The sequence below is a fragment of the Pseudorhodoplanes sinuspersici genome (assembly GCF_002119765.1).
Classification (GTDB): Bacteria; Pseudomonadota; Alphaproteobacteria; order Rhizobiales; family Xanthobacteraceae; genus Pseudorhodoplanes; species Pseudorhodoplanes sinuspersici.
In genome coordinates, this window is the sequence record NZ_CP021112.1 from 552,501 (window position 1) to 607,656 (window position 55,156).

Below are 55,156 nucleotides of genomic sequence, written 5' to 3' on the forward strand. Positions count from 1 at the left end.
GGAAGCGCGCGAAGAGGAAGAAGACGACGGCACCGGCGTCCGCCTCTATCAGAGCATTTACGAGACCGCATTGCGCAACCAGGTCCCGCGCGCGGTCATCGACGAAATGATCCGCGTCTATTCCTATGACGTGGACTTCCAGCGCCGGGTGCAGCCGGGCGATTCGTTCGATGTGTTCTATGCCGGTGAAGATGAAACGCCTGGCGGTGAAACCCGCAACGACGTCTTGTATGCGGCGTTGACCATCGCCGGCGAGCAGAAGAGATTCTATCGCTTCCAGTCGCCTGACGACAATGTCGTCGATTACTATGACGAGACCGGCAAGAGCGCCAAGAAATTCCTGGTGCGTAAGCCGCTTGCTACCGACGCGATCATGCGATCAAGCTTCGGAGTCCGCCGCCACCCGATCCTCGGTTACGCCAAGATGCACACCGGTGTGGACTGGTCTGCGCCGAACGGCACGCCAATTTTCGCCGCCGGCAACGGCGTTATCGAGAAGGTCGGCTGGGAAGGCGGCTACGGCAAGTATGTGCGCATGAAGCACAATAACGGCTACGAAACAGCTTATGGCCATATGACCGCCTATGCCCGTGGCATCGAGCCTGGCGTGAAGGTCCGGCAGGGCCAGGTGATCGGCTTCGTTGGATCGACCGGTCTTTCGACCGGCGCGCATCTGCATTTCGAAATCCTGGTCAACGGCCGCTTCGTCGACCCCATGCGTATCCGCTTGCCGCGCGGCCGCGTACTGCAGAACCAGCTTCTGGCCGCGTTCGAGACCGAACGTGACCGCCTCGACAGCATGATGGCCAGAGCCAATTCCCGCGTGGCTCAGAGCGCGGCAGCGACGCGGTAGCGACGCGGTTCGGGGGACGCTTGCAAAGCAAGCAAACTCGGTATCAAGACACACCACTTGTGAAAATGGATTCCGGATCGCGCCAATCCAAGTCGACCGCAGCCGACTTGGATCATGATCCATTCCGATCTCGATTAAACCCGCGATCGCGCGTGCGCGTCCGGAATGACGCTGGTTTAAGCCGCTTCCTTCACAGCCTGGCCATTGAAGGTCAGCCCGCTCTTGCCGGCCGAGACCTTCACCTGATCGCCATCCTTGACCTTGCCGGACAGGATCAGTTCGGCCAGTGGATCTTGCAATGACTTCTGGATCACGCGTTTCAATGGGCGTGCACCATAGGCCGGATCGTAGCCCTTGTCCGCCAGCCACTCGCGGGCTGCCGGTTCGAGCGTGATCGTGATCTTGCGTTCGTCCAGAAGCTTGAGCAGGCGCTGCAACTGGATATCGACGATGCGGCTCATGTCTTCGCGGCGCAGCCGGTGGAACAGCAGGATCTCGTCGACACGATTGAGGAATTCCGGCCGGAACGCCGACCGCACCACCGCCATCACCTGATCGCGCACAGCATCCGAATCCTCGCCCTCCTTCTGGTTGACCAGGAATTCGGCGCCGAGATTCGACGTCATGACGATCAAGGTGTTGCGGAAATCCACCGTACGGCCTTGTCCGTCGGTGAGCCGTCCGTCATCGAGCACTTGCAACAGGACGTTGAACACATCCGGATGCGCCTTCTCGATCTCGTCGAACAAGATCACCTGATAAGGCCGGCGCCGCACCGCTTCCGTCAGCGCACCGCCCTCCTCGTAACCGACATAGCCGGGAGGCGCACCGATCAGACGGGCGACCGAATGCTTCTCCATGTATTCCGACATGTCGATGCGCACGAGTGCATGCTCGTCATCGAACAGGAATTCAGCGAGGGCTTTCGTCAGCTCGGTCTTGCCGACGCCGGTTGGGCCTAAGAACATGAACGAGCCGATCGGCCGGTTCGGATCCTGCAGGCCGGCACGGGCACGGCGCACCGCGGTTGAAACCGCCGTCACGGCTTCCTTCTGACCGATGACACGCTTGGTGATCTGCTCTTCCATCTTGAGCAGCTTCTCACGCTCGCCTTCCATCATCCGATCGACCGGAATGCCGGTCCAGCGCGACACGACCTGCGCGATATGGCTTGCCGTCACAGCCTCCTCGGCCAATACAGCACCGGCCGCACTCTGCGCCTCGACATCCGCCAGCGCCTTTTCCACCTTCGGGATGCGGTCGTATTGCAATTCGCCCGCACGCTGATAGTCGCCGCGGCGCGTTGCATCCGCGAGGTCATTCTTCAGCTTGTCGAGTTCCTTCTGCAGGTCGGCGGTCTGGCTCAGCTTGTCCTTTTCGGACTTCCACTTCGCCGTCAGCGCGTCGGCCTTCTCTTCCAGATCGGCCAGTTCTTTCTCGAGCCGCTTCAGCCGCTCCTTCGAGCCGGCGTCGGTCTCCTTGCGCAGCGCTTCCTGCTCGATCTTCAGCCGCACGATTTCGCGGTCGAGATTGTCGAGCTCTTCCGGCTTGGAATCGATCTGCATGCGCAGACGCGCGGCTGCTTCATCGACCAGATCGATCGCCTTGTCAGGCAGGAAGCGGTCGGTGATGTAGCGGTTCGACAAGGTCGCAGCCGCAACCAGAGCCGCGTCGGCCACCCTCACCTTGTGATGCGCCTCGTATTTGTCCTTCAGTCCGCGCAGGATCGAGATCGTGTCCGGCACGGTCGGTTCTTCGACGAAAACCGGCTGGAAACGCCGTGCCAGCGCCGCATCCTTCTCGACATGCTTGCGATACTCGTCGAGCGTGGTGGCGCCGACGCAATGCAGTTCGCCGCGGGCAAGTGCCGGCTTCAGCAGATTCGAGGCATCCATCGCCCCATCGGCTTTACCGGCACCGACCAGCGTGTGCATCTCGTCGATAAACAGGATGATCTGGCCGTCCGAGGCGGTGACCTCGGTCAGCACGGCTTTCAGCCGCTCCTCGAACTCGCCGCGATATTTCGCACCGGCGATCAAGGCGCCCATGTCGAGCGCAAGCAGCTTCTTGTCGTCAAGTGAATCGGGCACGTCGCCGTTGACGATGCGCAGCGCCAATCCTTCAACAATCGCGGTCTTGCCGACGCCGGGCTCACCGATCAGCACCGGATTGTTCTTGGTCCGCCGCGACAGCACCTGGATGGTGCGGCGGATTTCTTCGTCGCGGCCAATGACCGGATCGAGCTTGCCGTCACGTGCCGCCTGGGTCAGATCGCGGGCGTATTTCTTTAATGCGTCATAGGCGTTCTCGGCAGTCGGCGTGTCGGCCGTGCGGCCTTTCCGGATCGCCTCGATCGCAGCATTCAGGTTCTGGGCGGTGACGCCTGCCTTCTGCAGGATCTTCCCGCCCTCGCTTTCGCGATCCATGGCGAAGGCCAACAGCAGGCGCTCGACGGTGACATAGGAATCGCCCGCCTTCTGCGCGATCTTTTCCGCCTGGTCGAATATGCGCGCCAGAGCCGGCGCCATCTGCGGCTGGCTGGCGCCGCCGCCGGATACTTTCGGCAACTTGTTCAACGCAGCTTCGACCGCGGTCAGCGCCTGCTTGGCGTTGCCGCCCGACCGGTCGATCAGACCGGCGCACAGCCCTTCCGGGTCATCCAGCAGAACTTTTAAGAGATGTTCGGGGGTGAATTGAGGGTGGCCCTCCCGAAGGGCCAAAGAATGCGCAGACTGAATGAAGCCGCGCACACGCTCGGTGTATTTTTCAAAATCCATAGTCGCTCCCTTTCGGCCTGATCCGCGGCCCTCTAGGAGGCACCTGCGGAGCATCGGGGTGTTGTCCTGGCGCAAAAGTCTTCGAAATTTTTCAAGACCGCGACGCCAGAACGCTACCGGCGGACCCCGGCCGGGCATCCGCAAGTTCCGATGTAAGAAACCACCCTTCAGCCGGAAAGAGGGGCAGGATAAATTTCCCTTCCATCCGTGGGCTGTTTCCATTGGCATCTCAACCGATGGCCCGTTAACAAGTCGAGGCCATGACCGCTCGAATTTCAGCAATCTATCGTTATCCGGTGAAGGGCCTGTCGCCCGAGCCCATGCCGGCCGTCACCCTGATGCCCGGCCTGACGCTGCCGGCCGACCGGATGTATGCGATTGAAAATGGTCCTTCCGGGTTCGATCCGGCAGCGCCCCAGTATTTTCCGAAACAGCGCTTTCTGATGTTGATGCGGAACGAGCGTCTCGCCGCCCTCGACACCCGTTTCGATCATGCAACGCATGTGCTGACCGTCCGCCTCAACGGCAGCGAGGTTGCAACCGGCGACCTGCGGACACCGGAAGGACGTGCCGCGATCGAGAATTTCTTTGCCCGCTACAGCGCCGACGAATTGCGAGGACCGCCAAAGGTTCTGCAGAGCGACGGCCACAGCTTCTCGGATGTCGCCGCCAAGGTCGTGTCGATCATCAACACAGCGTCGGTCGCAGCGGTTGAAAATACGGTCGGCGCACCGGTCGATCCGCTGCGCTTCCGCGGCAACCTCCTGGTCGAGGGCTGGCCAGCCTGGCACGAATTCGATCTGCTCGACCGGACGCTCGCCATTGGCGACGCACGCCTGAAGGTGGTCAAGCGTATCGTCCGTTGCGCGGCGACCAATGTCGAACCGTGCACCGGCATTCGCGATATGGAAATCCCGAAGACGCTGATGCAGGCCTTCGGGCATATGGATTGCGGGATCTACGCGCAGGTGATCGACGGCGGCACGATCGCGCCTGGCGACACCGTCACTCAGGTGTAGCGCACCGTCAGGCGGCTGGCCTCAGTTACAGAAGCTGTTGGTACAGGAACCGGGATTTGGATTGGGATTGTGCGGCGGGATGTAAGCGCGGCCATTGATCGCGTTGATCTGGTCGATCGCCTGCATCTTGTCGAATGGCACGCGATTGTCCTGCGGATCGCCAGAGAATGACCAGCCGTAGAGCGGGAAAGTCAGGCCGGCCGCGACGTTGATGATGGTGCCGTCATAAGGCACGGGCCCTTTCACCTGGCCATTGGCGCTGATGACGAACGCCGTGCCAGGCTTGGTGAGCTGATAAGTCCGCCCGCTGGTCGTGCGGATGCTCACCGCGCCCTCGACCAGCAGAACGACGGACTGTCCATTCTGCACAAGCAGGTCGATGACGGTGCCGCGGATGCCGAGTGTCGCAACCGGCGTTTTGATCGAATAATTGTTCGGGTTCTGAGCACCGGTGACAAAGCGGAACGAGCCTTGCACCGCATTCACCGCCACCCGCCCAGCGCCCTTATTCGGATCGTAGACAAACTTGTCGAGCATCAACTCGGCTTTCGGCCCGAGGCTGAGAACCGTCTTGTCGAGAAACAGAAGCTGCGCCGTCGAGGCATCGCCGGTCTTGATGCGCTCATTGGCATAGACCTCGCTGCCCACCGCCAGCGCGCGCGCGCCGCGTCCCTGAACCTGGTTTTTGACCGCCGATGCCACTCCGATCTTGGAATCGACGCTGAATGCAGGCGCGGCCCCAAGCCACAGGCAGGACAGGGCAACAATGGCGGAGATCGGCGAAAAAAGGGATTTGCGCATAAATATTCGCTACTGTTTTACCGGAGAGATCCTCCAGAGTGTGGTCGAAGAACCACGGCCAGGGGTTCACTTTCCACTCACTTTTTTCTGCATAGCCGACCTGCGTGGATTGCGCTAGACGAAGGCCGCAATTGGCGACCCGGAATTGCGTGGCAGTTGGGGCGGAATGACGTGAGCGTGAAGCGGGGTTTGGCGTGGCTTCTGGCCACGTTTTTTATTGTCTCAAGCGGGTCTGGACTTCGCGCTGACGAACTGGACGCGCTGTATGCGCGCATTCTGCGCGAGCCGGCCAATACCGAGCTGAATCTTCGTTTCGCGAGGCTTGCCGAAGACAGCGGCAAAATGCGCTGGGCGCTGGCCGCTTATGAACGCATTCTCGTCAACGACCCGGATAATTTCGAAGGCAAGGTCGGCCTGATGCGCGTGCGCCGCGCGATGCAGCCGTCGTTTACGCTGGTCACCGCCGAGCTCGGGACCGGCTATGAATCCAACCCGATGTATTATCTGCCGGGCGGCAAAGGCGACTGGTTCACGCAAGGCTCGCTTGCCTTGCGCGACGAACGCAACGTCAATGGCCAGCGCTGGCGCACCAATGGCATCGTCGCCGGCCAGATCAACGGCCGTTACGGCGATCTGAATTACGGTTATGCCGGCGGCGAAAGCGGACCGATCTTCGATCTGTTGCCCGGCCTCAGCGTCAATCCGCAGCTTGGCGCTGCGGCCTCCTATTTCAACGATCGTTTTTATTACGGCGAAGGATCGGGCGCCCTCACCTTCGAAGGCACGAACGACGGCTTGTATTCGGCCTTGCGTCTTCGCGCCGCCTATCGGTCCTACGACGATTATTTCCCCTCGCAACACGGCTGGTACTACGAAGCACGCCTGCGCTTGGCTAAACCGGACGTGCTGGGCGACGGCAGTGTCGCGATCCTGTCGCCTTACGTGTTGTGGAGCAATATTTCCGGCGCCGTTGTGAATGCGCTTGTCACGGAAATCCAGCCGGGCGCTTACACCGAATGGGGCGGCCGCCTCGAAGTCTACAAGACGGCAACGCAATGGCTGACGCTCGGGGCAAGCCTGACGGTGAGCCGCCGCGACTATCGGCACGACGTTGTGGTCGCGACCGGCGCCGACCGCAAGGACACATTGATCATCCCGGGAGCGACGGCGCTTCTTCCTGGTTTCTTCTGGAAAGAAGCCGATCTGCGGCTCGACTACCGCTTCCTGCGCAACAACTCGAACGACGCGACCAAGGAATTCGACGATCATATCGTCAGCGCGACGATGGTGAAGCGGTTCGATCCAACCCTGCCGAATTGGGGCTTGCAGTAACTCCGCGGGAACTCAAGCCCACAGACGCGACTGGAATTAAACCGGCGGCTCCGTTACAGAAGCCGCAATGACCACCAATCAAGACAACGCAAATTCGGGTCGTCCGAAGACCGGCGGCGGGGTGAAAACCTTCTCCCATGTCGATACCTGGATCTTCGACCTCGACAACACGCTCTACCCGCACCACCTGAATCTCTGGCATCAGGTCGACATGCGGATCCGCGACTACATCGCCAATTATCTCAACATCGCGCACGATGAAGCCTTCAAACTGCAGAAGGACTATTACCGCCGTTACGGCACCTCGATGCGCGGACTAATGACCGAACACGGGATGCAGCCGGACGACTTTCTCGAAGTCGTGCACGAGATCGACCATTCGCCGCTCGAACCAAACCCGGCGCTCGGCGATGCGATCGAGAAGCTGCCCGGCCGAAAACTCATCCTCACCAACGGCACGCGCAAGCATGCCGACGCGGTGATGCGCCGGCTCCAGATCCATTCGCATTTCGAGGATGTGTTCGACATCGTCGCCGCCGAGCTCGAACCCAAGCCGTCAGCAAAGACCTATGATCGTTTTCTCGATCGCCACGGCGTTGATCCGACAAAATCGGCGATGTTCGAGGATCTGTCGCGCAATCTGGCGGTGCCGCACGCGCTCGGCATCACCACCGTTCTGGTTGTGCCGGAGGGAACGCGCGAAGTGTTGCGCGAGGATTGGGAAATGGAAGGGCGGGACGATCCGCATGTCGATCATGTGACCGACGATCTCGTCGCGTTTCTGAAACGATGCCTGCGCTAACATTAGATGTCGCGCAGGCACCCGTGCTCATGCATCAATCGAGGCTGACACCGCTCGCCTTGATGGTCGCGCCCCATTTGTCGATTTCGCTATCGAGAAATTTCTTGAGATAGGCCGGGTTCGCCTGGGCGACAGGAACGAAGGCCGAGCCGACCTTCTTGAGGCGATCGGGCAGGACCGGCGTCTCGATCATCGTCACCGTGGCCTTTTGCAGTTTGTCGATCACCGCTTGCGGTGTCCCCTTCGGCACGAAGAAGCCGCTCCAGAACGGCGCTTCGAAATTGCTGATCCCCTCCTCGATTGCCGTCGGCACATCTGGCGCCAGCGGCGAGCGGACCTTGGTCAGCGATGCGAGGGGATTGAGCGACTTGTTGTCCATCTGCGGAATGGCCGCGGCGCCGAGCGCACAGATGTAATCAATGCGGCCCGCGATGGCATCCTGCATCGCCGGCGCCGAACCGCGATAGGGCACATGCACGGCGTCGATTCCCGCCGCCGCATTCAGCTGCGCGCAGCCCAGATGCGACGCCGAGCCGACACCGGCCGAGCCGTATTGCAACTTGCCGGGGTTGGCTTTGGCATAGGCCAGGAAGTCCTTGAAGGTCTTCGCCGGCAGATCCTTGCGAACCATGAGAATGATCGGCTGCTCGGCCACGAGCGCCACCGGCATGAAATCGGCCACCGGGTCGTATGGCAGCTTCTTGTACAGCGCCTTGCTCATCGCAAAGGTGTCGATGCCACCCATGACGAACTGATAGCCGTCCGGATCGGCCTTGGAGACGCGGGCAACGCCGATCGTCCCGCCGGCACCGCCGACATTCTCGATCACCACCTGCTGGCCGAGTACTTCCGAGAGCCGCGCCGCGAAGATGCGCCCGACAACGTCGGAGGCACTGCCCGCCGCGAACGGAATGACCAGCGTGACGGCCCTGTTCGGCCAATCCTGGGCCGGCGCCTGTGTCGCCAGCGGAACAGACAAGGTCATCGCCACGGCAGCAGCACGTAACAAACGTGAGCAAACTTTCATCAGTCCTTACCTCTGTTTATCGCCGCGCCACCCGGCAACCCTGCACCGACGCGGCGGCGCGCAGTGTCCAGCAATTTGCGTGCCGTCCCAAATCGAAATCGCGGCATTGACAGGGGCCAATTGGTCGCGCCACACCTGCCGCGCTCATTTTCCGGGGGATTGCATGCCGCACGATCAACTCGCCAAGACTATCGACGAGGCTTTCGACAAGCGCGACACCGTTACCGCCGCCACGACCGGCCTGGTACGCGAGGCCGTCGAGCAGGCGCTGGGCCTCCTTGATTCGGGTGCGGCCCGCGTCGCCGAACGCCAAGCGGACGGACAGTGGCAAGTCAACCAGTGGCTGAAGAAAGCCGTGCTGCTATCGTTCCGGCTCAACGACATGAGCGTCATCCAGGGCGGCCCCGGCGAGTCCGTGTGGTGGGACAAAGTCCCCTCCAAATTCGAGGGCTGGACCGCCGACAAATTCAAGAGCGCCGGTTTCCGCGCCGTGCCCAATTGCGTCGTCCGCAGATCCGCATTCATTGCTCCCGGCGTCGTGCTGATGCCGTCATTCGTCAATCTCGGCGCCTATGTCGATTCCGGCACCATGGTGGATACATGGGCAACGGTCGGATCCTGCGCGCAGATTGGCAAGAACTGCCACATCTCCGGCGGCGCCGGCATCGGCGGCGTGCTGGAGCCGCTGCAGGCGGGTCCGGTGATCATCGAGGACAATTGCTTCATCGGTGCGCGCGCTGAAGTTGCCGAAGGCGTCGTGGTGCGCGAAGGCTCGGTGCTGTCGATGGGTGTCTATCTCGGTGCCTCAACCACCATCATCGATCGCTCGACCGGCGAGATGTTCCGCGGCGAAGTGCCGCCCTACTCTGTCGTGGTGTCGGGCACGATGCCCGGCAAGCCACTGCCGAACGGCCAGCCCGGCCCGAACCTTTATTGCGCGGTGATCGTGAAGCGCGTCGATGAAAAGACCCGCTCCAAGACTTCGATCAACGAGCTGCTGCGAGACTGAAAATGTCCGCCGATCCCGTCGCCATCGCCCGCGATCTTCTGCGCTGCCCATCGGTCACACCGGCCGAGGGCGGCGCGCTGGTCTTCCTTGAGAAGACACTGAAGGCCGCAGGCTTTACGACGCATCGCATGACCTTCTCCGAACCCGGCACGCCGGATGTGGAGAATTTCTATGCGCGGATTGGCACCGGCTCGCCGCATTTGATGTTCGCCGGGCACACCGATGTCGTTCCGCCCGGCAATGAAGCGGCCTGGACGCATCCGCCTTTCGCTGGCGAAATTGACGACGGCGTTCTTTACGGGCGTGGCGCGGTCGACATGAAGGGCGGCATCGCTGCCGCTGTTGCGGCCGCACTCGATTATCTCGCAGCAAAAGGCGGCAAGCCAAAGGGCTCGATCTCGTTCCTGATCACCGGCGATGAGGAGAGTGTCGCGATCAATGGCACGCCGAAGCTGCTCGACTGGGCGCACAAGCATGGCGAGACATTCGATCACTGCATTCTCGGTGAGCCGAGCAATCGCGATGCGCTCGGCGACACCATCAAGATCGGCCGGCGCGGCTCGCTGAACGGCACGCTGATCGTTCACGGCAAACAAGGGCACGTCGCCTATCCCGAACGCGCCGACAACCCGGTCACCGGCCTCGTTGCACTGATCGCCGCGTTGAAGGCCGAGCCGCTCGACCACGGCAGCAAGCTGTTCGATGCCTCGAACCTCGAATTCACCTCGATCGATGTCGGCAACAAGACCGTCAATCTCATTCCCGGCGAAGCCCGCGCCCGCTTCAACATCCGCTTCAACGATCTGCACAATCAGGAATCGCTGAAGACGCTGCTGGAGAAACGCGCGCTTGCGGCCGGCGGCGGCAAGATCCGGTTTTCTTTCGAATGGGAGCCCTCGAACGCCGACGTGTTCGTGGTCGAGCCCGGTCCCTTCACTGATGTCGTTGCCAATGCTGTGACCGAGATCACCGGCCGCCAGCCGATCCTCTCGACCACCGGCGGCACGTCCGACGCCCGTTTCATCAAGAATTACTGCTCGGTCGTCGAATTCGGCCTTGTCGGCCAGACGATGCACGCGATCGATGAGCGCGTGCCGGTCAACGAACTCGTCGCGCTGACGGCGATCTACCGGAAGATTCTGGATCGCTATTTCGGCTGAGCCGCTGTTAGCGGCTTGCGAACGCTGTACACGCCGAAGCAAGGATCACGCGGAAAGTGTGCTGCTTAATTGAAGCGCACGATCAATTGATAGGCCATACGGAGCAACGTCGATGGCCGAGACAAACAGCATCGATCGTACTCGATATGTTAGAGCACGATGTCGTCCGAAAACCGCTTCGCACTTTTCGGCATCGTGCTCTAGTCTCGACCGGTATTGATCCCGAGCCGCACCACGTCCAACAGGCGATGGCGCCCAATGATCGGAACCGGCAATGACAGGCACGCTCAAGACCTCGGCCCCGAAGGGCGATTCTTCGGCTGATGCGCCTCTGATCGAGGACATTCGGCTGCTCGGACAGCTCCTCGGCGCAACCATTCGCGAGCAGGAGGGCGAAAGGGTTTTCGAGCGGATCGAGAATATCCGCCGTCTCAGTGTTGCGTATGAGCGCAACGCCGATGTTGAGGCCGGCCGCAAGCTGGACGCCGTCCTACGCGCCCTGACCACCGAGGAAGCCATTCTGGTGGCGCGCGCCTTCAGCTATTTCTCGCATCTCGCCAATATCGCCGAGGATCGTCACCAGATTCGCCGGCGGGATACGGACGACCAGCCCGGCGACCTCGCATTCACCTGCGGGCTGCTGAAGTCGGCCGGTGTCTCGTCCGCCGCAGTCGCGCAGGCCCTGCAGCGCGGCATGGTTTCGCCGGTGCTCACCGCTCACCCGACCGAGGCCCGGCGCAAGACGTTGCTGGATGCAGAGAGTTCAGTCGCAAAGCTGTTGGCTGTGCGGGATCACCTGCGTGGACGCGAGCGAGACGACAATGAGGCGCAGTTGAAGGCCCGCGTGGTGCAGATGTGGCAAACGCGGCTGCTGCGCTTTTCCAGCCTGACCGTCCGCGACGAAATCAAGAATGTGCTGAGCTATTACCACACCACGTTTCTTCGCGAGATTCCCCGCCTCTATGCCGAGCTTGAAGAGCGCTTCGCAGGAACGCGCATTGCGCCATTCTTCCGCATGGGGTCCTGGATCGGTGGCGATCGCGACGGCAACCCCAATGTGGATGCTGAAACACTGAAGGAGGCGTTCCGCCAGCAATGCGAGACGGTGCTGCGGCACTATCTGAATGAAGTGCACGAACTGGGAGCGGACCTGTCCATGTCCCGCCTCCTTGTCGGCTGCACAGACGAACTGACAGCCCTGGCCGACCGCTCCGGCGATACCAATCCCCATCGCGATGATCTGCCGTATCGCCGCGCTTTGATTGGCGTCTATGCGCGCCTTGCTGCAACACTTGAGAAGCTGACCGGCACGGCTGCGTTACGGCATGCCGTCACGCGTGCCATGCCCTACGAAAGCGCGGTCGAGATGCAGGCTGATCTCGCCGTGGTCGAGGCGTCTCTCCGATCCCATCACGGCGAGGCGCTGGTGCCGTTGCGGCTTGCGCCGTTGCGGCGCGCGGTGGAAGTCTTCGGCTTCCATCTCGCGACCGTCGACCTTCGGCAGAATTCGGACCGGCACGAGGAAACGTTGGCCGAGATGCTCCGCACCGCGCGTGTCGTGCCCGATTATGCCAGCCTCAACGAAGCAGAGAAGCAAACGCTGCTGCTTCAGCTTTTGCGTGACCCGCGTCCGCTGCGCATCCCCGGCACGCCCTATTCGGATCGCACCGAAAGCGAACTCGCCGTGTTCCGCACGGCGCGTGAGTTGCGTGCGCTGCTCGGGCCCGACAGCGTCCGCCACTACATCATCAGCCACACCGAGGCGGTCAGCGATCTTCTCGAAGTGCTTCTGTTGCAGAAAGAATCTGCGCTGATGCGCGGTGTTCTTGGGGATGCCGACGCTTCCGTCTCGCTTCTTGTCGTTCCGCTGTTCGAGACAATCCCCGACCTGCACAAATCCGCGGCGATCATGCGGGACTTCTTCGCGCTGCCCGGCATCCACGACCTGATCCGCAACGCGGGCGGACAGCAGGAGATCATGCTCGGCTATTCGGACAGCAACAAGGATGGCGGCTTCTTCACCAGCAATTGGGAGCTTTATCGCGCCTCCACCGCGCTTGCTGCTTTCTTTTCCAAATGCGACGGGATTACGCTCAGGTTGTTTCACGGACGCGGTGGAACGGTGGGCCGCGGCGGCGGCCCGAGCTATCAGGCCATCCTTGCGCAGCCGCCGGGAACGGTGAATGGCCAGATCAGACTCACCGAGCAGGGCGAAGTCATCGCATCGAAATACGCCAATCCGGATATCGGCCGGCACAATCTCGAGGCGCTGGTGGCGGCGACGCTCGAAGCGACCTTGTTGGAGACCCGTCAGTCCGCGCCGGAGGATTTCACCACCGCCGCCGAACGGATTTCGGAAGCGAGCATGGCGGCCTATCGCGCGCTCGTTTACGAGACTCCGGGCTTCGTCGACTATTTCTTCAGCGTCACACCGATTGCCGAAATCGCCCAGCTCAATATCGGCTCGCGTCCCGCCTCACGCCGGGCGACCCGACGCGTCGAGGACCTCCGCGCAATACCGTGGAGTTTTTCGTGGGGCCAGGCGCGGGTCAATCTGCCGGGCTGGTTCGGCTTCGGCTCGGGCGTCGAAACCTTCCTTGCAGACGCGCCGCAACAGCGCATGGCGTTGCTGCAACGCATGTATCGCGACTGGCCATTCTTTCGCGCCCTGCTCTCCAATATGGACATGGTTCTGGCCAAGACCGACATGGCGCTGGCGAAACGTTATGCGGATCTGTCGAGCGACCACGCGCTCGCGCGGCGGATCTTCACAACGCTGGAGACAGAATGGACGCGGACCGTCACAGCCCTCAACAGTATCACCGGCGTGCAGGAGCGGCTTGCCGACAATCCGACGCTCGCGGGCTCGATCCGGCACCGGTTTCCCTACATCGCGCCATTGAACCACCTGCAGGTGGACCTCATCCGCCGCTGGCGGCAGGGCGCCCAGGACGAGCGAACCCGGCGGGGCATCCTCATTTCCATCAACGGCATCGCGGCCGGGCTGCGCAATACGGGCTGAGTACGCGTCACGTCGCCGCAATAGCGGCGCCGGGCTGTGTCTTCACATCACGCACAAGTGCAACCGCAAACAACCCGGCTGCGATAACACCGAGCAGACTCCGTACTGCATGCAGCCAGCCCCATTGCTCGACCAGCGCGCGGCTTGTCTCTACGCTCGCCGATGAAGCCATCGTCATCAATGCATGATTGATCGGATTGAGCATCAGCAAAGTGTACGGCCAGTTGGCCAGGATCAGAAGCGCGCCAATCAGCCACAGCGCGTTGCGCGACCGGAACCAGATCCAGATCGCTGATAATCCCGCCAGGATCGCAAGTCCGCCCTGGATCTTCATGGCCGGCGGGTAACTCGATGCCCATTGCAGCAATTGGGAGCGATCATCCATCAGCAATCGCGAAGGCTGCTCGACGATGCTGATGTAGATCGCGATCGCAGCAAATGCAGCCGCGCAGGTGAATGTGGCAAGGCGTTGCAGCATGACTACACTCCTGACTTGGTTCGTTGTCTGACCGGTTTCAGTGCGACTTCGACGGTTGCCCGCTCGCGGATCGTCCGCAACACGGTCAGTGCGGTCTCGACCTCATCGGCTTTCAGCGTAGCGCCGAGATTCTTTGCCCAGGGAAGCTGGCGCGCCATGGCCGCATCGAAAGCCTTTCGTCCGGCCGGCGTCAGCAGCACCAGTTGTGCGCGTTGATGCCGCGGATTCTCCTCGAAACGCAGCAAGCCTGCCGCCTCGAGATCGTTGGCAATGCGTTGCACGGCCTGCCGCGTCAGCCCCATATCGCGCGCGATCTGCGCCACCGGCAATCGCTCCGGCGCCAGCGCGATCGCACCAAGCACCTGCCAGCGCGCGCTGGTGAGGCCAAGATCGGCAACAAGGTCGTCGCCAGCCGCGAGCAAGCGCCCGTTAGTCCGGAAGATTTCCAGAATGAGGTCGGTCAGTTGCGCTGGGCTCGGCTTCATCACGACAACATATTGTCATTTTGACAACACGCTGTCAATAGTCCACTTTCACCAGATACAGGCCCTCTGCCGGAGCCACTTGTCCGCATTTCGTCCGATCGCGTGCCTGCAGAATGCGGGTGATGTCGTCCGCACTCCATTTGCCTTCGCCGACATGCACTAGCGATCCGACCATCGAGCGCACCTGATTGTGCAGGAACGACCGTGCGGAAACGAGCACGTTCACATTCCAGCCATCGGTTTCGATATCGAGTTGATCCAGCGTCTTCAGCGGCGACTTCGACTGACATTCGGTCGAGCGAAATGTCGTGAAATCATGCTTGCCAATGAGCCGCTTCGCCGCCTCGCGCATCGCCTCGATATCGAGCGGACGACCGACGCGCCATGAGCGGCCGGCATCGAGCGCCAGATCCGGCCGCCGGTTGACGATGCGATAGAGATAATGTCGCGCGTTGGCCGAGAACCGCGCATTGAAATCGTCGCCAACACGTTCAGCGGCAAGGATCGCGATCGGCTGCGGCCGCAGATAGAAATTCAGCGCATCGCGCACCGTCCCGCCATCATGTTCGCTGCGCAGGTCCGCATGCGCGACCTGACCCAGCGCATGCACACCGGCGTCGGTGCGTCCCGCGCCCTGGATCGTGACGCGCTGGCCGTCGAATTGTGCGATCGCGTCTTCGAGTGCGCCCTGAATGGTCGGCGCATCGGCCTGATATTGCCAGCCGCGATAGGGCCGGCCGTCATATTCGATGAGGAATTTGTAGCGTGGCATCCGTCACAAGCCCGCAAAGGCGGCAGCATACCGCACATCGCCGCCGGCCGGCGCGTCGTCCGACAGACGCAGCGCTTGCAGATACGGTCCGTCATAGGGTGTGCGAAAGGCTGAGGCCGCAGCAACATCGAATCCGAAGCGCGAATAATAAGCCGGCTCGCCAAGGACAATGATCAAAGTCTCGCCCATAGCTTTCAGTCGCGCGACCCCTTCGCGAACCATCTTTTGTCCGACACCGTGCTTCTGCTCCCGCGGCAGCACGGCCACAGGCCCGAGCGACACCCCATTTGCATGCTTGTCATTCGCGTCAATTATCAGCCGGGAAAATCCGCAATAACCGACAATCCCGTTCTCACCTTCCGCGACAAGCGAAAGAAGCAGATCCCCATCGGCGCGCAAACGATCAACGAGATCGGCCTCGACGGATACGCCGAAGGCGGCCTTGTTGACCGAACGAATGGCGTCGTGATCGTCCGGCGTTTCGGTTCTTACGAGAATCGTCATGGATCGACCTGGTATTGCCAGCCACGACAAGGACTATCCTTATATTCGATCAGCAAACGATGACGCGGCACGATTGATCTACCTCAAGGGCGAAAGACGCAGACAGACGAAGATGAAGCTATAGTCAAGGAGCGTTCCGATGAAAGCCGCATTCAAGCGCCAGATTATCGCGTTGCTGGATCAGCATCGTATCATGAGCGTGGCAACCAACCGGCCCGACGGATGGCCGCAGGCGACGATCGTCGGCTACGCGAATGACGGCCTGGTCATCTACTGTTTCATCGCCCGCGACAGCCAGAAATTCGCCAATCTCATGCGCGACCCGCGTGTGTCGATCGCGATCGCCAACGACGTCCGCCAGCCGTTGCAGATCAAGGGCCTGTCGATGGCCGCACGCGCCGAATGGGTCGAAGCGCGTGGTGAAATCGATCATGCCTATACCCTGCTGCTGCAGCGTTATCCCGAATACAAGATCATGCCGCAGCCCGACCCGGCGGCCGTTCCGTTGATGCGCTTCACACCGGAGATCGTGTCGATTCTGGATTATTCGAAAGGCTTTGGTCATTCCGATCTCGTCAGCGTGAACGCGAGCGATTTGGAAGATGTCGTCGAAGGCCGGCGGCATCATTGGGCCGGGCATCCCGCCGAGAGTTTCAACAAACGCATGGCCGAACGCAGCCATATGTGAACCGCGTTGTCTTCGCGGCGATAAAGAAAGCTATCGGAGCACGGCGCCGGGCGCGAGCTTGTTGCCGCGCAGGAATTCATCCGCCTTCATTGGCTGCTTGCCGGCGCGTTGCAATTCCAGAATGCGGATGGCGCCGTCGCCGCAGGCGATGGTGAGATTGTCATCGAGCAACGTGCCTGGCGCGCCACTGCCGGAGACGCGTGTCGAGCGCAACACCTTCACCCGCACCGGCGCCTTCTCGCCCGGCAACTCAAACCACGCGCCGGGAAAGGGTGACAGCCCGCGGATGTGGTTGTGCACCTCCTGCGCCGGTTTGCTCCAGTCGATCCGCGTTTCGCCCTTGTTCAGCTTTTCGGCGTAGGTCACGCCCGCGTCCGGTTGCGGCACGACTTGCAGCGTGCCGCGCTCCAGTGCGCCGAGCGCACGATGCATCAGATCGCTGCCGATACTGGCCAGACGATCGTGCAGAGCGCCGGCGGTCATGTCGGCATCGATCGGCATGCGCTCCATCATCGCCATGCCGCCGGTGTCGAGGCCCTCGTCCATCTTCATGACGGTGACGCCGCTCTCCGCATCGCCTGCCATCACCGCGCGGTTGATCGGCGCAGCACCACGCCAGCGCGGCAACAGAGACGCATGCAGATTGAAACAGCCGAGCGGCACCGCCTCGAGAATCGCCGCCGGCAGGATCAGCCCATAGGCGACGACCACCGCAGCATCGGCATCGAAGGCGCGGAACTGCGCCTGCGCCTCTTGCGTCCGCAATGTCTTCGGCGTCAGCACCGGCAGGCCGAAGCGCTTGGCCTCGCGCGCCACCGGCGTATCCTGCAGCTCCATGCCGCGGCCGGCCGGCTTTGGCTCGCGCGTATAGACGGCAACCACCTCATGCCCGGCGCCGACGATCTCCACCAGCGTCGGCACCGCAAAGTCCGGCGTGCCCATGAAGATCAGGCGGAGCGGCATTACTCCGCCGCCTGTTTCGCGATCTTGGTGTATTTCTTGATGACGCGGTCGCGCTTCAGCTTCGAGATATGGTCGATGAACAACACGCCGTTCAGATGGTCGATCTCATGCTGCAGGCAGGTCGCCAGCATGCCGTCGGCGTCGACTTCGTGCAGCTTCCCGTCGAGATCGAGATAGCGGACCTTGATCTTCGCCGGCCGCTCGACCTCCTCGTAATATTCCGGGATCGAGAGGCAGCCTTCCTCGTGCACGTTCATCTCCTCCGACGACCACAGGATCTCCGGATTGATGAAGACGGCCGGCCTCTTCTCTTCTTCCTTGCCGGCAAGGTCCATGGTGACGAGGCGCAGCGGCTCGGCGATCTGGATCGCGGCGAGGCCGATGCCGGGTGCCTCATACATGGTCTCGAACATGTCGTCGGCGAGTTTGCGGATAGCCGCATCCACCTTCTCGACCGGCTTGGAGACCAGACGCAGGCGCTTGTCAGGAATAACGATGATGTCGCGGAGTGCCATGCGCGCGATGTAAGGATTGCGCGGCGCGCGGTCAATTTGGTTTTGCGGCTCTTCCCTCTCTCCCAGAGGTTCCTTCCCGCTCCCCGTAGAGGGCGGGGAAAGGGAAGAAATCCCTGGACAAATGTTCTCTTTTTGTTCTATGGCGCTTCCGAATCGTGCTAAAAGGGCCGGATGGACACCTTCGCCCTGATCCGGGACCGCCTGACCGGCGTCGATCCCCTGCTGGTTGTCGCCATCGTCGCGGCGGCCTTCGCGCTCGTTCTGGCGGCCGTCATCGGCGTCGCGGTGGTGCTGATGGCGCGGCGGCGACGCCGCCTGTTGCAGGCCGCAGAAGCGGAGCGAATCGAAACCGAACAGAACGAAGCGCGGATGCAGAGCGAAGCCCGCATGGCCGAGCTTCGCCGCATGCAGGCGGAAACCTCGGGTCTCGTCCGGGCCATGGGCGACATGCTGGCCAACCGGCAGTCGCAATTCGAGAAATCTTTCTCCGAGCGGCTGGACGCCGTGACCCATCGTGTCGGCCAGTCGGTGCAGCACTCCACACAGCAGACCACCGACAATCTCGCGCGGCTGAACGAACGGCTCGCGGTGATCGATTCGGCGCAGCAAAATATCACGGCCCTCGCCTCGCAGGTCACCTCGCTGCAAAGCGTGCTGTCGAACAAGCAGCAGCGCGGCGCCTTCGGCCAGGGCCGCATGGAGATGATCATCGAGGATGGGCTGCCGAAGGGCACCTACGAATTCCAGTTCACGCTGTCGAACAGCACCCGCCCGGACTGCGTCATCCACTTTCCCGACCAGCGCCCGCTGATCATCGATGCCAAGTTTCCGCTTGAGGCGGTGACCGCGTTCCGTGACTCGAAGTCCGACGACGAACGCAACCTCGCCGGCAAGCTGCTGCGTCAGCATGTGTCGAAACACATTGCCGATATCGCCGGCAAATACCTGCTGCCCGGCGAAACGCAGGATCTGGCGCTGATGTTCGTGCCGTCGGAATCCGTCTATGCCGAGTTGCACGACCAGTTCGACGATTTGATCCAGCGGGCCTTCCGCTCCAAGGTGGTGATCGTGTCGCCCTCGCTGCTGATGCTGGCGATCCAGGTGATCCAGCAGATCCATCGCGACGCCAAGATGCGCGAAGCCGCCGACAAGATTCACGCCGAGGTCGGCAATCTGATGGACGACCTGCGCCGCCTGCGTGACCGCGTCAACAAGCTCGACAACCACTTCGGCCAGGCCAATGAGGATATCCGGCAGATCCTCATCTCCGCCGACAAGATGGAGAAGCGCGGCGCGCGCATCCGCGAAGTGGAATTCGATGGTGACGACGACGATGCCAGCGCCGTGGTGATCCCGGCGCCGATCGGCGCCCGCCGGATCGCGGGGGAATAGGTCGCCACAGAATTGCTGTCATGGCCGGGCTTAAGCCGTCGAGGACGGCGTCGTTGACGCCTATGCCCGCGCATCCACGTCTTTCTTCTCTTCAATATGAATCAAAAGACGTGGATCCAACATCCCTCGGCTTGGCCGAGGGGACGGCCGTAATAAGGCGCAAGTTGTTTAAATCCGGCTTGCGATGACAAGCGCGAGCATGACGGCTAGCATCCACTGTGGCGAATCTGAGTTCCGCATGACGACTCTTGAATCCTCCGCGAAAACCACCTGGTCCGACGCACTTGCGGTTTATCTGAAGCCGCGGGTGTTGATCGTCATCCTGCTCGGCTTTTCGTCGGGGCTTCCGCTCGCCTTGTCCGGCACCACGCTGGCGATCTGGATGACCGAGAGCGGGGTGAACCTGCGCACCATCGGTCTCTATGCGCTGGTCGGCCTGCCCTACACCATCAAGTTTCTCTGGGCGCCGCTGGTCGATGCGCTCGATGTGCCGATCCTGTCGAAGGCGCTCGGGCGGCGGCGCGGCTGGCTGGTCTTCTCGCAATTGCTGCTGGCCGCCGCGATCCTGTTCCTGGCCTTTCAGAATCCGAGTGCCGCGTTGTGGCCGGTCGCGCTGGGCGCGGTGCTGGTGGCCATTGCATCGGCGACGCAGGATATCGTCATCGATGCCTTCCGCGTCGAAAGCCTTGAGACCAGCGAGCAGGCGGCCGGCATGGCCGGCTATGTCGCCGCCTATCGCATCGGCATGCTGGCCTCCGGTGCCGGCGTGCTGGCGCTGGCGGCCTGGCTCGCACATATCGGCGTTACCGCCGATGCCGCGTGGCGGTGGGGCTATATCGCGGCGGCAGCGTTAATGGGTGTTGGCCTGTTCGCAACCCTGATGGCGACCGAACCGTCCGCGCCCATCGACGTTGTCGACAAGTCGCGCGATCCGATCAGCCGCGTGGCCCTGACCGCCTTCGGCGCCTTTCAGGAATTCCTGACGCGCGACATGGCCATCGTCGTGCTGCTGTTCGTCGTGCTGTACAAGTTTTGCGATGCCTTCGCCGGCGTGCTGACCGGGCCGTTCGTCATCGATATCGGTTTCGACAAGGCGACCTACGCGGCGATCGTCAAAGGCGTGGGGCTCGCCGCCGCCTTGGTCGGCGGTTTTGCCGGCGGTGCCGTTGCGCGCGCCTTGCCGCTCTCTACGAGCCTGTGGGTCGGCGGCATTTTGCAGCTTCTCTCCAATCTCACCTTTGCGGCACTGGCGCTGATCGGCCCGAATGTGCCGGCGCTCACCGTGACGATCATCATCGAGAATTTCTGCGGCGCCATCGGCACGGTGATCTTCGTGGCCTATCTCTCCGCTTTGTGCGGCGTGCGCCTGCACACCGCGACGCAGTTTGCGTTGCTGACAGCCCTCGCCGCCGTCGGCCGCACCACGCTGTCGTCCGGTGGCGGCTTCGTCGCCGAAGCGACCGGCTGGTTCATGTTCTTTGTGATTTCTTCTCTGGTTGCGATCCCGAGCCTGATCCTGCTGGCATGGCTGCAGGCCAGGGGGCATTTCAAGACACTGGAGAAGAAGAAGGACGCGTAACCGACCATTGGCACGACAAAGAGAACGGGGCTGTCTCAATGTTCACAGAATGGATTGAAAATGTCGGCGCCGCGCTCGATGGCGCTGGCGTCGCACTGATTACATTCGGTCTCCTGATTGCGACCAGCCGTTATTTCTCCGCGCTTTTTGGAAAAGCGGAGATCGATGCCTTCCGCCGCTTGCGGCAGGATATCGGCCGGGCCATCCTGCTCGGACTGGAAGTGCTGGTCGCCGCGGACATCATTCGCACCGTTGCGGTCACACCGACGCTCACCAGTATCGCCATCCTGGCGGGCATTGTCGCCATCCGAACGGTGCTCAGCCTGAGCCTTCAGGTCGAGGTCGAGGGACGCTTTCCCTGGCAGCCCGAACGCACCAATGACGAAAGCGCCAGCGCCTGAAACGATCGCATCGTCAACGCGTTGAAAAACAAGCGCCGGGTGTCAACCGGCCGCAACAGGGATGATGGACGTGGTGATTTTGCCGGTTTCTAGCCACGGCAGCAACGCATCGGTACGCGTGGCATCTGACCTGTTCCCGGCGCGGCTTGGTTTGCCGATTAGGCTTCAGCACCATTCGTGAAATGGATGGTGGAACCAAGCGTTCCGTTTTTGCTTTGACTTCATGTCCGGCTTCTACAGCCGGCGCTCCGCCCCGAGCTTATCAAAATACGGCTCAAAGCAAATCCGAAGTCTCGGGGCGGGGTCCAACGCTTGTTCGGGAAACCCATTTGGGTGATTTCGCAAAGCTTGTCGTCGGCTCATCGTCCACTAACCCGTAACCGGCCCGCACCAGCCCGGCAGGAAATTGGCGTCCGTGCTCTTCGCCAAAGCCAGTGCCTTCTCCGCCGCCGCTTCGAAATCCTTCTCGATCGCGCTGCGCTTGATGCGTGGCCGCAGAAAATCGGCCCAGAGAAACTCGCTGAACGGCGTCGTATCCTTCGCATAGCCGCCGGCGCGTCGCAATTCGCCGGCGAGACTGCGGTAGGGATCGTCCGCCAAGCTGGATATTCCGCCTGGTATGTCCGCATAGGGGCGGCGGCGTCCCTGCGCATCGTAGGGGTAAACCCAGCCGTGATGATCGAGGAAGGTCCAGAACGCATCGCCCTTGAGCATTCGTAAATCTTTAACGACCTCGACCAGGATGTCCTTGACGCCTTCGCGTTGCAGTGCACGTGCCAGGTGATGATGATCGATGACGTAATAGCGATCCTTGGGTCCGAAGATCACCGGAATCATGTGCTGGCCGAGAAACTTGGATTTCTTGCCGCCGCCCTGCGCACGCCAGTGCTGCTGTTTTTCTTCAACTTCGCGAAATCCAACCGTCATCTGCGTCGGCTTGAGGCTGGCGATGGGAACGGGATTGAGAAGAGGCTCGCGAACGACCGTCATGATCCGTTCCTTTCAAATCCGCTCAGATCGGCGTCCTCTGCCGGATCGCCGCCGACAACGTACCTTCATCCAGATAGTCGAGCTCGCCGCCAACCGGCACACCATGCGCCAGCCGCGTTACTGTTACGTTGGCATTATGCAGAAGATCGGTGATGTAATGCGCCGTGGTCTGGCCATCGACCGTCGCATTGAGCGCCAGGATCACTTCCTTCACCGCCGGCTCATGCGCGCGCGACACTAGCGCATCGATGCTCAGATCCTGCGGCCCGATGCCGTCGAGCGGCGACAGCGTCCCACCGAGCACGTGATAGCGCGCATTCACCGCATTGGCGCGTTCCAGCGCCCAGAGATCGGCGACATCGGCCACCACCACAATCACCGATGAGTCGCGCTTGGGATCGGTGCAGACCGTGCAGGGATTTTGTGAATCGATATTGCCGCAAATGCCGCAGACCGTGATGCGGTCGCGGGCGGTGCCCAGCGCCTCGGTCAGCGGCGTCATCAATTGCTCGCGCTTCTTGATCAGATGCAACGCCGCGCGCCGCGCCGAGCGTGGCCCAAGGCCCGGCAGCTTGGCCAGAAGCTGGATCAGGCGTTCGATTTCAGGTCCGGCAACGGCTTTCGGCATTGGGCTCAATCAAATGACTCAGGCGGGAGCCGCATATTGCGAGGCCCGAGCGCGAAATCAATGGGCCGCCGTTATCATTCCAGGTTTGCGGCTTCGTCGCGCCCCGGATTGACGAGACCTACACCTTCTCGATCGCGATCTGATAGCCGCGATGCAGCTCGCGATACTGGCCGGGAATCGCGGCCAGGAACATGTCGACACCGAGCTTGGGCCGCTCCTCCTCGGTGTCCATCAGCGGCCATTCGTAATCGTCGAATATCGCGATGCCGCCGCGATCCAAAAGCGACCAGGCCATCACCGCATCGCGATAGACATCCGCCGCGATATGGCTGCCGTCGATATAGGCGACATCGAAGCGCCGGCCGGCGGCGCCAAGGCGCGGCAGCACCTCCGCCGAACTGCCGACGATCTTCTCGATCCGCGCCTCGTAGCCGGCCAGATTGTGATCGAACTGCTGCTCGCTCTTGCGCGCGAGATCGGCGAAGTAAGGATTCTCGTGATGCTCGACATTGCCGGCAAACGGATCGATACACACGATGGTCGAATGCGGCAGCACGTTGAGGAAGCACAAAGCCGAACGGCCTTCCCACGAGCCCACTTCGACAATGCGGACCCTCCTGTCGCGCAGCGGATGCAGCAGTTCGGCCCAGTTGAAGAAGTGATGCGCCGCCCAGTCGGTGTGGAAGGTGCGTCCCTCCTCCCATTTCAGGATCTGCGCCTTGGTCAGATAAGCGTTTTCGGGCTTCTCGAGAAAGGCCAGGTCCTCATGGGGAATGGTGCTCACGGTTTCTCCTCCCAAACGTCAATCGCATCATGACAATTCCGGCGTCGTGCGGCCAGAGCATGGCGGCATGCGGTTCCCTTGCTATATTTCCAAGGAAGAGCATGACGGACAGGACTGTCGATGAGCCCGCTGACCCGCCTCGCCACCCGTGTCGCCTATGGCGCGATGCAATTGCCGCGCCTCGCCTGGTATGCCGGCCACGGCTATGCGCTGCAGCGGCTGGCGGCGGAGGTAAAGCGGCGCGAGAGCAACGAAGCGCCGCCGGAAAAAAGATGGGACGGCGACAATCGCGCGCCGGTGCTGAGTCAGAGCCGGCTCTATGGCGACATGGCCGATCTCATGGCGCGCGATCTGGCCAATGTCGAGGAAGGCCTCTATCCGCTGCCGGCCGACCATGACGGCTCGCTGCTGACGCGGATCTATCGCTCGCGCCTGTTCTTCGACGATCTGCCGGATGTGCATCGCCGCCGCAAGGAACGCCGTCACGATGAGGTGCTGGACGAGACCACGCGCGGCAAACGGCCGGATTATTACTTGCAGAATTTCCACTATCAGTCCGGCGGCTGGCTGACCGAGGACTCTGCGCAACGCTACGACACCCAGGTCGAGGTGCTGTTCAAGGGCACCGCCAATGCGATGCGCCGCATGGCGCTGCCGGAGCTGTACGAGATTTTCAAGGGCCGCGATCAGCGCAAGCTGACGCTCACCGATATCGGCTGCGGCACCGGCCGCTTTCTCGATTTCGTCAAGCAAGCCTGGCCGCGGCTGCCGGTGACCGGCATCGATCTGTCCGAGCCCTACATCAAACATGCGCGGAAGCATCTGCGGCGCTGGTCGCGCGTGCGCACGATCGTCGGCAATGCCGAAAGCCTGCCGCTGCCGGATGCCAGCCAGGATGCAGTGACGAATATCTTCACGATGCACGAATTGCCGCCGCAGGTCCGCCGCACGGTGATCGGCGAATGCGCGCGTGTGCTCAAACCCGGCGGGCGCCTTGTGATCGTCGATTCGCTGCAGCGGCGCGACGTGCCCGATTATGACGGCATCCTGGAACGCTTCCCGCAGAATTATCACGAGCCTTATTTCGAGAGCTATCTCGATGAGGATTTCGCGCATATCGCGAAGACACACGGCCTGACGCATGTGCGGGACGAGCCGGCCTTTGTCTCGAAAGTGATGGTGTTCGACAAGGTCTGAGCCACCTACTCCGCTCATGCCCGCGCGCGGGCTCGATATCACCCCGGCAGGAAAGCGACCCCGCCGCTTCGCTCGTCGCGCAACGTCTGTACATTGGCGCGATACAGGGCTTCCAGGTTCTCCACTGTCAGCACATCCGTCACCTTGCCTTCGGCGAGGCGGGTGCCGTCGCGCAGAAGATAGACGCGCGTCGCGGCCCGCATCGCGTGGTTCGGATCGTGCGTCGTGAACAACACGCCGAGCCCGGCCTCGGCAAGTCCGCGGATCTCGTTCATCACCTTGCCCTGATTGCCGAAATCAAGGCTGGCCGTCGGCTCGTCGAGAACGATGAAGCGCGGCTCCTGTGCCAGCGCGCGTGCGAGCAGCACTAATTGCCGTTCACCGCCGGAAATTTCCGTGTAGGCGCGCTGCGCCAGCGATGCGATGCCAAAGCGATCCAGCATCGCCATGCTGATCTCGCGGTCATCCGCACTTGGCGCGGCGAACAGAGAACCATGCGCCGTGCGCCCCATCAGCACAACGCTTTCGACCGTAAAGGCGAAGGTGCCGTGATGCACCTGCGGCACATAGCCGATCATCCGCGCGCGTTCCGCGATCGGCAGCTCGTGCAACGGCTTGTCCATGACGCGCACCTCACCGCGCCGTGGTACGAGCAGCCCCAGCAGCGTCTTGAGCAAGGTCGTCTTGCCGCCACCGTTCGGACCGAGCAGCGCCAGCACCTCGCCCTCCGCGAGGCGCACATTCAATCCGCTGCCGACCAGGCGGTCCGGATAACCGATGGAGAGATCGCGGCCTTCGATCGTCATGCCGGATCGCTCACGACCACGTCTTGCTCACACTGGCGAGAAGCCAGATGAAAAACGGCGTGCCGATCACCGCCGTCAGAATACCGAGCGGCACTTCCACCTGCGCCACGCTGCGCGCGATGGTGTCGATGAACAACAAGAATCCGCCGCCGAGAATCGCCGACACCGGCAGCAGCCGCGCGAAATCGGGCCCGACCAGAGAGCGCGCCAGATGCGGCACCACGAGGCCGACCCAGCCGATGATGCCCGCGGTCGCAACGCTCGCCGAGGTGACAAGCGTCGCCGCGGCAACGATGGCAACGCGCAACGCTCCGGTCGGCACGCCAAGTGCGCGCGCCTCCTCTTCCGGCAGCGACATCACATTCATGCGGTGCCGCAAGGCCAGCAGCACGACACTGCCGAGCAGCACCGGCCCGAACAGCGGAACGAGATCCGACACATTCGCCGCAGCCAGACTGCCGAGCAGCCAGAAGGTCATCGCCGGCAACTGGTTGTATGGATCGGCGAGATACTTCACGAGCCCGACGCCAGCGCCGAGCAGCGCTCCGATGACGACGCCGGCGAGCACCAGCACCAGCACCGGATCGCGTGTGCGGATCGCCGACCCGATCAGATACACCGCAGTCACGGCCACAAGACCGCCGATGAAAGCAAAGATCTGTATCGAGAGAACACCAAGCGAGAAATAGATGCCGAGTACCGCACCGAGCGCGGCACCGGACGAGGCGCCAAGGATATCGGGCGACACCAGCGGATTGCGAAACAGGCCCTGAAAGGCTGTGCCAGCCACCGCCAATGCCGCGCCGACCAGAAAAGCCGCGATCACACGCGGGCCGCGCACCTGCAGGATTACGGCTTCGGTCGCCGCAGGAACGTCCGCTGCGCCATCGGCGACCTTGCTCCACAGCACCGCGATGATATCGCCGATCGATACCGGAAAGCGGCCGATCAGGAATGCCGCGGCGAAGCCGGCAACGAGCACGGCAATCGCGATGAGTGTGCCGGGAAGTGCGGAGCGGGGCATCATCAACCTCGGTGTCCCGGGCGCGGTGCAACGCAAGAAGATGCGGTGCACCGCAGAACCGGGTCCCACTCATTATCAGAAGAAATGGGTCCCGGCTCGGCGATGCAACGCTGCGCATTGCACCGCGTCCGGGACACGAGACTCATCATCACCCCCGCCCTTCCAGCACGGCATCCATCTGCGCGTCGGTCGGCGTGACGTGGTAGAAGCGCGCATAGAAATCACGCGCGATCGCGCGGATGTCTTCGGGAAAACGCTCAGGATAGAGAATCTTCGCCAGCCACCACAGACCGATCAGACGGTTCACCGACGGCGGAAAGTCAATCCAGCCGAACGGCAACTTCGGTGCAAGATGCACGCGGCCTTCCTGCACGGCGGTGCCCCCTTTCCACGCCGGATCGCCTTTCACATTCGATGCAAAATCGCGATCGATGGTGATGATGACATCCGGATTCCACACCAAGACTTGCTCGATCGACACCGTGGCAAGGCCGCCTTTTCGTTCGCCGGCAACATTGCGCGCCAGCAATTCGATCGTTTCGACATTGATAGAACCGCCGAGCCCGGTTTCAAGTCCGCGCGGACCGCGTGCGAAATAGACCCGCGGCCGCTTGTCCGGCGCGACATTGGCAATGCGCTGCATAATGGTGTCGAGCGTGCGCGTCGTGTAACTGGCAAATTCCTTCCCTTGCATCTCGTGGCGCGTCAGTTCGCCGAGCTTGCGATAGGAGGCGGCAGTCGCTTCGAAGCGGCCATCCAGCAGTGCATAGGGAATACCGGTCTGTTCCTGCACGCGCTCGGCGAGCGTGACATAGGTCCGGCTGGTCGAACCGATATCGAGAATAAGATCGGGTTTCAGCGCCAGCAGCATTTCGAGATTGGCGGTGTTGCCCCGCCCGGTGATGCGGCCGATCTCGGGCCGCGAACCGATATCGGGCAACAGATATTCGCGTTCTTCCAGGCGATTGGCGCGGGGCCAGCCGATCAGCAAGTCCGGCGCCAGTGTATAGAGCATGATGGCGGCTGGCGGACCGGCCGGAAACACGCGCGTCACATTGGCCGGGATCGCCAGCACCCGCCCCGTCGCATCGGTAACGCTCTGCGCCTGCGCGACGCGCGGCAGCGTCGATAACAGACCAGCAAGGACTGAGCGGCGGGAGAGCATATCACCTTTTCTTCCCTCTCCCCTTCTTACGGGGAGAGGAAGACTAATCCATCCCGATCATCACGTCGCTGGCCTTGATCACAGCGTAGGCCTCCCGCCCAACCGTAAGGTCCATCTCGTCGACCGCTTCGTTGGTGATGGCCGCGGTGATGACCTGCCCGCCGCCGATATCGATCTTCACATGTGCGGTGGTTGTGCCCAGCCTGACGTCGACAATCCTGCCCTTGATCCGATTACGTGCGCTGAGTTTCATAAACGGCTTCCTTTGCTCTGGTCTTGATCCCGCTCGTCCCCGCGAAGGCGGGGACCCAGAGCCAAGAACTGGATTCCCGCGTTCGCGGGAATGAGCGGGGAAATTTATTTCACGCCGGCAAACCCGTGCTTCACCAGAATATCCTGCCCCTCTTGCGACAAGATGAATGCGGCAAACCGCTCCGCATCCGCCGAAACACCCTTCACCACCGTCAGTCCATAATCGGCGCCGACGGCAAGGCTGTCCGGCAGGGCCACGATCTGCTGGCCGGGATTTTCCCGCTGCGCCACCAGCGCATTGGTGCAATAAGTCAGGAAGATGTCGGCCTCTCCGGCCGCAACCAGCGCACCATAGACGCTGCGATCTTTCGGCGGCGCCGGCGAATTCGGTCCGCCGGTCAATTGCAGCGCCTTTTTCGACAGCACGTCATTCGCGCCCGCTTTCAAACCATCGGCCTTGCGAAAGACTTCAAAAGCATAGTCGCCCGACGGATCGGCTTTCGGCGTCGACGTCCCGAGCTTGATCGCAGGATCGAGCATGCGCTCCAGTAATGTCGCAGGCGTGACGGCAAGGCCGGGCTTCACCAGCGCGCAAAGACGATTGCGCGCGAACAATTGCACAGGTCCGGACTTGCCCGCTTTCGACAAGGACGTCGGATGCTCCATATTAGCCGACGCAAACACGTCCGCCTTCTCGCCTTTCGCAATCGCATCGCGCAAAAGACCTGACGGTCCATATTTCGGCTGCACCGTCACGCCCGACGATTTTTCAAACGCGGTCGAGACCTCGGTCAGCGCGCCGCGCAGACTGCCGGCGGCGTGCAGGAGAACAATATCGGCAGCGTGGGAGGTGGTGTTTGTTACCATAAGCGCTCCCAAGATCGCTGCCGCTTGCGCAGCTCTATGAACCGTCATCCTGAGGTGTCCGGCGAAGCCGGGCCTCGAAGGATGCACGGCCCAGATGGCCGCAATCCGGGCTGTCGCCCTTCGAGGCTCACGCGATTCTCGCGTGAGCACCTCAGGGTGACGGAGATGGCACAACCGGCTGTTTCCATCACACGCCCTGCGCGGTTGCGTTCGGGAAGAACAGCTGCTGGCCGTTGATCTTGTAATCGGCAATCGCCTTCTGCCCTTCCGGCGACACCAGCCAGTCGATGAAGGCTTGCCCTTCGGCTTTCTTCACATGCGAATGCTTTTGCGGATTGACGAGAATGACGCCGTATTGATTGAACAGCTTGTTGTCGCCTTGAACGGCGATATCGAGATCGCCTCTGTTCTTGAACGACAGCCAGGTCCCGCGATCGGTCAGCACATAGGCGTTCGACGCCGAGGCGGTGTTGAGCGCAGCGCCCATGCCCTGCCCGATCTCCTTGTACCAAGGGCCCTTATCGGCAGCGATATCGATGCCGGCCTGCTTCCAGAGATTGAGTTCGGCCGAATGCGTCCCGGACTTGTCGCCGCGCGAGATGAACGGCGCCTGCTTGCTCTTGATCGTCTTCAGCGCCGCGACGATGTCTTTAGATCCCTTGATGCCGGCCGGATCGCTCTTCGGCCCGACCAGGACGAAGTCGTTATACATCACCGGGTAGCGCTTCACGCCCGCGCCCTCGGATACGAATTTCTCTTCCTGTCCTCTGGCATGGACGAACACGACGTCGGCATCGCCACGGCGGCCGGTATCGAGCGCCTGACCGGTGCCTTGCGAGACCACCTTCACGTCGATGCCGGTCTTCTTCTTGAACAGCGGCAGGATATGATTGAACAAGCCGGAATCCGTGGTCGATGTCGTCGATGACACGACGATGGATTTGTCTTGGGATTTGTCCTGAGATTTGTCCTGCGCGAGTACGGGCGATGTAAGAGCGATCAGCGCAACGGCACCGAATGCAACAAGCTGACGACGATAAAGCATATCTTTCCTCCGGCTGTCGATCATTCAAACAAGCAACTCGCCGGCGACGAAACGACGTGCGGCGTCGGTCTTTGGCGAATTGAAAAAGGTCATCGTGTCGGCCGCCTCCACAATGCGCCCGCGATGCATCAGCACGATCTCGCCGGCGAGACGGCGCGCTTCGCCAAGGTTGTGTGTCGCCATCACGATCTTGATGCCGCGTGCGGCGATGTTTTGAATGATGTCTTCGGTGGCCTTGGTCGCGGCAGGATCGAGACTTGCCGTCGGCTCGTCGAGAAAAAGAATTTCCGGTTCTTTGGCCAGCGCACGCGCAATCGCAAGACGCTGCTGTTCGCCACCGGACATGCGCCGCGCCGGGCGCTCGCCAAGTCCGCTCAATCCGACCAGCGCCAGCAATTCATCCGCACGCTTGCTGCGCTCAGTGCGAGGGACACCCGCAGCGGCGAGTGCGTAGTGGAGATTGCCGATCGCGGATCGTCGCAGCATCACCGGCCGCTGGAACACGATGGCGCGGCGCAGCGGCGGCACATCGCTCCGTCCGCCGAAGGTGACGCGACCGGATGTCGGCCGGACGAGGCCCATCGCCACGCGCATCAGGCTGGTCTTGCCCGAACCATTGGGGCCGACCAGAACGGTCGGAGCACCGGCGGAGAAGGTCAGCGTGACGTGGTCGAGGATCGTCACCTCGCGCGCGAGCAACGAGACTTCTTCGAGCATGACAGGAAGATCGGAAAGCGGTGCGCGCATCGCCATCACCCGGCGTAGCGTTCGCCGGCCCGGCGCATCGCCCAGGCCAGAGCATTCACGATCATCACCAAAGTCAGCAGAATGACGCCAAGACCAATGGCGAGAGAAAGGTCGCCTTTCGACGTTTCGAGCGCGATTGCGGTCGTCATCACGCGGGTGAAGCCATCGATATTGCCGCCGACAATGATGACCGCGCCAACCTCCGCCGCGGCTCTTCCAAAGCCCGCCAGCAAAGCCGTCACCAGGCTATAGCGCCCGTCGCGGATCAGCGTCACAACCCGTTGCAGCGGCCCGACATTCATCGCGTCGAGTTCGTCGCGGTATTCGGCGTAGAGATCCTCGATGGTCTGCCGCGCCAGCGCGGCGATGATCGGTGCAACCAGAATGGTCTGCGCAATGATCATTGCCGTCGGCGTGAAGAGGAGGCCCAGCGAGCCGAACGCGCCGGAACGCGACAGAAGAAGATAGACAACGAGACCGACCACCACCGGGGGAAGGCCCATCAACGCATTCAGGACGATGATAACGGCATTGCGTCCAGGAAATTTCGTCAATGCGATCAAGGCCCCGAACGGTATCCCGATCACGGCAGCGCAGGCCACCGCCGACAGACTGACGATCAGCGACAGCCGAACGATCGCCAGCAGGGCCGGATCGGCCCGCAGGATCAAGTCCAAGGCTGAAGCATCGGTCGGCATGCAATTGCTGTTGCATTCACACGCATAAGGGTCAATTTTCGGAGCAAATTCATCTCAGCGCAGGCCTGTTCATGCCGGAATTACTCAATACCGACGAGGCCGCCACGTATCTGCGGTTGAGCGAGCGCAAGCTCTATGAGCTGGTGGCCAGTGGCGCGATCCCCTGCAGCAAGGTTACTGGCCGCTGGCTGTTTCCGAAGGCCGCGCTCGACCGCTGGGTTGCGTCCGGCCTGCCTTCCTCGTTGAAAACACTGGAGATCTCGTCGCCGCCCATCGTCGGCGGCAGCCACGACCCGCTGCTGGAATGGGCCTTGCGCGAGAGCGGTTGCGGCCTCGCCAGCCTGCCGGAAGGCTCGGAGGCCGGCCTCCGCCGCCTCGCCCGCCGCGAGGTCATCGCCGCGGCGATCCACCTGCACCCGTTAACGGGCGAACATGACCGCGCCAATATCGATGCCGTTACCGAGGCTCCGGGGCTGCATGATGCGGTGCTGATCGGATTCTCCTTGCGCGAACAGGGGCTTGTGGTCGCTCCTGGCAACCCGCTCGGCCTTCGTGACATCGCCCAATTGGCCCATTCCGGCCTGCGGGTCGCGCGGCGGCAGGACGGGGCCGGCGCGCAATTGCTGCTGCTGTCACTGCTGGCCAGCGTCGGCATCGACCCTGCCGCGCTGAATCTCACCCGGCCGGATTGCGTCACCGGCACCGACATCGCCGACAGGATCCGGCGCGGGCAGGCCGATTGCGGCATCGCCACGCGCTCGGTCGCGCAGGCTGCGGGAATGGAGTTCGTGCCCCTGATCTGGGAGCGCTTCGACCTTGTTCTGCGCCAGCGCGACTATTTTTTGCCCGGACCGTCGGCGTTGTTCGGCTTTGTCCGGTCGGACCGTTTCCGGCAGCGCGCGTCAGACCTTGGGGGTTATGATCTCTCCGTCTGTGGCGAGATCCGGCTGGTCAATTGAGCAATCCGGCCGGCACCGTTTAATCGTCTGTGCATCGCGACCGTTTCTCTTGATAAATCCGGCAGATGCGGTCAAAAGACCCGCGCCGGAGAGGTGGCCGAGTGGCTGAAGGCGCACGCTTGGAAAGCGTGTATACGGGAAACCGTATCGAGGGTTCGAATCCCTCTCTCTCCGCCAACTGCTCTGTGGCTAGCGTTCTCTCGCGCGATCTGATGTGGTGAAAATCGCCACGTCCTGCGGGACTTTTGCAGCGGACCTCTGCACTGCCGCGCCTTCCGTCAATGGAGTCGTCGTTCTCTGTGGGCTGTGTTTCTCTCGACCTGTGGACTAGATGAATTCGGTACGGATTTCGATGTCGTTGAACGGCCGAGGCTTTTTCGCTGAACGCAATCCGTACGATTGGCAAGGTGACTTGAGTGGCGAGTGCACGTCGTCGCCAAACCGATCTTTGATAGCTGGTACAATTTTCGTCGCCGCGCTACGAGCGCTCGCAGATCAGTTGCTCCGCGGACCTTAGGAACTGAATTGGGATAACGGTATACTTCACAATGGATCATCGAATCGCCCGCTCGACTGATAATCCCCGGCCGGCTGCTGGCTCTTTTGAGGCTCTACCGCGGCGCATTTTCATCGACTCCTGTACGGTCCAAACCCTGCAGAAATACGGCGAGTATATCTATGACGGTGGTTCGATCCGGCCCCATGATGCCATTCACCGGATCCCGGATGGCCTGGACAATGTCGAGGCACTGAGAGCGGTGTGCCAGGTTACGAGCCGTGCGATGTTTCAATGGATCGTCTCAGATGCGAGTCGACAGGAGGCGGCAGCGAAGGGTGATTTTGGTCACCTGCAATGGTTGTTCGAGATCGACGACTATTCGCGAAGCTTCTTGCACGAGACTGGCGCATCGCCGGAGAGCCGAGCGCTCGCGTCGAGGCTCGACGAGCCAAAGTTCGGCTATCTCGGGGCGGGCGACCGCATCCTGTTGCAGGATGCGGTCTTCCTGCAGTGTGACTCGTTTTTGACCATGGAACGCAAGCTTCCAAAGAACGCCGCTCATATCGAGCGTGAGCTCGGGATCCGCGTACTCACGCCGATCACCTATTGGGAGATGCTGCGGCCATGGGCGGCTCTCTGGTGGTGAGCGCGAGTCTGTCGGGAACCCGATGAAGATCTTCTGGGCTTGGCAGTCTGACACACCGGGTAAAACGGGCCGCTACTTCGTGCGCGAGGCACTGGTGGACGCCATCAAGGTCTTGAAGCAGCCGGAAGAGGTGGAAGAGCCGACCAAGGCCGAGAACCGCGAAAGCATGCATCTCGATCAGGATAGGCAAAACGTCACCGGCAGCCCGGCTCTCGCCGATACCATCAAACGCAAGATACGCGAATCCGCGGTGTTCATCGGCGACGTTGCGCCCGTGTCGAAGATTCCGAGGCGGAGAGGTATCAGGGATTCACGCGAAAAGAGAAACATGAACCCAAACGTGGCGATCGAGCTTGGGTACGCCCAGCATGCGCTAGGAGACGAGCGGGTGCTGATGGTCCTGAACGAGCACTACGGCGGCAGGGAATTTCTGCCATTCGATCTGCAGCACCATGCGGGGCCGATCATCTACAGCTTGAGGCCGGACGCAACAAAAGAAGAGATAGTTGCTGAGCACGCCAAATTGCGCGGCCAATTCGTGACCGCCCTACGCGGATTTCTCGGAGCCGCCCCCGCGGTCGTCACGCCACCCTTTCCCTCGGTTCCGCCCGCGACGACGCCAGCCGTGTGGTTTAAGCGCGGCGAGGTCGTGGCGAAGTTCGACGACGAGACCGAGTATGGATTTGCCGATGATAAGGGAATGTATCTAAAGCTCTCTCCGCGGACGGCGCTCGCCAAGCCGTTCACAACCGGCGAACTGTATGGATTGGCTCGGCAGTCACAGTTTGGGCTGCTGTATCGGCAGCAGGCTGGCCTGCCTCACCACAATGCTCGCGGCGCCGTCCTTCTGGAGCCGGTGAGCGGCTCTGGCGGCCGACTCCGCGCTGCCACGCAAGTGTTTCATAACGGCGAGATATGGAGCATCGGCCGCGACCTGCTAGTTGATAACGAGTACGGCAAACTGGTTCCGGTGAAGCTGTTGGAGACAGCGTTCCGCGAAGCGCTCACGCGGCACGTCGATTTCATGCAGACCAAGCTTGGTATTCCACCGCCCTATACGGTCGAGTTCGGCGCTGCTGGCATGCTCGGCTATTCGCTCGTCATTAATACGAACATCGATAATCCTTACGAACTCCGCGACGACACGTTCTCTGAGACGTTCGTCTTGGCGGAGGTATCCAGCCAGGCGATCGATGCCGCCCTGCTGAGAATTTATGAGGCCTTCTTTAGGCGGACGGGCTACCCGCGGCCTCCGAATCTATTCGGTTTTCCGCCACCCGCTGGTCGCTAGGCTTCCCGCCTCCCACCAGGCGAAAACATACGATTCAACAGCAATTTAGCCGCTCCTCCCGCAAACCCTCTGCCGGCTGGTAGCTTCCAATTGGCACCTGGTTGGCACCTGGATTTTGCCCCTGGAAGAGATTCCATTTGACTCTATACATCGCCCAAATTAAATGATTTTATATCGACTAAATTAGCGGATAAAACGTAGGCCACGGAGGCTCGTATGCTCGACAAAGCGGGAGCTGAAGGCAAAGAAAGCAAGGCCGCAAAGGCCACCAGCAAGCGCGAAAAATTTGTCCTGTTGGCCGAAAGCCGCACGAGAACGGCGATCAAGGCCATTCGAATTATCGCCAAATTGGGCAATCGGAACGCGTACGACTATACCGAGGCCGACGTAAAGAAGATCGCCGGTGCGCTGAGCCGGGAGATCGAGGCTCTTAGGGCCCGCATGCTCTCGACCGGGGGCAAAGACGTCGTGGATTTCAAACTTTAGAGTTCTCTAGGCGTGCCTAAGCACGGGAGGAGTGAATGACTGCGTCCACGTCAACCGACCTACTCGGTCGTTTGCTGACCGCTCGATCGACCGCCCAGATCGAGGCAATCCTGGCCACGCTGCCGATCGTCTCCCCTGATGACTACCAATGGGTCTCCGCCGACGACCGCTCGTCGTCTTGGCGGGACGGCAAGCTCCACTGGGTACCGGTGGGCCTTGATCGCGGGAATGGTGGGCGCATCAAGCTCGCCGGCGAGCCGATGAACCCGCTTGCGGAGCGCACGGTAAACGGGATGGAGGCGCTGATCGAGCTCGCCCGTCTCCGGGAACTCAAGAAGAACCCGGGGGCGGTGAGGCCGGCCAACCCGCGCGACGCGGTGCTGCGCTACTTTGGCTTCCCGAAGATCGACACCATCGAGCGCCTCGAAGACGAGGAGCGCAACGCACTCCGCGCCAAGATCGACGAGGTGCGGAAGAACCTGTCGGTCACGCTCGACCACGACAAGAAGTCGAAGCAGTTCTCCGTCACCATCCGCGACCATGGCATGGGGCAGGTCCCGCAGAAGATGCACCGAACTCTGCTGTCGCTTGGCGAAAGCGACAAGGCCGACAAGCCCTACCTCATCGGAGTGTTTGGGCAGGGCGGCTCGTCGGCATTCTCGGTCGCCGAATACTCGATCGTGGTGACGCGGCGCGCGCCCGACATCCTTAAGCCGGACGAGGACGATGGTGCCGGCTGGTCCATCGTCCGTGCGATCTACCCGAAGGGCCGGCGCGACCTCTACTGGGCGTACCTGGCCGCGACGGAGGAGGGGCAGGTGCCACGCGTATCGGCGGCGGAGGCCGACAAGGCCGGCTTCGAGCACGGCGCACAGTTCACGCACATCAAGTACGACTTCGGCACCGCCGACTCGGCAATCGCACGCCTGATGTATCCGGCACTGAACCACGTGCTATTCAACCCCGTGCTGCCCTACGACCTCTACGCCCTGAAGGATAAGCCCGAGCCCATGCTCGGCACCGCGCACCGCCTCGCGCGACGCGTCCGTCTCATCAGCCAATCGGCCGGCCGCAACGCCGCACTCGACAAGGCCTTCGCCTCGCAGGCGGTCGGTTAGGAGCGCACCATGGCCGAAGCAGCAGCAGTCCAGGTTTCCTCACTGTTCGACGATGTTCCCGTCGCCGACCTGGGGACTATCTCCATCCGGGTTTTCGTCCTTCCGCCCAAGCAGAAGAAGGGCAAGGAGGCGAAGGAGGTTGCGATCCCGCTCGACGCCGACGAGAGTGAAGCTTTCGCCTTCGAGGCGCAGGGCAGCACGCCCATGACGTCGTACCTCGAATCCAACAAGGGCAAGCGGTGCGTCGTCTTCCTGGTCAACGGCCAGCGCCAGGAAGCGCTCGACAATACGTTCATCGTGCAGGAGCTCGGCTTCAAGTATCTGCGTTCGCGCATGATGATCGCAGTTGACGTCGACGGTCTCGCGCCCGAGGCGATCGGCAAGATGATGCAGGGCTCCCGGCAGAACTTCTACAAGGGCCACATCTTCGAGGCGATCTCCAAGCGCATCATTGCCACGCTGAAGAACGATCCCGACCTGATTAGGCTCGAAGAGGAGGCCGAGGAAGCCGTCTCCGAGCTCTCCGCCGGCGACGAGAAGGTCAAGCAAACGCTCGACCAGCTCATCGACTCGCACCACGAACACGGCCATGACTTCGCTGAGGGCCAGGGCTCGGCCGGCGACTCGAAGGACAGCGATGAGCTCGGGTTCAAGACGGTGGTCAAGGACGGCGTCGTGACGCTGCTGCCGCCCGACACCGGCCAGGCCGCCGACTATCCGGTGCTGTCGTCCGGCTCCGCGAACGTGCGCCTGCGTCCCAACCAGGCGCGCGATATCTCCGTGAAGTCGATCCCGTCCGGCCATTGGCCCGCGGTGGCGCAGTTCAACGTCGAGAACGATCCAGGCGTGCTCGAACTCAATGTGAAACACCAGAAGCTCGATACGCACGGTAAGCTAACGCTGCTGTTCAATGAGCCAGAGGGCTTCGACACCGACCAATATCCGGTGCGCGCGAAGGTGAAAGTCGCCGTCCGCTTCAATGGTATCAAGGAGACGCGTCTCCTGGAGCTCAACGTCGTGGTGAAGCCGGACACTCCTCCGCCGGAGCCGAAGCTTCTCGACGAGCCGACGTACCTCAAGGTGTCGTCGCGCGAGCCGATCAAGATTCGCACCGACGGCGGCGACGTCCACGTCCGCCTGCGCTGGGACGGCAAGGACCGCCTGCTCAACGCGAACGTGCCGCAGTGGACGCTGTCGGCGAAAGTGACCAGCGACCCCCGTCCGCAGCCCGAGATGAACTTTTCGGAGCCGCTGGCCGGCCGCTTCAGCCTGCTGATCTCCCCGCGCGAGGATTGGACGCCCGGCGATAAGCTCAAGTTCGAGGTCACCGCGCACGGTCCGCGCGGCCGCGAGCTCTACGCGTTCTTTGAGGCCTTGGTTGTCGAACCTCCGCCTCCGCCCGAGCCGGATCCCCGCAAGCCGCAGCTCGTCGACGGAGAGTTCAAGACCGGTCAGATGCGGCGGCCGCCGTACCAGCTCAAAGTGATTAAGCGGGACGACTACGACCAGCCATGCTGGAACGCGGACGAGTGGACGGACGACGATCCGGGCGCATTCCTCGCGCCGACGGACCGCGCGCCTCTAACCCTCATCATCAACGAGGACATGGCAGCGCTCCGCGACTTTCGTCGTGCGCTGACGAAGCGCAATACCGAGCAGGACGTCGAGCGTAAGGTGAACAAATACACCTCGCATATCGCCTTCCACCTTTACCAGATGTACCAGGCTACACAGGGGCAGAAAGAGGAGGGGGTCGACGCCGCAGATGCAAGACGGCGGGAGGAAATCAGACGGGTCGCGATGACGATGATCAGGCTGATGGATGTGGCTGCGAAATGACAACTTGTGTGGGGCGACGTGAAGGCGCGCTGCCTGCCTTGCGGTGAATAAGCACCACCTCGTTTGAACCGGGCGTCTCGCCGCGCTGATCGGAGTACCAGCGCCGGCCGGGCACGCTCCGCCACAGCCGGCCGTCGCGTTCGTCCCGAAGTGCTGGCAAGAACAATTCCTGAAAGCCTGCCTTAGCCATCGTTTCGAGATAGCGCGGAAGTTGCCAACGTGGGTCGGAGAAGGCCACCATCTGCACAACAACAGTGTCGTCAGCGGCCAGCGCCGCAACCGACGACATTGTTGCTTTGATGTTTGAGAAGTAAGTCGCGAGTTCGGGGTACTTTCGGTCCCCCATCGTGTAGTAGCTACTGCCTGCACCGTCGAGCTTGCCAGCGATCATGAAGGGCAATGGCGCCTCCTTGCGGCCGTCGACCTGCCATCGATGGTAGAGGACATGCACGCCGGGATACGGTGGGCTGGTTAGTACCAATCGCGGCGCGCGCCATCCCCGCAAGCGCTCGTCATCTTGAAGGCCAGCAGCCGAACGATGGATAACTTGGACAATAGGACGCGGTGCCGGAACTGCTTTTCGTAGGGCATAGGCGCCCTCGACCATGCTTTCGACGGTCTCCTGAAGGAACTCGCGAAAATCGTCCAGCGATGGAAGCTTGGCGCGGCCGTCGAGCGCCCATTGAGCGGTTCGCAAAACAGCACATCGGCCGAACATTTCGAGACGGGGTGTGCCGAGCTTGATCGCGGAGCCTAGTCCTTGTTCGATCGCCTTCCGCAGGCGCCAGCGCGAGCGATCGTCGAGATGTTTGTAGTAGCCAAGCTCCGCATAGTCGTTGAAGTGAATCGAAGCCTTGCGGATGTGGATTGAGGACGGCAGTCGACTCGCCCAGTTCTGCAGCGTTTCAAGTTCGGCCTCTGAATAGACGGTCGTCTTTACCCTCGCAACGAATTCGGCCAGCGCGCTGATGTCGACCCCAATTGCGTGTCTTCCCGCTGCGAGAGCCTCGACGAGCGTGGTACCCCCACCGACATGGTGGTCGAGGACGAGATCGCCAGGTTTCGTGAACGCCTCGATCGCCGCACGGGCAAAGACCGGCGAGAATCGAGCCGGGTACTTATAGAAGCCGTGGGTGAGACCGCGCACGGGCTCGGCGTCACGGGCACCTTCGATCAAGGCGACCTCTGCCGCGGGGGAGATGTCCAGTAGCGGGCTGCCAGATGATTCACTCATGATTAACCATATGATCCAAAGCGTTAAATAACCTTTGATGGCCGGCGCGGTCGCTGACGAACCGCGCGGTTCTTGAGCAGGACGTTTGCCTGTGCCGCCCAATCTCCTGGCAATGGCTTCAGCAGCGAGTCGAGGTCGAGTTCGGCAGGTTGCCGTCCATCGAGAATCGATTCGGTAACGTCGGGAGCAAGTAACGTCAGGCGCAGGATGCGGCAGACGTAGGATTGATTGATTTTTTCTGCTGCAGCGAGTTCGGTAATCGTGGCGTATTCGCCGCTCTCCAGCAACCGCCGCCACCGGTGTGCGCGCGCCACGGCCTTTACCAGGGCGTTGTCGACGCGCGCGCGCGGTGGCGGCCACGCCCCGGCGCCGTCAGGGGCGATCATGAGCTTGCGGCCACCACGCTTCCGGATGCGCAGGGGTATGCAGACCGTAAGGGTATCGCCTCTATCATCGAGATCGCCACGCATCGTCATGCGGCCCTCCGAGCCTCAAGGGGATCAGGCCGCGCACGCAGTTCGTCGACCAATTTGGTTAGTCCAGCAGCGCGCAGTCGTACATCGAGCCGGTCGAGGTGAACGTCGACGCGCTCGACCAGGAGCTGGACGATGCGCATTTGCTCAGCCGGAAACAGCTCGTCCCACAGCGGATCGAGCCGTTCCAGCGCTTCGCGCACCTCAGCCTCGGAAACCTTCTCGGTCGATTGCCGTGCCGCCCGCCAGGTGCGCACGACCATCTCGGGCGCGCGCAGCAATCCGCGCAGCTGGTCAATGACGGCGTTTTCGATTTCGGCTGCCGGCACCCGGCGGACCGGACATGCGGTGGGGTTGCGTTTCAGCACATCGGTCGAAACATAGTAGCGGTACTGTTTTCCTTTGCGCCGCGTGTAGGCGGGTGACATGGCAACGCCTGTCGGTCCGAAAATCAGACCCTTCAGCAGGGCGGGCGTTTGCGCCCGGGTGTTCATCGCCCGCTTGCGCGGGCTCTCGCGCAGAATGCCGTGCACGCGATCCCAGATGGACTGATCGATGATCGCCTGATGTTCGCCCGGATACACTGTGCCCTTGTGGACGGCCTGGCCGAGATAAACTCGGTTGTTTAGAATCTTGTAGACGTAGCCCTTGTCGACGGGTTTGCCGCCCTTTGTGGTCATGCTCTCTGACCGGAGCGCCACGACCAGCTTGGTCATCGATCCGACACGCAGGAACCGCTGGAACAGCATGCGCACGGTGGCGGCCTCTGCTTCATTGACCACGAGCTTGCGGTCCTTCAGCTCGTAACCGAGCGGGATCCAGCCACCCATCCACATGCCCTTCTTGCGGGAGGCGGCAAACTTGTCGCGGATGCGCTCGCCTATGACCTCGCGCTCGAACTGCGCGAATGAAAGGAGGATGTTGAGCGTCAGTCGCCCCATCGATGTCGTTGTATTGAATGACTGCGTCACGCTCACGAAGGTGACGTTGTTGCGGTCGAAGACCTCGACAAGCTTGGCGAAGTCCATGAGCGAGCGCGACAGGCGATCGATCTTGTAGACAACCACCACGTCGGCGCGGCCGGCTTGGATATCAGCAAGCAAGCGCTGCAGCGCCGGTCGCTCCAGGGTGCCGCCTGAAAAACCGCCATCGTCGTAGCGGTCGGGGACCAGGAGCCAGCCTTCGGCTTTCTGGCTCGCCACGTAGGCCTCGCAGGCCTCGCGCTGGGCGTCGAGGCTATTGAACTCCATGTCGAGGCCTTCCTCGCTCGACTTGCGGGTGTAGACCGCGCAGCGGAGCTTGCGGACGATGGGTTTTTTCATCGCGCCGCTCGCTGATTTTTCAAGCCAAAGAAGATGAGCCCATTCCAGCGCGTGCCGGTAATCGCGCGGGCAATGGCTGAAAGCGACTTGTAGGGCCGGCCCTGGTACTCGTAGCCATCGTCCAGCACAGTCACGCAGTGCTCGACGCCCTGCCATTCGCGGATAAGTCGCGTGCCGGCGATTGGCCGGTCCTTCGCCGGCTGCCGGCGCCGCGCAGGATCTCCGCCATCGAGGTCCTCGGCAATGGCCTCGAGCCGCTCGATTGTCTCGGGCTTGAGCCCACCATAAGCGAGTTCTTGGATTCGGTAGGTGAGACGGTTTTCGAGGAAGCGCCGGTTGTATGGCGGCGGCTCCGTGCCGAAGAGCTCGCGCCACTGCTCCTTCAATTTCGGCGTCGGCGTCGTCTTCAGCGCTGCCAATTTGGCCAGCACGCCGTTGGTCATGATTGCGCCTCGCGTTCTCCGTGAGGCGCATGACCGCGTTGGCCGGGCGAGAAGTCGAGGCCAATTTCTCTGCGGTCGTCAGATAAATAACTGGACTTTCGCGCGCGCAGCCGGATGAGGCCGGCGGCCAGTATATCGGCGATCTCGTCGAGCCGTTCAGCGGCCGAGAGGCGGCATGGGTCGATGCCATTGAACATAGGGCGAGGAATTCCACTGATTGCTCCCTCTTTGTAGCGATGGCCACGGCAATTTTTCCCAGGAGGTCTCCGAAGTCACTTCAGAGCTCGCGGCAGAACCAGCGGATGCGCCCGACGATGTTGGCCTCATCGACCGTCACATCGTAGGTTGCGTAGCGGGCGTTATCCGACACGATGCGCAAGCGCAGCGGATCGGAGCGCGGGACAATCTCGACGCGCTTGGCGACCAGCCCCATGCCGTCGTTAAGCACGAAGATTCCCGGCGGCGAGGGGGTTTTCTTAGTGAGATCAACGAGCACGGTGTCGCGATCGAACAGTGTTGGCTCCATGCTGTCGCCCTCGACCCGCATAATGCGCAGGTCGTCGGGCTGAACTTTAAGCGTGTCGCGCACCCAGCGAGCGAGGAATTGCAGCGGCTCTCCTTCCTCGACCTCCTCAACGATGCGACCGCCGCCCATCGCGGGAGCAATCTTCACCGACCGGATTGCAACGTAAGCGGCATCGCCCTCGCGGCCGGGCTCCTCGCCATCAATGAAGCCGCGCCCACTGGTGAGCCAATCGACCCCAACCTTGAGGCGCTTGGCGACGCGTTCCAGCTTGTCCTTGCTTGGATGTTGCGAGCGACCGTAAAGCATGTCGTAAACAAAAGACCTGTTAACCTTCGCCTCGGCGGCGAGCCGGGTGAGCGGCAAATCCATTTGCCGGGCCCGGGCACGGATGCGCTCCGCAAGAGCCGTGGACATGGATCACCTCCTAACATCGTCCAACAAACGAGCTTGCACTGTTGGATGATTCGTGTATAGAACAAACAGAGAACAACAATCAAGTCCCCTGCGTCGCCGGATGGCCAGCGTGGGGGCGAAGGATGACGGGAGCGAGCGTATGTCGTTGCCGCAGAAAGAGTATTACGCGCTTACCGAGGTCGAGCAGCGGTGGGGGATGCGGCGGCTCGATACAGCCTATTTCGCCGAGAACGGGCGCATCGAGATATCAATCCGCACGCACGAGCTTGATGTGATTAGCGGCACGGCAACACATCCCAAGGCACCGTGGGGCCGATCCACAGAGCAAACCTGGCGCCACGATGGGCTTCTGCCGCTGCGCCCAGGCGATCTCTCGGCCGTTCTGCGCCGTGGCTACTATGTGGTCTCAGAATTCAAAGCGGAGCCTGGGCGCTTTCTTTCTATATGCTCGCCAAGCACGCCGATACGCGTTGAGCCAGTCGATCTCCTGGTCACGGACGCGGAGGTGATCCGCTTTGAACAAGAATTTGGCCCTTTCGATGCCAGCGCACGCCAGCCCAAGCGCGAGATGCAGCACACGGCTGATTTCTCGGAAGTGATCGTCGCTGGCCGCGCCTTCCGCTTCCGCGGTGTGCAAGCTGCGATCGTGCGGTTGCTGCACGAATCCGCCGGCGCGGGAAAGCCATGGGTCTCGGGCAAGCAGTTGCTGCGCGAGGCCGGCTCTCATTCGACTCGGCTGCTCGATGTGTTCAAACGACACCCCGACTGGCGCGATCTCGTCGAGTCTGATGGGTGCGGCGCTTACCGGCTCAAGCTTCCAGACGCATTGGAGCGTTCGCGTTTCTTTCGACGGGCCAATCGCGCGAGCGCGTGAGGCGACGGGGGGCATACGCCGGCCCGAACCAACGTCGTCCCACATTCGTCCCCCAACGCACCCCCTCGCGTCCCGCAACGGTCCCACAGACAGCCCACGGCGCGTTCCGGCAGCATGCCGCTCATGGAGATCCCGCCCATGAGCAATCGCACTAGCAATGAACGCGTCGAGGAGTTCGATCAATTCACGGACGGCTCGAATCCTTCGCTCGACCACCGGGCGCTGCGTACAATGATGGGCACTGCTGCCTATCATGCCCGCCGCGTCGCGCGCACAATGAGTCTTAATGATGCGGAGCGAGAAGACGTCGAGCAAGACATCCTGCTCGTGTTGCTGGAACGGCGGCGCTTCTTCGATCCGGCGCGAGGCGCATGGTCGTCCTTCGCGGATCGCGTGGCGCGCCAGGCGGCGCAAGGAGTGGCCGACGAGATTGGGGCCGAACGCCGCATCCGCGGTGGCTCGCTCGATCAGCCGGCCGGTAGCGGGAGAATCACCACGCTGGGCGAACTACTCGAAGCAGAGCAGTGGATCGGCCCCGATGTCGAGCGCGAGCTGCAGCTCCCACTCGTGCTTACTGATCTCATTGCCGCGCTGCCCCATGACCTCGCCCGGGTCGCGCGGCTATCGCTCCTCGAAGACGGCGATCTCGCAGCAGCCCAGCGTCGCTCGGGCCTCTCCACCAGCGAGTTTTACCGAAGGCTGCGCGAGGTCCGTTATCGACTGGTCTGCCTGGGTATCGTCCGACACCGGTTCGCCAACGAGGAATGAGAGGGCTTGGACCTCTTGGGAAAGACGAGGACGTCTTTCGCTACAGAGGGGACGAAAGCTCAGCGGAGCCCGGGTTTGAGGAGACGAAGTCCAACACTGCCAAACAGTCATGACGGCTGCGCGCCCGCGTCAGCCGAAGCGGAGAGGTCTGCCCATGCGTCACCGGCTGGTCCCACCCACGACACCGCTGTTGCCGATCGATCGGTTCGCGGTGCCATTCGACGAGAACACGTTCGTGGACTGGCTGATCGACGCCAATCCGGGCGACCGTGCCATCTACTACCGCGGGCATCTTGGCTTCGATCGAATGCCGAGCGCCAACGTGCTCGACCGGCCGACCCGAGCAAACCTTCATGCCGTCGCCACCCGTGTGATGGTCGCGGCTAGCCAAGGACTCGTCATCCCGGTGCAGAAGCGGCTTGGCGCCGAGGACTACCTCTATCTCGCGGTGAAAGCGCGGCCAGGCCGGTCAGCGCAGAGCCGGTCGGCGCCGCATCCACGGTGCATGCCGGACCCCTTCGCCGAATGTGCAGCGCATCCGATCCCCACCGCTTTGGCAGCCTGAAAGGAAACACCATGTCCGACATCGCTGTCATGGCCGAGCACGTCCGCGACCTCGATCCAGAATCGATCGCGTCGCTCACGGCACCCGAGCTCGCTTGCATCCTCGACGACCTCGCCGAACAGAAGGCAAGTCTCGCGCGGATCGAGGACAAGGTGCGCAGCGCGCTTGACCTCAAGTATGGCGCGCGCGCCCGGCAACGCCGAGCCGAGGAGGGGAAGGACACTGGCATCGTCCGCCTCGAGGACAACGGTTTCATCGTCATTGCCGACCTACCCAAGCGCGTCAAATGGGACCAGGAGAAGCTCAAGCACGCGGCCGAGATTATCCGTTCCGGCTGGGGCGATGATCCGTCCGATTACCTCAAAGTGAAGCTCGAGGTCTCGGAAGCAGCATTCGCCAATTGGCCGCGGCCGGTGCGCGAACTGTTCATTCCCGCGCGCACTGTAGAGACCGGCCGGCCCGTCTATCGGATTGAGACACCGAACGAAGTCGAGGCGGCCTAATGCACGCGCCATCGGCAGCACGAACAACGGCGGGGCGGTCCGTTTCGCGAGAACGGACAGGCAGTCCTTCGGCGCCCGGTCAACGCCCCGCCGTTTCCATCATCTCATCGAGGAGGCGTTGATGCCGGTCAGGATCGTAACCGCCGACGAGCGGTTGTCGGCAGCCAACAACAAGACTTCGCTCGCCATCTTCGGTCCGCCAGGCGCCGGGAAGACTTCGCTCCTCAAGACGCTGCCGGCCGATCGGACGGTCTGCCTCGACCTCGAGGCCGGCATGAAGTCCGTCCAGGACTGGCCGGGCGCAAGCATTCCGATCCGCAGCTTCGCCGATTTCCGTGACCTCGCGGTCCTGATCGGTGGCGCCGATCCAGCCGCCGATCCCAACGCCTGGTACAGCGCGCAGCATCTTCAGCATGCCCGCGGCGTCTATGCGGGCAGCGGCATCGAGGAATTCCTGGCCTCGAAGTCGATCGTCTTCGTCGACAGCATCACCGATCTCACGCGCCAGGTGATGACGTATGCGCGCCAGCAGCCGGAGGCGTTCTCGGAACGCACCGGCAAGCCGGACGTCCGCGGCGCTTATGGTCTGCTCGGCCGCGAGGTCATCCAGGCGCTCAAGCACCTGCAGCACGCACCCGGCAAGACCGTGATCTTCGTCGGCGTGCTGGAGAAGGTCACGGACGAGTTCAACGTCACGACCTGGCAGCCACAGATGGAAGGCTCCAAGGCCGGACGTGAGCTGCCCGGCATCGTCGACCAGGTGATGTCGCTGCATCTGTTCTCGCGCGACGCGGATGGCGACTACGTGCTCGACGAGAAGGCAAGCGAACGCCGCTTCGTCTGCCGCGCCGGCAATCCGTACGGCTTGCCCGCCAAGGACCGCAGCGGCCGTCTCGATATGACCGAGCCGCCGGACCTCGGCGCGCTGCTCGCCAAGATCAACACACCGCAGGCGCGCGCCGCCTGACCCGAAACTTGATCAAAGGAGACTGCGATGTACGACCTCAACGACGCCCAGCCACAGATGGCGCCCATGGGCGAACTGATCCCGGACGGCACGTTTGCCAAGGTGAAGATGACCATTCGTCCGGGCGGCGTGAATGGCTCGACGCCAATGGATGCCGGCCTGCTCAAGGCCTCGCAGTCGAGCGACGCCAGGATGCTCGACTGCGAATTCACGGTGGTGTCCGGCCCCTATGTCCGGCGCAAGTTCTGGCAGAACTTCACGGTCGCCGGCGGCAAGCTCGACGAGAAGGGGCAGTCGAAGGGCTGGAACATCTCGAAGAGCGCGTTCCGCGCCATGGTGGACAGCGCGCTCGGTCTCGATCCCAAGGACGAGAGTCCGGCCGCGAAGCAGAAACGGATGATCCAAGGGCTGAAGCAACTCGACGGTATCGTGTTCGCCGCCCGCATCATGATCGAGCCGGCCTCGAACCCTCAATACAAGGATCAGAACAAGCTCGCGAACGTGGTGCTGCCCGGCGAGCCGCAATATGCGGCAGTGATGCGCGGCGAGAACGTGCAGCCGGACCCGGTCAACGCCAAGCCGCGCAAATCCGCAGAGCCCGCGACACAGGCGCCTGCCTGGGGCAGCTCGGCAACTCCTTCGCCGGCCCCAGCCGGCGTGCCGTGGGCCAACCAGGGCGAAACCAAGCCGCCTCAGGGAGCAGTTCCTGCGCCTGGTCCGGCCTGGCTCAACGGCTGAGGCAACCGACGCGCCATGACCGATGACGAGTGGCAGGCGCACGTCACGCGCGAGGCGGCGAAAGCAATCGGCGAATGGCTCGTAGGAAGAGGAGGCCTCAACCAGCCAATCCGCTGTTTGACCATGCGCGATCTCGAGGCGATGGCGCAGAACGCGATCAGCGCATTCATCGTGAAGACGTCGCAGCGGATCAGGGGGCATCCCGACGAACCCGAGTCGCAGAGGCTCTCGATACACTTGGGCTGAGGCCCTGCGCCATCTGCAGCCGGGCAGCTCGCGGCTTCTATTACACCCACCAGCTCCGCGCCGATCGCTATCCGACCTACGCCTTCTGCTCGACGCGCTGCCTCAACGTAGGTGCTGCCATCGCCAAGAGGAACCGCGGCATGATCGACAAGACCGAGATGGAGATGCGCGCGATCAAGGATGCGCGCCGCTTTCTTGCGGAGGTGCTCACCGAGCTCGGGTTAATGGCGCCGTTCCACGATCGCAGCGCGGAGGAGATCGATCGCGTCATCGAGGCCTGCGTCGACGGCTTTCAGGCTTCCATGCAGCGCCAGTCTCTCAACGACGATATCCCGTTTTGAGGCGCGCCCATGATCGACCTGAACCATGGGTCCGGCTTCCAGTACGAGCGACCGGAGAGGCCGCCGGGCATCGGCATCGCGGTCAATGCCGCGATCGACGCCGCGCTGGTTGAGCGCAGCCGCGCCGAACCTCCCCGGCGCTACGTCAGCACGTCCGGGCTTGGCCGCGAATGCTTGCGCCAGATCCAATACGATTACTTAGCGGTGCCCAAGGACGAGGGCCGGGAATTCGAACCCAACACGCTCCGCATCTTCGAGGCCGGCCATCGCGCCGAGGACGTGGTTGCAGCCTGGCTGCGCGCCGCGGGCTTTGACCTCCGCACAGCCCGTTCCGACGGTCTGCAGTTCGGCTTCTCGGTCCTGAACGGGCGCTTCCGCGGCCACATCGACGGATGTCTCGTGGGCGGGCCGGTCGCCATGGCCTATCCGGCGCTCTGGGAAAACAAGGCGGTCGGCGCAGCGCCGTGGAAGGAGATCGTCAAGCGAGGCGTCGTCTTGGCGCGGCCGATCTATGCTGCGCAAATTGCGCTCTATCAGGCCTATCTCGATCTGCCGAACCCGGCGCTGTTCACGGCGCTGAACCGCGACACATTCGAGCTGCACTGCGAGCTCGTGACGTTCAACGCGGCGCTTGCCCAGCGAGCCAGCGACAGAGCTGTTGAGATCGTGCGCGCGAGTGAAGCCCAGGAGCTGTTGCCGAGCGCGGCCGTAAACCGAAGCTCTGCCATCTGCCGCGGCGGTTGGAGCGGTGGGGAATGGCACGCACCCTGTGCCTGGCAGGATCGGTGTTGGAGGGCGGCGTCATGAGCGACATCACGCCATCCGACACCCAGGCGCGCGCCATTGCCGCTATTAAGGACTGGTTCAAGAACCGGACCGACCAACAGCAAGTGTTTCGGCTCTTCGGCTATGCCGGCACCGGCAAGAGCACGGTCCTCAAATTCGCCCTCGACGAGCTCGGGATCGAACCGCACAAGAGCGACCGCGAGGGAGGCTCGTGCGTGCCCGGCGTCGTGACCGCCACCTTTACCGGCAAGGCCGCCCTCGTGCTGCGCCGCAAAGGCACGCCGGCCCGCACGATCCACAGCCTGATCTACAGCGTCATCATTGCCACCGACGAGGAAATCGAGGCAGCAAACAAGAAGATCGCCGAAGCCGAGCAGGACGCGCTCAAGCTCATGGGCTTCGAACGCACGGCAGCGGACGCGACGATCGAGGCCATGCGGCAGGCGCTCTCGCAGATGAAGAAGCCGCGGTTCGCGCTCAACCCGCAGAGCGATGCCGCGCATGCCAAGTTGATCGTCCTGGACGAGGTCTCGATGGTCGGAGAGGACATGGCGCGCGATCTGATGAGCTTCGGCAAGCCGATCCTCGTTCTGGGCGATCCTGGCCAGCTGCCGCCAATCAAGGGCGAAGGCGCATTCACCAACGATGCCCCCGACGTCATGCTGACCGAGATCCACCGCCAGGCAGAGGAGAGCGCGATTATTCGGCTCGCCACCATGGCGCGCCGAGGCGAGCCGATCGGCTTCGGCCAGTACGACACGTTCGTCTGGAAGATGCGCAAGATGGACGTGACGCCGGAGCAATGCCTGCGCGGCGGTCAAGTGATCAGCGGGCTCAATGCCACGCGGCTCCAACTCAACAACGCCATGCGGCGCGCTGCGGGGTTTGGCGGCGGCTATCTCCCGACCGGCCGTGGCGAAAAGATCATCTGCCTCAAGAACCAGAACGATATTGGCCTGATCAACGGCATGTTCGTCACGCTCGAAGATGTCGTCGACGAGGGTAGCCTCTACTTCTCGGCCACAACTCGGGACGAGGAGGGCAACCCCATCGGGCGGCCTAACGGCGACGGCAAACCCGAGCGACTACGCATCTACAAGGGACATTTCGAAGACCATGTCGCCTTCGACCGGCAGCGCCACGACCGGGACTGGAAGCACAAGCGCAATTTGACCGAGGCGACGTTTGGCTGGGCGATCACCGGGCACAAGTCGCAGGGTTCGCAATGGGAGAACGTCATCGTTTGGGATGACGGTCTTGGCCGCAACGAGGCCGACCGGCGCCGCTGGCTCTACACTGTGATCACGCGTGCGGAGAGGGGGTTGGTGATTCTGGCATGATCGATCTCAATGAGGTCTGGAGGCCGCCTGTCCGCTTCGACCTCGGCGAGATTCGCGAGCGGCTCTGCGCGACGGCAGCCGAATGGCTGCCGCCGTTATTTCCGCATGCGCGCATGTCGGCTGACGGCAAGACCCTCCGCTGCGCCGACCTGTCCGGGCGTGCGCCGCGCAATGAGGGCTCCTGTGTCATCCACCTCCGGGGCCCACGCGCTGGCTGGGGCTACGATCATGCCACTGGCGAAAGCGCTGGTCCGATAGACCTCCTCCACCATGGCACCGGCCTCACGCCCCCGACCCTGTTCGAGGAAGCCGCGCGCCATGCGCGGCTGGACCGGCCGGCGCCAACGCGACCGGCACCGGCGCCGCGTCGCGACCATGCCCACGAGGTCGCCCGCATTCTCGCGGGCTGCCAGCCGCTCGCGGGCACGGTAGGCGAAGTCTATCTGAAGTGCCGCGGGCTCTCTGACCCGGGCTCTCCCGACCTGCTCTTCAACCCGGACTTGACCGACTATGAGGCTAAGCGCGGCTGGCCCGGAATGGTGGCGATCGTCCGCGACGCTGCGGGCGCGCCTACGGGCGGCATTCACCGCACGTTCCTGCTCGATGACGGGTCCGGCAAGGCACCTGCCGGCAAGAAGATGCTCGACCAGGTCGCCGGCGGATCGGTACGGCTTGCGCCATTTCCCGAAGATGGTCGGATCGGCATCGCCGAAGGCATCGAAACGGCTCTCTCCGCGCAAGCGATCTTCGGGATCCCGACCTGGGCTGCGCTATCCGCCGACGGTCTGCGGAAGTGGGAATGGCCGTCTGGCATCAAGCGCGTGACGATCTTTGCAGACGCCGGCGATGCAGGCCAGCAAGCCGCGGCGGCGCTCGCCGAACGGCTGAACCTCGCAGGCATAGCGAACATGATCGTTTCGCCGCTGCATGGGGACGATTTCAACGACGATCTCCGCCGTGGCGCGGTGGCGAAGGATTATCAAGTCGTGACTCCGCGAGCCGCGCCTTTGCTCGCCACTGCGGCCGATTTCGAAGCGGCGGCGCGGGCGCTGACGAAACCGCCCGAGCTCCACGCGCTGGGCGCCATCCTAGGCCAGCTCGTCACTGTGCGCCTGGAGCCGTTGCCCGAGCGACAGGTGCTGAGCTCGATCAAGGCCGCCACTGGCATCCCGGTCGCAGTCCTCGAAAAGCAGATCGGTGAGTTGCGCCGCCGCCTCAACACCACGGGCGACATCCACCGTCAGCCGACGCGGCCGCGCTGGGCAAGCCAGCTCCGTCTCGACCTTGCCGGAACGCCCGAGCGCAACGAAGCGAACGTTATCACCGCGCTGTCGAACGACGAGGCGTTCGCCGGCGCACTCGTGTTCGACGACTTCCGTCAGGAAATCCTCGTGACCCGAAACCTGCCCTGGGACGATTCTCTCGGTGCGTTGCCGCGCGCCTGGAGCGACGCAGACGATGTGCGCTGCGCTGAGTGGCTGCAGCATCGCGAGATCAATGTCGCACCTGCCATGGTCAGCCGCAGCGTCGGCGCCGTCGCGCGCGAGGTGCGCGTGCATCCGGTCCGAGACTATCTCGACCACCTCCGCTGGGATGGAGTGGCGCGGCTGGCAGAGTGGACTATCGCGTATCTCGGCGCGGACGACACCGAGCTCAACAGGGCCTTCGGCGCGCGCTGGATGATCTCGGCGGTGGCGCGCGTCATGCAGCCAGGCGTCAAGGCGGACCACATGCTAATCCTCGAAGGCCCGCAGGGCAGCAAGAAGTCGAGCGCCATCAAGACGCTGACCGGTGCCGACTGGTTCACCGACGAGATCGCGGAGATCGGCAGTAAGGACGCAGCCCAGCAGATGCGCGGCATCTGGATCATCGAGATCGCCGAGCTTGATGCCATTAGCCGTGCCGAGGTCTCGCGCATCAAGGCGTTCCTGACCAGGACCACCGACCGCTATCGTCCGCCGTACGAGCGCTACATCGTGAAGGTACCGCGTCAGTGCGTGTTCGCCGGCAGCGTCAACCCGGAAACCTACCTGCGCGACGAGACCGGCAACCGCCGCTTCTGGCCGGTGCGTTGCGGGAGCATCGATCTCGACGCGCTCGCGCGCGACCGCGACCAGCTCTGGGCGGAAGCGGTTGCGCGGTACCGGGAGGGTGCGATCTGGTGGCTCGACGAACCGGAGCTGGTCGCATCGGCCAAGGCCGAGCAGGATCAGCGCTACCATGCGGATGCTTGGGACGCCCGCATTGAACGCTGGCTCGTATATGAGCGGCACCGGGTCAATCACGGCTACGGCAACTACGATGATTGGCGGGACGAGGAAGTGGAGCGGCCGAGCCCGCTGACAGACACGACCGTCGGTGAAATTCTGCAAGGCGCACTCGGCATCGAGCCTGCGCGTTGGACGCGCGCCGACCAGATGCGGGTCACGGCGTATCTGAAGGCCCGCAACTGGGAGCGCTATCAGGTCCGGAAGGGACAGGTTCGCGAGTGGCGCTATCGAAGGCCGCTGTCAGGCTCGGACGCTCCAAATCACTAGTTGAAGGCTTAATGCTCCGCCAGTTCGGGCATATCGAACTCGGCGGCCCTCTCCTTTGTCCTCTTCCAAGCCTCGCCCGGGATGCATTTGATGAATGTCGCAAAAACGGTTTTTAATGCGGCGCGTTCGGCTTTGGCGTCGAATTTTTTAGCCTCTTCTGCCGCCAGCAGCGGTCTCACATCGGCTAGGAACGACGGATCCTCCAATTTGGCAAACATGCGTTCCTCGGCTTCTGCGCGCGAGACCGCTTGTCCGGCCGCCGTCAGATATTTGCCAAAAATCGTAATGACACGCGCGTGGTCAAGATCGCCGAATACGGCGTGGGCGTGCGAGAGATCGATAAGGTCCCTTCCTTTGTCCCGTTGCAACAGCGCTCGTAGCTTGGTCGCTAGGATTTCCTCGTTAGAGAACGTCTCGATATCGGCTTCGCCCGTAAACCAGGGATTCTTGACTGTGAACGGAACGACGCGTGCCCCGTCATAGGCGGTGCGTTCGCGGGTTGCGATTTCGACCTTTACGCGGATCGGCACCTTTGAGGTCTTGTCCTCAGCCTCCATGGTGAATGTCAGACTCGGTCCGAGGAGCCCGAGATCGTAGTGCGCCTGTCCCATCCAGGGTTGCAGTATCTCACGCAGCCGATCGAGCAGCGGGCCAACCGGACCTTCGGTGGTGCGCGTGAGGTCGATGTCTTCCGAGTAACGGAATGGCTTGGGGAGGTGCAGTTTATTGAGCGCAGTGCCGCCGCGAAAGCGCAACTCTTTGCGCAAGAAATCATCGTTGAACACCTCGACGAGAGCACGCGAGATAATCAGGTCTTGTTCAACTTGGCGCAGCTCGGCCCAGGGGACGGTACGCCCCCAAGAAACAATGTTCATCGCCGGAATCATGCGTCGAGCTCCGGCTTACGGTGCACGATGACGTTCCAGCGCGTGTTGCGCTCGATGACGGGCTTCGACTTCCCACCGCGGCGGTGCGGTTCTAGCGCGACCCACGGCAGCGGCCGCGCCTTTTGCAGATAGCCATGCAGGGCATTGGCGCTGTCGGGCTGCTTGAGGAAGTCGAGCAGATAGCCGAGCCGTTGAATCACAGAACGCTCGAAGACAGATGCCAAGGCGAGTAGTTGCGCCGGTCGCAACTTCGGGCCGAGGTCCGACAGGACCGTCGCAATGCTGTCGAGTGTGCCCGCGACGTGGGCGTAACGTAGCAGATCAAGCGCGGTCAATTCGGGCGACGAAATCTTCATACGCCCGGTATCCGTCTTCTGCTCGACGATGCCTGGCGCGATCCGGTCCATATCCTTGCGATAGACAAATGAGATGATCGAGCGGCCGGCGTGGATTTCCGGGATGCGCTTGTCGGTGACGACCTGGAAGGCCATCACGGCCTGATGCGTGGCGCCGTGAAGCTCGGCGGCCTTCAATAGTCCAACGTAATAAGGATGAGCCTCGTGACGCATGAGGTCATCGATATACCAGGAGGGTGGCGGCGCACCCCACGACAAGTACTGGGGCGGCACCACGACGTAAAAGCCGTGGCGCGGATTGAGAAGCGCGTTGCGGCGCTGCTGGCGTTCGGCGGCTTTAAGAAAGCCGCGCCTCGTGATGCCAAGGTCCGATGCCGCCCGGTCGCGGGTAAAAACGACCTGCCCCGCCGAGAGAAGCTCGGTCATGTACTCGGGAAGCGATCGTGGCGCGTCTGGCATCGTGTACGAAAGTAACCCGAAGCGGGGTATTTTTCAACATAATTCTATGATTAGATTTGGCATGGAATCGTCGATTTTCGAACATGATGCAATGGCCGCGTCGATGCGGCGATCTTTTCGGGAAGACCTGTCACCAACCCAACATGTGTCACCAACCCCCTGGCCGAGGTTGGTGACACGAAAACTTCCGCGAAAACAACGGTGTCACCAACGTCACCAACGTCACCAACGGGTTGGAGAGTCATGCGCGGAAATGGATGCGAAGGTCGGGATTCATTTTCCCTATAGAAATGTTTGCGTCGCGGTTGGTGACAACGAGGTCGGTGACACAGTGGTGCAACATCCTGAAACGGCTGAATAAAGTCGTGTCACCGACCACCGCAGAGGTTGGTGACGCGGCTGCAGTCTGAGGCGCGTGCGAATTCGTCATCCGGCGCGACGAATTTTCTTGCGTGCTGAATCCGAGTTTCTAGAATCCGATCCGACCAAAGCCGAAGGCCCACGTCTCGTGAGCCTTCGTCGTGACTGCCCCACAATCACCGCTGCCGTCGCGGACATCTGCCGCAAGGTCTTCTTGCGGATCGACCTTCCTTGCCCTCGACCTCGGCTCCTCAACCGGATGGGCCTTGCGCCGTGCCGACGGCACGATCACCAGCGGCGTGCAGCAGTTCCGGCCGAACCGCTTCGAGGGCGGCGGCATGGCTTTCCTGCGGTTCAATCACTGGCTGAGCGAACTCGCCGAGAGCTCAGGCCCAAT

General features: G+C 62.3%; 58 protein-coding genes and 1 tRNA gene (2 of these 59 only partly in view). 31 read left to right on the forward strand and 28 right to left on the reverse strand.

Annotated elements, in window-relative coordinates; all coding sequences use genetic code 11:
• Positions 1-853: the 3' end of a M23 family metallopeptidase gene (locus CAK95_RS02765; RefSeq protein WP_086086433.1), read on the forward strand. The gene continues 1,139 nt to the left of window position 1, outside the view; the window shows 853 of its 1,992 coding nt (coding positions 1,140-1,992); its start codon lies beyond the left edge, outside the window; it ends in the stop codon at positions 851-853.
• A 176-nt stretch (positions 854-1,029) separates the two neighbouring features.
• On the opposite strand, the gene clpB is transcribed toward CAK95_RS02765, so the two are convergent.
• Complete coding sequence (gene clpB, locus CAK95_RS02770; RefSeq protein WP_086086434.1) at positions 1,030-3,630, reverse strand: ATP-dependent chaperone ClpB; 2,601 nt, start codon at positions 3,628-3,630, stop codon at positions 1,030-1,032.
• A 260-nt stretch (positions 3,631-3,890) separates the two neighbouring features.
• Between clpB and CAK95_RS02775 the strand changes: the two genes are divergently transcribed.
• Positions 3,891-4,649 (forward strand): MOSC domain-containing protein, encoded by a 759-nt coding sequence (locus CAK95_RS02775; RefSeq protein ID WP_086086435.1) that lies wholly within the window; start codon positions 3,891-3,893, stop codon positions 4,647-4,649.
• A gap of 21 nt (positions 4,650-4,670) precedes the next feature.
• Here CAK95_RS02775 and CAK95_RS02780 read toward each other — a convergent pair whose 3' ends face one another.
• Positions 4,671-5,450, reverse strand: coding sequence for a FecR family protein (locus CAK95_RS02780; protein WP_086086436.1), 780 nt, complete (start codon positions 5,448-5,450; stop codon positions 4,671-4,673).
• Between the two features lie 171 nt (positions 5,451-5,621).
• Between CAK95_RS02780 and CAK95_RS02785 the strand changes: the two genes are divergently transcribed.
• Both CAK95_RS02785 and CAK95_RS02790 read left to right on the forward strand, forming a co-directional pair.
• Entirely contained in the window at positions 5,622-6,782 is a 1,161-nt protein-coding gene (locus CAK95_RS02785) for a hypothetical protein (RefSeq protein ID WP_086086437.1), read from the forward strand.
• A 67-nt stretch (positions 6,783-6,849) separates the two neighbouring features.
• Complete coding sequence (locus CAK95_RS02790) at positions 6,850-7,584, forward strand: pyrimidine 5'-nucleotidase (RefSeq protein WP_086086438.1); 735 nt, start codon at positions 6,850-6,852, stop codon at positions 7,582-7,584.
• 34 nt (positions 7,585-7,618) lie between these two features.
• Here the strand turns inward: CAK95_RS02790 and CAK95_RS02795 are convergent, their stop codons facing one another.
• Positions 7,619-8,611 carry a Bug family tripartite tricarboxylate transporter substrate binding protein gene (locus CAK95_RS02795; RefSeq protein WP_086086439.1) on the reverse strand — a complete coding sequence of 331 codons (993 nt, stop codon included), beginning with the start codon at positions 8,609-8,611 and terminating at the stop codon, positions 7,619-7,621.
• A gap of 163 nt (positions 8,612-8,774) precedes the next feature.
• Here CAK95_RS02795 and dapD point away from each other — a divergent pair, with 163 nt between their 5' ends.
• The 3 genes from dapD (at position 8,775) to ppc (ending at position 13,802) form a co-directional block, all read left to right on the forward strand.
• Positions 8,775-9,620 carry a 2,3,4,5-tetrahydropyridine-2,6-dicarboxylate N-succinyltransferase gene (gene dapD / locus CAK95_RS02800; protein WP_086086440.1) on the forward strand — a complete coding sequence of 282 codons (846 nt, stop codon included), beginning with the start codon at positions 8,775-8,777 and terminating at the stop codon, positions 9,618-9,620.
• Between the two features lie 2 nt (positions 9,621-9,622).
• Positions 9,623-10,780: a succinyl-diaminopimelate desuccinylase gene (gene dapE, locus CAK95_RS02805; protein ID WP_086086441.1), complete on the forward strand. Its 1,158-nt coding sequence runs from the start codon at positions 9,623-9,625 to the stop codon at positions 10,778-10,780.
• Between the two features lie 274 nt (positions 10,781-11,054).
• Complete coding sequence (ppc, locus tag CAK95_RS02810; RefSeq protein ID WP_086086442.1) at positions 11,055-13,802, forward strand: phosphoenolpyruvate carboxylase; 2,748 nt, start codon at positions 11,055-11,057, stop codon at positions 13,800-13,802.
• A gap of 7 nt (positions 13,803-13,809) precedes the next feature.
• Here ppc and CAK95_RS02815 read toward each other — a convergent pair whose 3' ends face one another.
• Genes CAK95_RS02815 through CAK95_RS02830 form a run of 4 tightly spaced genes read right to left on the reverse strand, consistent with a single transcriptional unit; the run spans position 13,810 to position 16,041 of the window.
• Entirely contained in the window at positions 13,810-14,280 is a 471-nt protein-coding gene (locus CAK95_RS02815) for an anthrone oxygenase family protein (RefSeq protein WP_086086443.1), read from the reverse strand.
• Between the two features lie 2 nt (positions 14,281-14,282).
• A complete protein-coding gene (locus CAK95_RS02820) occupies positions 14,283-14,765 on the reverse strand; it encodes a MarR family winged helix-turn-helix transcriptional regulator (RefSeq protein ID WP_086086444.1) in 483 nt (160 codons plus the stop codon).
• Between the two features lie 34 nt (positions 14,766-14,799).
• Positions 14,800-15,537, reverse strand: a complete 738-nt coding sequence (gene truA / locus CAK95_RS02825) for a tRNA pseudouridine(38-40) synthase TruA (protein ID WP_086086445.1) — start codon at positions 15,535-15,537, stop codon at positions 14,800-14,802.
• A gap of 3 nt (positions 15,538-15,540) precedes the next feature.
• Positions 15,541-16,041, reverse strand: coding sequence for a GNAT family N-acetyltransferase (locus tag CAK95_RS02830; RefSeq protein ID WP_086086446.1), 501 nt, complete (start codon positions 16,039-16,041; stop codon positions 15,541-15,543).
• Positions 16,042-16,180: 139 nt separating this feature from the next.
• Between CAK95_RS02830 and CAK95_RS02835 the strand changes: the two genes are divergently transcribed.
• Positions 16,181-16,729, forward strand: coding sequence for a pyridoxamine 5'-phosphate oxidase family protein (locus tag CAK95_RS02835; RefSeq protein WP_086086447.1), 549 nt, complete (start codon positions 16,181-16,183; stop codon positions 16,727-16,729).
• A gap of 30 nt (positions 16,730-16,759) precedes the next feature.
• On the opposite strand, the gene fmt is transcribed toward CAK95_RS02835, so the two are convergent.
• Entirely contained in the window at positions 16,760-17,692 is a 933-nt protein-coding gene (gene fmt, locus CAK95_RS02840; RefSeq protein ID WP_086086448.1) for a methionyl-tRNA formyltransferase, read from the reverse strand.
• Positions 17,692-18,207, reverse strand: a complete 516-nt coding sequence (gene def, locus CAK95_RS02845) for a peptide deformylase (RefSeq protein WP_086086449.1) — start codon at positions 18,205-18,207, stop codon at positions 17,692-17,694. Before def ends, fmt begins: the two co-directional genes overlap by 1 nt.
• 171 nt (positions 18,208-18,378) lie before the next feature.
• Here def and CAK95_RS02850 point away from each other — a divergent pair, with 171 nt between their 5' ends.
• The 3 genes from CAK95_RS02850 to CAK95_RS02860 all read left to right on the forward strand — a co-directional run bounded on the left by CAK95_RS02850 (position 18,379) and on the right by CAK95_RS02860 (position 21,579).
• Complete coding sequence (locus CAK95_RS02850; RefSeq protein WP_086086450.1) at positions 18,379-19,599, forward strand: DNA recombination protein RmuC; 1,221 nt, start codon at positions 18,379-18,381, stop codon at positions 19,597-19,599.
• Positions 19,600-19,837: 238 nt separating this feature from the next.
• Complete coding sequence (locus tag CAK95_RS02855; protein ID WP_086086451.1) at positions 19,838-21,178, forward strand: AmpG family muropeptide MFS transporter; 1,341 nt, start codon at positions 19,838-19,840, stop codon at positions 21,176-21,178.
• A 38-nt stretch (positions 21,179-21,216) separates the two neighbouring features.
• Positions 21,217-21,579 carry a DUF1622 domain-containing protein gene (locus tag CAK95_RS02860; RefSeq protein WP_086086452.1) on the forward strand — a complete coding sequence of 121 codons (363 nt, stop codon included), beginning with the start codon at positions 21,217-21,219 and terminating at the stop codon, positions 21,577-21,579.
• 369 nt (positions 21,580-21,948) lie between these two features.
• Here the strand turns inward: CAK95_RS02860 and CAK95_RS02865 are convergent, their stop codons facing one another.
• From CAK95_RS02865 to CAK95_RS02875, 3 genes are all read right to left on the reverse strand, one after another.
• Positions 21,949-22,569: a ParB-like protein gene (locus tag CAK95_RS02865; protein WP_086086453.1), complete on the reverse strand. Its 621-nt coding sequence runs from the start codon at positions 22,567-22,569 to the stop codon at positions 21,949-21,951.
• A 22-nt stretch (positions 22,570-22,591) separates the two neighbouring features.
• The gene (recR, locus tag CAK95_RS02870; RefSeq protein WP_086086454.1) at positions 22,592-23,197 is read right to left on the reverse strand and encodes a recombination mediator RecR; all 606 of its coding nucleotides are present in this window, start codon (positions 23,195-23,197) and stop codon (positions 22,592-22,594) included.
• A 118-nt stretch (positions 23,198-23,315) separates the two neighbouring features.
• On the reverse strand, positions 23,316-23,981 hold the full coding sequence (locus CAK95_RS02875; RefSeq protein WP_157699513.1) for a class I SAM-dependent methyltransferase: 666 nt from the start codon (positions 23,979-23,981) through the stop codon (positions 23,316-23,318).
• Between the two features lie 120 nt (positions 23,982-24,101).
• Between CAK95_RS02875 and CAK95_RS02880 the strand changes: the two genes are divergently transcribed.
• Positions 24,102-25,178, forward strand: a complete 1,077-nt coding sequence (locus CAK95_RS02880; RefSeq protein WP_086086456.1) for a class I SAM-dependent methyltransferase — start codon at positions 24,102-24,104, stop codon at positions 25,176-25,178.
• 38 nt (positions 25,179-25,216) lie between these two features.
• Here CAK95_RS02880 and CAK95_RS02885 read toward each other — a convergent pair whose 3' ends face one another.
• From CAK95_RS02885 to CAK95_RS02920, 8 genes are all read right to left on the reverse strand, one after another.
• On the reverse strand, positions 25,217-25,984 hold the full coding sequence (locus tag CAK95_RS02885) for an ABC transporter ATP-binding protein (RefSeq protein WP_086086457.1): 768 nt from the start codon (positions 25,982-25,984) through the stop codon (positions 25,217-25,219).
• Between the two features lie 10 nt (positions 25,985-25,994).
• Positions 25,995-27,011, reverse strand: a complete 1,017-nt coding sequence (locus CAK95_RS02890; protein WP_086086458.1) for a FecCD family ABC transporter permease — start codon at positions 27,009-27,011, stop codon at positions 25,995-25,997.
• Between the two features lie 145 nt (positions 27,012-27,156).
• The gene (locus CAK95_RS02895; RefSeq protein ID WP_086086459.1) at positions 27,157-28,173 is read right to left on the reverse strand and encodes an iron ABC transporter substrate-binding protein; all 1,017 of its coding nucleotides are present in this window, start codon (positions 28,171-28,173) and stop codon (positions 27,157-27,159) included.
• 43 nt (positions 28,174-28,216) lie between these two features.
• Positions 28,217-28,426 carry a TOBE domain-containing protein gene (locus tag CAK95_RS02900; protein WP_086086460.1) on the reverse strand — a complete coding sequence of 70 codons (210 nt, stop codon included), beginning with the start codon at positions 28,424-28,426 and terminating at the stop codon, positions 28,217-28,219.
• Between the two features lie 104 nt (positions 28,427-28,530).
• Positions 28,531-29,340, reverse strand: a complete 810-nt coding sequence (locus CAK95_RS02905; protein ID WP_086086461.1) for a molybdate ABC transporter substrate-binding protein — start codon at positions 29,338-29,340, stop codon at positions 28,531-28,533.
• Positions 29,341-29,479: 139 nt separating this feature from the next.
• Positions 29,480-30,337, reverse strand: a complete 858-nt coding sequence (locus CAK95_RS02910; protein ID WP_086086462.1) for an ABC transporter substrate-binding protein — start codon at positions 30,335-30,337, stop codon at positions 29,480-29,482.
• Positions 30,338-30,361: 24 nt separating this feature from the next.
• Entirely contained in the window at positions 30,362-31,090 is a 729-nt protein-coding gene (locus CAK95_RS02915) for an ABC transporter ATP-binding protein (protein WP_183044316.1), read from the reverse strand.
• Positions 31,090-31,782 (reverse strand): ABC transporter permease, encoded by a 693-nt coding sequence (locus tag CAK95_RS02920; RefSeq protein WP_086086463.1) that lies wholly within the window; start codon positions 31,780-31,782, stop codon positions 31,090-31,092. Before CAK95_RS02920 ends, CAK95_RS02915 begins: the two co-directional genes overlap by 1 nt.
• A 71-nt stretch (positions 31,783-31,853) precedes the next feature.
• On the opposite strand from CAK95_RS02920, the gene CAK95_RS02925 reads away from it, so the two are divergent.
• From CAK95_RS02925 to CAK95_RS02955, 7 genes are all read left to right on the forward strand, one after another.
• On the forward strand, positions 31,854-32,741 hold the full coding sequence (locus CAK95_RS02925) for a helix-turn-helix transcriptional regulator (RefSeq protein WP_086086464.1): 888 nt from the start codon (positions 31,854-31,856) through the stop codon (positions 32,739-32,741).
• A gap of 87 nt (positions 32,742-32,828) precedes the next feature.
• Positions 32,829-32,918 (forward strand) — tRNA-Ser (locus CAK95_RS02930).
• A 371-nt stretch (positions 32,919-33,289) separates the two neighbouring features.
• Positions 33,290-33,886 carry a hypothetical protein gene (locus tag CAK95_RS02935; RefSeq protein ID WP_086086465.1) on the forward strand — a complete coding sequence of 199 codons (597 nt, stop codon included), beginning with the start codon at positions 33,290-33,292 and terminating at the stop codon, positions 33,884-33,886.
• 22 nt (positions 33,887-33,908) lie between these two features.
• Positions 33,909-35,177 carry a hypothetical protein gene (locus CAK95_RS02940; RefSeq protein WP_086086466.1) on the forward strand — a complete coding sequence of 423 codons (1,269 nt, stop codon included), beginning with the start codon at positions 33,909-33,911 and terminating at the stop codon, positions 35,175-35,177.
• 216 nt (positions 35,178-35,393) lie between these two features.
• Complete coding sequence (locus tag CAK95_RS02945; protein WP_086086467.1) at positions 35,394-35,663, forward strand: hypothetical protein; 270 nt, start codon at positions 35,394-35,396, stop codon at positions 35,661-35,663.
• Positions 35,664-35,698: 35 nt separating this feature from the next.
• Positions 35,699-36,781, forward strand: coding sequence for an ATP-binding protein (locus CAK95_RS02950; protein WP_086086468.1), 1,083 nt, complete (start codon positions 35,699-35,701; stop codon positions 36,779-36,781).
• Positions 36,782-36,790: 9 nt separating this feature from the next.
• Complete coding sequence (locus tag CAK95_RS02955) at positions 36,791-38,620, forward strand: hypothetical protein (RefSeq protein WP_086086469.1); 1,830 nt, start codon at positions 36,791-36,793, stop codon at positions 38,618-38,620.
• On the opposite strand, the gene CAK95_RS02960 is transcribed toward CAK95_RS02955, so the two are convergent.
• The 6 genes from CAK95_RS02960 to CAK95_RS02985 form a co-directional block, all read right to left on the reverse strand.
• Positions 38,592-39,854: a DNA methyltransferase gene (locus CAK95_RS02960; RefSeq protein ID WP_086086470.1), complete on the reverse strand. Its 1,263-nt coding sequence runs from the start codon at positions 39,852-39,854 to the stop codon at positions 38,592-38,594. The two genes, CAK95_RS02955 and CAK95_RS02960, sit on opposite strands and share 29 nt — an antisense overlap.
• Before the next feature lie 23 nt (positions 39,855-39,877).
• Positions 39,878-40,330: a hypothetical protein gene (locus CAK95_RS02965; protein ID WP_245303601.1), complete on the reverse strand. Its 453-nt coding sequence runs from the start codon at positions 40,328-40,330 to the stop codon at positions 39,878-39,880.
• Entirely contained in the window at positions 40,327-41,649 is a 1,323-nt protein-coding gene (locus tag CAK95_RS02970; RefSeq protein WP_086086471.1) for a recombinase family protein, read from the reverse strand. Before CAK95_RS02970 ends, CAK95_RS02965 begins: the two co-directional genes overlap by 4 nt.
• A complete protein-coding gene (locus tag CAK95_RS02975; RefSeq protein WP_086086472.1) occupies positions 41,646-42,092 on the reverse strand; it encodes a DUF2924 domain-containing protein in 447 nt (148 codons plus the stop codon). Before CAK95_RS02975 ends, CAK95_RS02970 begins: the two co-directional genes overlap by 4 nt.
• Complete coding sequence (locus CAK95_RS02980; RefSeq protein WP_086086473.1) at positions 42,089-42,289, reverse strand: hypothetical protein; 201 nt, start codon at positions 42,287-42,289, stop codon at positions 42,089-42,091. Before CAK95_RS02980 ends, CAK95_RS02975 begins: the two co-directional genes overlap by 4 nt.
• Before the next feature lie 80 nt (positions 42,290-42,369).
• Complete coding sequence (locus CAK95_RS02985) at positions 42,370-43,032, reverse strand: XRE family transcriptional regulator (protein ID WP_086086474.1); 663 nt, start codon at positions 43,030-43,032, stop codon at positions 42,370-42,372.
• A 139-nt stretch (positions 43,033-43,171) separates the two neighbouring features.
• Here CAK95_RS02985 and CAK95_RS02990 point away from each other — a divergent pair, with 139 nt between their 5' ends.
• From CAK95_RS02990 to CAK95_RS03040, 11 genes are all read left to right on the forward strand, one after another.
• Positions 43,172-43,906, forward strand: coding sequence for a hypothetical protein (locus CAK95_RS02990; protein WP_086086475.1), 735 nt, complete (start codon positions 43,172-43,174; stop codon positions 43,904-43,906).
• A 138-nt stretch (positions 43,907-44,044) separates the two neighbouring features.
• Complete coding sequence (locus CAK95_RS02995; RefSeq protein ID WP_086086476.1) at positions 44,045-44,674, forward strand: sigma factor; 630 nt, start codon at positions 44,045-44,047, stop codon at positions 44,672-44,674.
• 154 nt (positions 44,675-44,828) lie between these two features.
• Positions 44,829-45,239, forward strand: a complete 411-nt coding sequence (locus tag CAK95_RS03000; RefSeq protein WP_086086477.1) for a hypothetical protein — start codon at positions 44,829-44,831, stop codon at positions 45,237-45,239.
• 11 nt (positions 45,240-45,250) lie between these two features.
• Positions 45,251-45,742, forward strand: a complete 492-nt coding sequence (locus CAK95_RS03005; protein WP_086086478.1) for a hypothetical protein — start codon at positions 45,251-45,253, stop codon at positions 45,740-45,742.
• A gap of 121 nt (positions 45,743-45,863) precedes the next feature.
• A complete protein-coding gene (locus tag CAK95_RS03010; RefSeq protein WP_086086479.1) occupies positions 45,864-46,709 on the forward strand; it encodes an ATP-binding protein in 846 nt (281 codons plus the stop codon).
• 27 nt (positions 46,710-46,736) lie between these two features.
• Entirely contained in the window at positions 46,737-47,447 is a 711-nt protein-coding gene (locus CAK95_RS03015; protein WP_086086480.1) for a hypothetical protein, read from the forward strand.
• Between the two features lie 15 nt (positions 47,448-47,462).
• Positions 47,463-47,693, forward strand: coding sequence for a hypothetical protein (locus CAK95_RS03020; protein WP_086086481.1), 231 nt, complete (start codon positions 47,463-47,465; stop codon positions 47,691-47,693).
• 140 nt (positions 47,694-47,833) lie between these two features.
• Positions 47,834-48,034 (forward strand): DUF6511 domain-containing protein, encoded by a 201-nt coding sequence (locus tag CAK95_RS29800; protein ID WP_245303602.1) that lies wholly within the window; start codon positions 47,834-47,836, stop codon positions 48,032-48,034.
• Positions 48,035-48,043: 9 nt separating this feature from the next.
• Positions 48,044-48,841, forward strand: a complete 798-nt coding sequence (locus CAK95_RS03030; protein ID WP_086086482.1) for a hypothetical protein — start codon at positions 48,044-48,046, stop codon at positions 48,839-48,841.
• On the forward strand, positions 48,838-50,160 hold the full coding sequence (locus CAK95_RS03035) for an ATP-dependent DNA helicase (protein WP_086086483.1): 1,323 nt from the start codon (positions 48,838-48,840) through the stop codon (positions 50,158-50,160). Before CAK95_RS03030 ends, CAK95_RS03035 begins: the two co-directional genes overlap by 4 nt.
• Positions 50,157-52,697: a VapE domain-containing protein gene (locus tag CAK95_RS03040; RefSeq protein ID WP_086086484.1), complete on the forward strand. Its 2,541-nt coding sequence runs from the start codon at positions 50,157-50,159 to the stop codon at positions 52,695-52,697. Before CAK95_RS03035 ends, CAK95_RS03040 begins: the two co-directional genes overlap by 4 nt.
• Before the next feature lie 8 nt (positions 52,698-52,705).
• Here the strand turns inward: CAK95_RS03040 and CAK95_RS03045 are convergent, their stop codons facing one another.
• Both CAK95_RS03045 and CAK95_RS03050 read right to left on the reverse strand, forming a co-directional pair.
• On the reverse strand, positions 52,706-53,584 hold the full coding sequence (locus tag CAK95_RS03045) for a nucleotidyl transferase AbiEii/AbiGii toxin family protein (protein ID WP_086086485.1): 879 nt from the start codon (positions 53,582-53,584) through the stop codon (positions 52,706-52,708).
• Positions 53,581-54,366: a type IV toxin-antitoxin system AbiEi family antitoxin domain-containing protein gene (locus CAK95_RS03050; protein ID WP_245303603.1), complete on the reverse strand. Its 786-nt coding sequence runs from the start codon at positions 54,364-54,366 to the stop codon at positions 53,581-53,583. Before CAK95_RS03050 ends, CAK95_RS03045 begins: the two co-directional genes overlap by 4 nt.
• Positions 54,367-54,941: 575 nt before the next feature.
• Here CAK95_RS03050 and CAK95_RS03055 point away from each other — a divergent pair.
• Positions 54,942-55,156, forward strand: the beginning of a protein-coding gene (locus tag CAK95_RS03055; RefSeq protein ID WP_183044332.1) for a crossover junction endodeoxyribonuclease RuvC. Its footprint extends 289 nt past the window's final position; the window shows 215 of its 504 coding nt (coding positions 1-215); its start codon is at positions 54,942-54,944; its stop codon lies beyond the right edge, outside the window.

Bases quoted from the DNA above. Each gene is read 5' to 3' on its own strand.
- CAK95_RS02835 (WP_086086447.1), top strand. From the start codon at position 16,181: ATGAAAGCCGCATTCAAGCGCCAGATTATCGCGTTGCTGGATCAGCAT.
- CAK95_RS02815 (WP_086086443.1), bottom strand. From the start codon at position 14,280: ATGCTGCAACGCCTTGCCACATTCACCTGCGCGGCTGCATTTGCTGCG.
- CAK95_RS02985 (WP_086086474.1), bottom strand. From the start codon at position 43,032: ATGTCCACGGCTCTTGCGGAGCGCATCCGTGCCCGGGCCCGGCAAATG.
- CAK95_RS02980 (WP_086086473.1), bottom strand. From the start codon at position 42,289: ATGTTCAATGGCATCGACCCATGCCGCCTCTCGGCCGCTGAACGGCTC.
- CAK95_RS02780 (WP_086086436.1), bottom strand. From the start codon at position 5,450: ATGCGCAAATCCCTTTTTTCGCCGATCTCCGCCATTGTTGCCCTGTCC.
- CAK95_RS29800 (WP_245303602.1), top strand. From the start codon at position 47,834: ATGATCGACAAGACCGAGATGGAGATGCGCGCGATCAAGGATGCGCGC.
- CAK95_RS02945 (WP_086086467.1), top strand. From the start codon at position 35,394: ATGCTCGACAAAGCGGGAGCTGAAGGCAAAGAAAGCAAGGCCGCAAAG.
- CAK95_RS02955 (WP_086086469.1), top strand. From the start codon at position 36,791: ATGGCCGAAGCAGCAGCAGTCCAGGTTTCCTCACTGTTCGACGATGTT.
- CAK95_RS02905 (WP_086086461.1), bottom strand. From the start codon at position 29,340: ATGACGGTTCATAGAGCTGCGCAAGCGGCAGCGATCTTGGGAGCGCTT.
- CAK95_RS02990 (WP_086086475.1), top strand. From the start codon at position 43,172: ATGTCGTTGCCGCAGAAAGAGTATTACGCGCTTACCGAGGTCGAGCAG.
- dapD (WP_086086440.1), top strand. From the start codon at position 8,775: ATGCCGCACGATCAACTCGCCAAGACTATCGACGAGGCTTTCGACAAG.
- CAK95_RS02940 (WP_086086466.1), top strand. From the start codon at position 33,909: ATGAAGATCTTCTGGGCTTGGCAGTCTGACACACCGGGTAAAACGGGC.
- CAK95_RS02850 (WP_086086450.1), top strand. From the start codon at position 18,379: ATGGACACCTTCGCCCTGATCCGGGACCGCCTGACCGGCGTCGATCCC.
- CAK95_RS02950 (WP_086086468.1), top strand. From the start codon at position 35,699: ATGACTGCGTCCACGTCAACCGACCTACTCGGTCGTTTGCTGACCGCT.
- CAK95_RS03050 (WP_245303603.1), bottom strand. From the start codon at position 54,366: ATGACCGAGCTTCTCTCGGCGGGGCAGGTCGTTTTTACCCGCGACCGG.
- CAK95_RS02965 (WP_245303601.1), bottom strand. From the start codon at position 40,330: ATGACGATGCGTGGCGATCTCGATGATAGAGGCGATACCCTTACGGTC.
- CAK95_RS02895 (WP_086086459.1), bottom strand. From the start codon at position 28,173: ATGCTCTCCCGCCGCTCAGTCCTTGCTGGTCTGTTATCGACGCTGCCG.
- recR (WP_086086454.1), bottom strand. From the start codon at position 23,197: ATGCCGAAAGCCGTTGCCGGACCTGAAATCGAACGCCTGATCCAGCTT.
- CAK95_RS02795 (WP_086086439.1), bottom strand. From the start codon at position 8,611: ATGAAAGTTTGCTCACGTTTGTTACGTGCTGCTGCCGTGGCGATGACC.
- CAK95_RS02920 (WP_086086463.1), bottom strand. From the start codon at position 31,782: ATGCCGACCGATGCTTCAGCCTTGGACTTGATCCTGCGGGCCGATCCG.
- CAK95_RS02925 (WP_086086464.1), top strand. From the start codon at position 31,854: ATGCCGGAATTACTCAATACCGACGAGGCCGCCACGTATCTGCGGTTG.
- CAK95_RS02860 (WP_086086452.1), top strand. From the start codon at position 21,217: ATGTTCACAGAATGGATTGAAAATGTCGGCGCCGCGCTCGATGGCGCT.
- CAK95_RS02880 (WP_086086456.1), top strand. From the start codon at position 24,102: ATGAGCCCGCTGACCCGCCTCGCCACCCGTGTCGCCTATGGCGCGATG.
- ppc (WP_086086442.1), top strand. From the start codon at position 11,055: ATGACAGGCACGCTCAAGACCTCGGCCCCGAAGGGCGATTCTTCGGCT.
- CAK95_RS02915 (WP_183044316.1), bottom strand. From the start codon at position 31,090: ATGGCGATGCGCGCACCGCTTTCCGATCTTCCTGTCATGCTCGAAGAA.
- CAK95_RS03015 (WP_086086480.1), top strand. From the start codon at position 46,737: ATGTACGACCTCAACGACGCCCAGCCACAGATGGCGCCCATGGGCGAA.
- CAK95_RS02900 (WP_086086460.1), bottom strand. From the start codon at position 28,426: ATGAAACTCAGCGCACGTAATCGGATCAAGGGCAGGATTGTCGACGTC.
- CAK95_RS03010 (WP_086086479.1), top strand. From the start codon at position 45,864: ATGCCGGTCAGGATCGTAACCGCCGACGAGCGGTTGTCGGCAGCCAAC.
- CAK95_RS03045 (WP_086086485.1), bottom strand. From the start codon at position 53,584: ATGATTCCGGCGATGAACATTGTTTCTTGGGGGCGTACCGTCCCCTGG.
- CAK95_RS03035 (WP_086086483.1), top strand. From the start codon at position 48,838: ATGAGCGACATCACGCCATCCGACACCCAGGCGCGCGCCATTGCCGCT.
- CAK95_RS02820 (WP_086086444.1), bottom strand. From the start codon at position 14,765: ATGAAGCCGAGCCCAGCGCAACTGACCGACCTCATTCTGGAAATCTTC.
- CAK95_RS03020 (WP_086086481.1), top strand. From the start codon at position 47,463: ATGACCGATGACGAGTGGCAGGCGCACGTCACGCGCGAGGCGGCGAAA.
- CAK95_RS03000 (WP_086086477.1), top strand. From the start codon at position 44,829: ATGCGTCACCGGCTGGTCCCACCCACGACACCGCTGTTGCCGATCGAT.
- dapE (WP_086086441.1), top strand. From the start codon at position 9,623: ATGTCCGCCGATCCCGTCGCCATCGCCCGCGATCTTCTGCGCTGCCCA.
- CAK95_RS02855 (WP_086086451.1), top strand. From the start codon at position 19,838: ATGACGACTCTTGAATCCTCCGCGAAAACCACCTGGTCCGACGCACTT.
- def (WP_086086449.1), bottom strand. From the start codon at position 18,207: ATGGCACTCCGCGACATCATCGTTATTCCTGACAAGCGCCTGCGTCTG.
- CAK95_RS02910 (WP_086086462.1), bottom strand. From the start codon at position 30,337: ATGCTTTATCGTCGTCAGCTTGTTGCATTCGGTGCCGTTGCGCTGATC.
- CAK95_RS03040 (WP_086086484.1), top strand. From the start codon at position 50,157: ATGATCGATCTCAATGAGGTCTGGAGGCCGCCTGTCCGCTTCGACCTC.
- CAK95_RS02830 (WP_086086446.1), bottom strand. From the start codon at position 16,041: ATGACGATTCTCGTAAGAACCGAAACGCCGGACGATCACGACGCCATT.
- CAK95_RS02960 (WP_086086470.1), bottom strand. From the start codon at position 39,854: ATGAGTGAATCATCTGGCAGCCCGCTACTGGACATCTCCCCCGCGGCA.
- CAK95_RS02890 (WP_086086458.1), bottom strand. From the start codon at position 27,011: ATGATGCCCCGCTCCGCACTTCCCGGCACACTCATCGCGATTGCCGTG.
- CAK95_RS02885 (WP_086086457.1), bottom strand. From the start codon at position 25,984: ATGACGATCGAAGGCCGCGATCTCTCCATCGGTTATCCGGACCGCCTG.
- CAK95_RS02790 (WP_086086438.1), top strand. From the start codon at position 6,850: ATGACCACCAATCAAGACAACGCAAATTCGGGTCGTCCGAAGACCGGC.
- CAK95_RS02935 (WP_086086465.1), top strand. From the start codon at position 33,290: ATGGATCATCGAATCGCCCGCTCGACTGATAATCCCCGGCCGGCTGCT.
- CAK95_RS02865 (WP_086086453.1), bottom strand. From the start codon at position 22,569: ATGACGGTCGTTCGCGAGCCTCTTCTCAATCCCGTTCCCATCGCCAGC.
- truA (WP_086086445.1), bottom strand. From the start codon at position 15,537: ATGCCACGCTACAAATTCCTCATCGAATATGACGGCCGGCCCTATCGC.
- clpB (WP_086086434.1), bottom strand. From the start codon at position 3,630: ATGGATTTTGAAAAATACACCGAGCGTGTGCGCGGCTTCATTCAGTCT.
- CAK95_RS02970 (WP_086086471.1), bottom strand. From the start codon at position 41,649: ATGAAAAAACCCATCGTCCGCAAGCTCCGCTGCGCGGTCTACACCCGC.
- CAK95_RS03030 (WP_086086482.1), top strand. From the start codon at position 48,044: ATGATCGACCTGAACCATGGGTCCGGCTTCCAGTACGAGCGACCGGAG.
- CAK95_RS02775 (WP_086086435.1), top strand. From the start codon at position 3,891: ATGACCGCTCGAATTTCAGCAATCTATCGTTATCCGGTGAAGGGCCTG.
- CAK95_RS02995 (WP_086086476.1), top strand. From the start codon at position 44,045: ATGAGCAATCGCACTAGCAATGAACGCGTCGAGGAGTTCGATCAATTC.
- CAK95_RS03005 (WP_086086478.1), top strand. From the start codon at position 45,251: ATGTCCGACATCGCTGTCATGGCCGAGCACGTCCGCGACCTCGATCCA.
- CAK95_RS02975 (WP_086086472.1), bottom strand. From the start codon at position 42,092: ATGACCAACGGCGTGCTGGCCAAATTGGCAGCGCTGAAGACGACGCCG.
- fmt (WP_086086448.1), bottom strand. From the start codon at position 17,692: ATGCCGCTCCGCCTGATCTTCATGGGCACGCCGGACTTTGCGGTGCCG.